Below are 57671 nucleotides of genomic sequence, written 5' to 3' on the forward strand. Positions count from 1 at the left end.
CTGCTGAGGAAGCGCGATGGCCTTAATCATGCGGAAATTGCAGAAAAACTGGGAATTTCTATTCACACCGTCAGAAAATACTTAACCCGTGCTATGACAGAATGTCGCAAAGCGCAAATTGCGAGTGATGCATCATGAATATGGTTAAACAATCTAATTCTCTGATCATTGAACAAGCTAGCTACTGGGCGGTATTGCTGGACGATGGAGAACTGAGCGAAAAAGATCGCCGTGAACTGACGCACTGGTTGCTGATGGGACCTGCTCATGTGGAGGAATTTATTCACGCATGCGTGTTGCTGGATCTGATGTCAGATGTTGATCAGAGTAAAAAGTTATCCGTCGACAAATTACTCGCCCAGGTAGAATCAGCAGCGGGCAGTAAGGTGACTCCTATCTCTCAACACCAGAACCTGACCGGTAATAATTCAGAACACGAAAGCTCCGGGCGTCCCCGGAAAACCCGCTGGCTTCCGGTTGCTGCCTGTTTGCTGGCTGGCGCTATTTTCGCTTATCAGATGCTGCCGGTTGAAAGCGCCGGCGAAACGCCTGTAGCGCAAAATCAGCCTGTACAATACAAAACATCACTGGGCGAGCAAAGAAGCATCACGCTGGAAGATGGCTCGATTATCTACCTGAACACGCTGACTGCTGTAGATATTAACTATACGCAGAAATACAGAAACATCGTCCTGCATCAGGGAGAAGCAATTTTCAAAGTTGCACATAATCCTCAAAAGCCCTTCAGGGTCTGGGTTAACGACACAATGTTTCAGGCGCTGGGAACCGAATTTAACGTCCGCAGTGAGCCCGGAAGTGTTGCATTGACGGTGCTTACCGGAGAAGTCGCACTGGCAAGAGAAGCGAAAAAAGAACAGCTGATTCCGTTTCGCTCCACCGGTATAAAACTGACTGACTTTACTGCACCGGACTTAACGAAAGACAGGCCTCTGCTGGTGACTGTGGGACAAAAAGCTGTGCTTCAGGACAATGGTAATATTCATACAGAAGCATCGGTAGATGTAGCCAGAGAGACGTCGTGGAAATCCAGAGAAATGATTTTCCGGAACGACCGTTTAGATAACGTAGTTCGCGAATTTAATCGCTATAATGCTTTGCAGGTCACCATCGCCTCTGCGGACTTATCAGGTATGTCTGTAACCGGTGTATTTGAAACCAATGACCCGATGTCTCTGCTGAATTTTTTAGAAAGTTCAGGCAAAGCAAGAATCGAAAAAACGGATATAAACAAAGTTACGGTGTATGACCGTTAGCGGTTGCTGTAAACAGCACCTCATCAAGCTCCCGGCTCTTTGGATAGCTTACTCAATGAAGTGCTGTTTAACCGTTATCAAAACACCATATTCACCAGTACGGCGATAACGTAGGCCAGGATACCGTATCCGACGTACAGGCCCCATGCGAGCTTATTACTGCCGGTTTCACCTTTCAGCATGGCAACGGTTGCCACACATTGCAGCGCCACAACGTAGAACAGCACCAGGCCAAGGCCGGCGCCGGTTGTCAGTCCGTCAGCCTGAATACGTCCAGCCAGACCGTTCACATTGTCTTCAGCGTCATCCATACCGAACAGTGTACCGAGCGCACCGACGAATACTTCACGGGCGAGAAACGACATCAGTATTGCCACGCCGTAGCGCCAGTCCAGACCCATCGGCTCGAATACAGGCTGGATAACATGGCCGATTTGCCCGAGCCAGCTGTTTTCAAGAGTAGAACCCATCGGGAAATAACCCAAAATCCAGATCCCCACCGACACCACGAAAATAATCGGTGCTGCACGGCGGATAAACTGCAACCCGCTGTCGATAACGCGGAAAGTCAGCGGCTTCCAGTGTGGCAAGCGGTATGTGGGTAATTCAAGAATGAACGGCATGTCTGACTCTTCCAGATCTCCCGGTAAAAAGCGCGACAGAAACTGGCTGACAATCAGGGCCGTAATAATACCGAAGAAATACAGGCCGAAGAAGGCAGCCCCCTGCAGACCAAAAATGCCCAGGAAAGTACCGTCTTCCGGCACCAGTACCGCAACCAGCAAGGCATAAACCGGCAAACGGGCTGAACAGGACATCAGCGGGATGGTCAGCATGGTGATAAGACGCTTGTGCGGCGACTCGATAGTACGGGCCGCCATGATGGCAGGAATGGCGCAGGCATGACCCGAAAGATAAGGAATAAAACTTCTGCCTGATAAACCCACTGCGCTCAACGGGCGGTGACACATCAGCGCCGCGCGGGCAAGATAACCGCTGTCTTCCAGCAAGCCGATAATGAAGGTCAGTACCATAATTTGCGGTACGAACACCAGGAAAGAGCCTAAGCCGCCGAATATGGCGTCGTTAAAAAAGTCGGTAACAATACCTTCTGGCGTAATGGCACTGACACCTTCAGCAACGCTGCCGATCAGCGTTTCCACGCCGTCCATCAGGGGGGCTGCGAGGGTAAAAATACTCTGGAAAAGTACGAACATGACGCCGAGGAATACCAGAGAGCCGGTCCAGCTGTTTAACAGGAAGCGGTCGAAGCTGTTCTGATTTTTCAGCACAACATCCAGTTGCAGGCCGTACTTTGAAGCCAGTGCCTGACTCTGGTTTACCGCGGACTCCCCTTCTGCCAGGGATGTCGTCGGGACATGACCTGACGGCGCTCTGGCAACAGACAGCATGGTCTGCTTAAATTCGTGTAACCCGTCCAGGGTTCTTGCCGACAGTGCCATTACCGGACTGCCCAAATCTTTACTCAGCGCCTCTGTATCGATATCTTCGCCGATCCTGCTGACTTCGTCGATGAAGTTGAGGGCAAAGAGTACAGCTTTATTGTTGGCCTTTGCCAGTTTCTGCACCTGCAGACCCAGCACTAAACTGCGCTCTAAACGGGTGGCATCAAGTACACAAACCACCAGAGAAGTATCGTCACGTTCTACAGATGTGGTGATTTCTTTAATTGCGATTTCTTCATCACGGCTCAGGCCACGAAGCGTATAAGTGCCGGGCAAGTCCACCACTTCAAAATCCTGACATTGACCCCGTTTAACTTCCACGGTAACACCGGGATAATTAGCGACTTTTTGTCGCAGACCGGTTAATTGATTGAATAAAAGACTCTTACCGGAATTGGGCTTTCCGACCATTAAAATGCGTTGCATGAAAAAGAGGTATCCTGTTACTGGCGACAGCGGAAAAGTGAGCGTTAGTTACGCACTTCAACTTCGATTTGTGCGGCGAGATTTTCTTCGATAGCAAACACACTGCCACCCAGTTGCATCACGATTGGCCCACCCAGCGGGCCTTTTCTGACACACTGAATATCTCTGCCAACTTGAATGCCCATTTCAGAAAGCCGCTCTTTCACATTCTCAGCCAGGTCTGAATTAACCGAGCTGATTAACGCCTGCTGTTTGGTAGTAAGTTCCCACAACGTCATAGGATGTCTCTGTAGTAAGTGCTGTTTGCCTGTTCTTTACCGAACAGCAAAATCCGGTGCTCCGGACCTGAAAATCTGTTGAAGAGTACAAGAAAGTGGAGATATGAACCAGATGCTTTCTGCGTTGCAACGTTGAAAGCCCCAACTCTGTCGTTAAGACAAAGCTTGTTTTCTTTTCTAATCCATGATTATAGTAAAAACAGAACTTGTCGGAGTGCTTCGTCTTTCACATGAAAGCAAGCTGAGACCGCATTGCGGGATCCGTAGAACCTGATCAGGCTAATACCTGCGAAGGGAACAAGCAGCAACACCGTTCCACCATCACAACAGACGACCGTCTGTTTGCCGGTGTTGCCCCTTGTGTACTCACTCCTGACAAGCATTTATCACCCGAAAAGGAACAAATGCTATGTCAACACGACGCGAGAAACGCCAGCAGGCACAAATATTTATACAATCACTGAAAGGTGAAGCTTTTCCTAATTCTTTCCGCCAGTACGAGGAAGGATCTGTCCCGTCCATTCGTGTGCCCATGCGGATGATTGCCCAGTCTCCTACCCGCATCAGCGAACAGGAAGAAGAAATCAATCCGGATATTCCCGTATACGACGCCTCCGGTGTATTTGGCGACCCGGCCTGTGAAGTCGATGTGACCAGAGGCATTCCGCATTGCCGCGCTGAGTGGATTAACGCACGAAGCGATACGCAAGCCATTGCCGCATCTGAATCATCCTATACGCAGGCGCGGGATGCAGACATCACCTCAGAATCCATTCGTTTTAAGGCGAAAAATACCATCCGTAAAGCTGTTTCCGGCAAGGTAGTAACGCAACTGCGCTATGCCCGCCTGGGCATGGTGACGCCGGAAATGGAATACATCGCTATCCGCGAAAATATGGGTCGCGCAGCAATTAAAAATGAACTGTTGAACCAGCAACACAAAGGGGAAGCCTTCGGCGCAAACATACCAGCGGAAATCACCGGCGAGTTCGTACGCCGTGAAGTCGCAGAAGGCCGGGCGATTATTCCGGCCAACATCAACCACCCTGAAGCCGAGCCGATGATTATCGGACGAAACTTCCTGGTCAAAGTGAATGCCAACATCGGTAATTCCGCGGTGACCTCGTCCATTGAAGAGGAAGTGGAAAAGCTGGTCTGGGCCACACGCTGGGGCGCAGACACCATCATGGACTTATCCACCGGCCGCAATATTCACGAAACCCGTGAATGGCTGCTGCGTAACAGCCCGGTGCCCATTGGCACAGTGCCCATTTACCAGGCGCTGGAAAAGGTCAATGGCGTCGCTGAAGATCTCGACTGGCCGGTTTTTCGTGACACCCTGATTGAACAGGCAGAGCAAGGGGTGGATTATTTTACTATCCATGCCGGCGTGCGCTTACCCTTTGTACCGTTAACCGCTAAGCGCGTTACGGGTATCGTGTCCCGTGGTGGTGCCATTATGGCGAAATGGTGTTTGTATCATCATCAGGAAAGTTTTCTGTATGAACATTTCCGCGAAATCTGTGAAATCTGCGCTCAATATGACGTAAGCCTGTCACTGGGTGACGGTCTGCGCCCCGGTTCCGTTGCTGACGCCAACGATGAAGCACAATTTGCCGAGCTGCGCACCTTAGGCGAACTCACAGCTATCGCGTGGGAATATGACGTTCAGGTGATGATAGAAGGCCCTGGCCACGTGCCCATGCATCTGATCAAGGAAAATATGGATGAGCAGTTATCTCACTGTCATGGCGCACCGTTTTACACCCTTGGGCCGCTGACAACGGATATCGCCCCGGGGTATGACCATTTTACATCAGGGATCGGCGCGGCACTGATAGGCTGGTATGGCTGTGCCATGCTCTGCTACGTCACCCCCAAAGAGCATCTTGGCCTGCCGGATAAAGAAGATGTGAAACAGGGCCTGATTACTTACAAAATTGCCGCCCACGCAGCAGACCTGGCAAAAGGTCACCCGGGCGCACAAATACGCGACAATGCCATGTCGAAAGCCCGCTTTGAGTTTCGCTGGGAAGACCAGTTTAATCTGGCACTGGATCCGTTTACCGCCCGCGCCTATCACGACGAAACCCTGCCACAGGCTTCAAGCAAAGTGGCGCACTTCTGCTCCATGTGCGGTCCGAAATTTTGCTCCATGAAGATTTCTCAGGAAGTACGTGACCACGCACAGGCAGAAGAAGCGAAGCAACAGGGCATGGCCGATATGGCAAAGAAGTTCTCTGCGTCCGGTCGCGCTCTCTACATTGATGCTGCCGTTGCTGAGGGCGAATAATGTTACCCCGTGTTTTAACGATTGGCGGTACCGACAGCTCCGGCGCCGCCGGTTTACAGCAGGACCAGCGTGCGCTGCAATGTTTTGCAGTCCACCAGCTCAATGTGGTGTCGCTGGTCAGCGCGCAAACTCATGACAGCGTGCTGCACGTTTCTCCGGTATCGCCGGCGTCGTTTTCGTCACAACTGCAAGTCGCTTTTCAGCCGCAGATCCCTGCGGTGATAAAAGTGGGTGCGCTGGTGAATGATGAACAGATCCGTGTGCTTATTAAGAAACTGTCTGAATATCCGCAAATTCCGGTAATTTGGGACCCTGTATTACAGACATCATCAAAAAGTAAGCTCGGTGAATTATCGTTTGATGCTATCGCCGGACTATTGCCCTACGTCACGCTTATCACGCCGAACTATGGTGAACTGGCCTGGCTGACAGGCTTTACGTTACGGCAAGCCAGGGATGAACTGGCTGCCGCACATCAGCTTATCGCTTCAGGCTGCGATCAGGTACTGGTAAAAGGCGGTCACAGACCAGAGTCATCGCTCCGGCCCGACTCCGGGAACGCGGCGGAAATCTGTGATGTGCTGTACAGCAAAGAAAACGTCCGGCGTTTTGTGCACAAAGCACGGCAGCCTTTTGATTTAAGGGGCTCCGGTTGCCTGCTTGCATCGGCTATCGCCGGTGCATTGGCTGAGCAATACATTACCGAAGATGCGGTTTCGCTGGCCGCAGCTGTGGTTGCCGCAGCCTGGCAACAGGCTGAGCTTGTTCTGACTGAAACGGCTGTCCTTCATCGCCCACCGTCTGAACGTGGGATGCTCGTTGAACAACAGGCCCCGTCGCTTCCCGCCTCACTGCTTCCCTACTTCCCGGCAGTTTTTGAAGGCTTGATACCGGCAAAGAATAACTATTCTTTCCCTAACTTGCTGGATTCTGCGCCCGGGCTTTACCCGGTGGTCGACAGCCTTGAATGGCTGCAGCGCCTTCTCCCTTTAAATCTTAAGATTATCCAGTTGCGGATAAAATCCGCCGGTACAGCGCTGAGTGAAACCATCCGCGAAGCAGTAACTATGGCTGCCGGTTACAACACCCAGCTTTTCATCAACGACCACTGGCAACTGGCTATTGAACACGGGGCATATGGTGTGCATCTCGGGCAGGAAGATCTCGCCACTGCCGATTTGAGTGCCATTGCCCGTGCCGGATTGCGGCTGGGCATTTCGACTCACGGATATGCAGAGCTGTGCCGCGCCATTCAAATCCGGCCTTCTTACATAGCGCTGGGTCATATTTTTCCTACCAGAACGAAAGATATGCCCTCTGCGCCACAGGGTACGGCGCGGCTGGTTGACTACGTGTCACTTTGCAAATATCTCTGCATTCCCACTGTAGCCATCGGCGGTATTACGTTAAGCAATATCGACACCGTGGCTGCCACAGGCACAGATGCCATTGCCGTCGTAACGGCTATTACAGAAAGCGATAACCCGGAAGACGCCGTCAACGCATTGCGCGGGAGGTGCCGCCGTGCTGACCACTGAACTGTATTCCCGCTACAGCCGTCATTTACTGCTGGATAATTTTGATGAGGAAGCCCAGCTGCAACTCATGCAATCAAAAGTCATGCTGTTCGGCTGCGGAGGACTGGGTTGTCAGGTAGCCATGGCACTGGTGTCTGCCGGTGTGGGCGAAATTGTGCTGATCGACCATGACATCGTGGAAATCAGTAATTTACCCCGCCAGTGGCTGTTTACCGAAGCCGATGCGGGACAAAAGAAAGTCTATGCTGCACGGTCGCGACTGACAGCCATGCATGGCGGGTGTCAGATAAGATGTATCGACGACCCTGCCGATCCCGTCAGACTTGCCACTCACCTGCCGTACTGTTCGTTACTGCTGGATTGCACAGACAGCGTGTCCAGCAGAAAATTTGTCAATAGACTGTCCCTTGAACATAAGCTGCCGCTCATTTCCGCCAGTGCCGCAGGCTTTTCCGCCACGGCGCTGGCGCAGAATCCGGTATCCGGTTCGGCCTGTTATGAATGCATGGAACAGATTAGTGAGCACCCACAAACGTGCATGGAGCAGGGAATATTCAGTCCTGTAGTTGCCATTGCCGGTCAGTTCCAGGCCAGCCTTGCACTCAGTTACCTGTGCGGCATTCAGCCTGTGGATTTCGGACAACTTCACGTCTACGACGGCCGCGCCCTCACCCTGCGGCATTTCAGAATCAATAAAAATCCGGCGTGTCCGGCATGCTCAAATCATATCGGGGGAAAACCATGAACATATTGTGTAACGGTGACAAGCTTACTCTGCCAGAAGGCAGCCTGCTCGCCGATGCGATCAGTGACTATCTGCAGCAAACCCCGTCAGTGGCTGTAGCGGTAAACCAGACAATCATTCCGGCCAGCCAGTGGCAACATCATAAGCTGCAACCTGACGATGCCGTAGAACTCTTTACTCTGGTAGCGGGAGGTTAATGATGCTGACAATTGCCGGCACTACTTTTACATCCAGATTATTCACCGGTACAGGGAAATTCAGTCACCCTGACATCATGAAAGATGCCCTGGTCGCCAGCCAGACCCGGCTTGTTACGCTGGCACTTAAACGGCTTTCAAAAGGCGACGTGCCCGACCCTACCCTCAGCGTTCTACGTTCGCTGCCGGTTACATTACTGCCGAACACTTCCGGTGCGGCGACAGCGGAAGAAGCGGTTTATGCGGCCCGTCTGGCCAGAGAGCTGTTAGGTACCAGCTGGCTGAAACTGGAAATTCATCCCGATCAGCGCTTCTTACTTCCCGATCCGGTGGAAACATTAAAAGCCGCTGAAGCGCTGTGCAAAGAAGGCTTCAACGTGCTGCCTTATTGTCATGCGGATCCTGTTCTGTGCAAGCGCTTAGAAGAAGCCGGATGCGCTGCAGTGATGCCACTTGGCGCACCTATCGGTTCCAATAAAGGCCTGCAAACCCGCGAGTTCCTGCATATCATCATTGAACAGGCCGGAATCCCGGTGGTGGTTGATGCCGGGATCGGCGCTCCCTCTCATGCCTGCGAAGCCATGGAAATGGGTGCTGATGCAGTACTGGTAAATACCGCCATTTCTGCCTCTACCCAACCGGTTGCCATGGCCAGTGCGTTTGCAAAAGCCGTGGAAGCCGGCCGCGAGGCCTGGCTGGCCGGTACCGCACCGGTCAACTCCCGGGCTTCTGCAACCAGCCCGTTCACACAGTTTCTGGCAGGTTTGTCATGACGGTGGCAGAAGAGCTGTCCCGCACAGACTGGGACGATGTCAGGTTGGCACTTTACAGCAAAAGCGCGGCAGATGTGATGTTAGCACTGCAACGCCCCGCCCGGCACTGGCAGGATTTTCTTGCGCTGATATCCCCTGCTGCAGAAGCATTTCTGCCGGATATGGCTGTTAAAGCACAGACCCTCACACGCCAGCGTTTCGGCCATACCGTGTCTTTGTTCGTGCCCTTGTATCTGTCAAACCTGTGCGCCAACGAATGCACCTATTGCGGCTTTACTATGAGCAATAAAATTAAACGCACGAAACTGACCATGGCTGAAATATCAGAGGAAGTTTATGCCATCAAGAAAATGGGTTTTGATTCTGTTTTGCTGGTTACCGGCGAGCACGAAACGAAAGCGGGTATGGATTACTTTCTTCAAGCAGTGGAGTTAGTAAAGGCTCACTTCAGCCATGTTGCCATGGAGGTGCAACCGCTTTCTACAGATGAATACCGTGCCCTTGCTGCAGCCGGAACTGACAGTGTGCTGGTTTATCAGGAAACTTATCATCGCACCCATTATGCGGAGTATCACCTGCGGGGCAAAAAGCAGGATTTCGACTGGCGGTTAGCAACACCGGACAGGCTTGGCGAAGCTGGTATGAACAAAATCGGTCTGGGTGCTTTGCTCGGGCTATCCGAATGGCGGACGGACAGCGCATTTACCGCATTACATCTCAGCCTGTTGCAACAGCGCTACTGGAAAAGCCGCTACTCTGTTGCATTCCCCCGCATCAAGCCCTGCGCCGGTGACCAGGCAACGCAGAAAAGTCAGGTATCAGATAAACAGCTCATACAACTGATTTGTGCTTACCGGCTGTGTTTTCCGGAAGTGGAACTAAGCCTTTCCACAAGGGAATCCCCGGCATTTCGCGACAACGTAGTACCACTGGCCATTAATCAATTGTCTGCCGCATCGCAAACTCAACCTGGTGGATACAGCGCTCCCACAACAGCACTGGAGCAATTCTCAACCGAAGACACCCGCTCAGCCAGCGCAGTGGCAAACAGCCTCACCGCACGCGGACTCGACCCCGTATGGACAGACTGGCTGAAAGCATTCGGCCGTTAAGCAGCCTACCCCGCTGTTACAGGGCTGGCTAATGCTTTGAGTTTGGTTTTCAGTAGTTCTGTAAAACCGCTTTCGTCGTCAGGGCTGTCAGGGTGAGAAGGCCATACTGCCATGAACTGATATTCCATGGTTGTTGCAGGTTTGAACTGAATCAAATAGTCATATTCCGCTTCAAACTTGCGGGAGATATCGTCCACTTTGTAGAACAGTGCCATGCCCAGCTCGTCATCTGCGCCCAGCAAGCTTTGCTTACCGTAGGTGGCAATGACGCCCCAGCCATTCATTTCCAGTTCGATGTATTGGGTGTTGTCATGCTTAACAATCCCAGTTACCAGGTCATCTGCTGTCCCGCTTAACGACACAGTTACCGTGGTTGACGGGTCACCGGCGTGAATTTCGTAATCTGCACTGGCATCGAGCTTCTTACCATTCACATCCCAGCCATTGTAATTAACAGTGAACCCGGCAGACAGCTTGTCGTCATGGCCCAGTGCCCAGGACATCTCGTCCACGTTCTGCATATGCATTACCGTGTCGCCTTCCATACGGCCAAAAGAGCCAAGACCCAGCGCTTTACCCACTTTCAGCACGTCGCCGCCCCAGTCAGACAGATCATGATAGCTGTCGTAACCATCCTGCCCCACCTGATGCAGCACGGGTTCGTTACCGGTTTTCACGAAGATATCCGTGCCGTTACGCCAGTCCAGATATAAGCGGTACCCCACCAGGTCATTTTCCCAGCCCGGTCCTTCATAACGTAAATAGTATGAATGATCAGTCAGTTGCGGAGGCGCAGTAAAAGAATCCACATTCTCAAAGCTGAAACCGTCTGCTTTGTACTCTTTACCATCCCATTCACCGCCCTGACGAACCGACAATTCAGTGTAAGCAACATCCGGTGCATCCGGGGCTGAATCTGACAGAGCAATTGTGGCTTTTTCACCGGCATCCAATGTGACTAAAACGTTAAGAACATCATTTCCCTGCTGATCTTTTGTCCACTCAGAAGGAAAGTTTGTCACTTTTTTTGTCACTGCATTGTCGTCATCAAAAGCGCTTGCCGGAAAACGCAGAAGTTGCGGAAGCGCTGCGCCGCCGGCCGGATTACTCACGCTGACCTTACTCACAACAGATTCTGCAGATGATTGTTTTTCCTGACTTTCCTGACTAGAAGACGGGGTTTTATCAGGGCTGCATGCGGCAGCGGATAACGCCAGAATGATACTCAGTGGCAGGGTTGATTTCTTCATATTGCGCTCCGTGATTTCGTCGTTTAGAGGTCGTTATTCGGGGAAATACTTTGCACTAATATATTGACAATTGCCACCGGTGGCAATTATTTTAAATGTTGTTAACATTGTAAACTGTGTGTGGTGTTTCATCGCTTATCCGGAAAATGCGTTTCCGGTTCATTTACAACACCCGCAAAATTCATCGTTTTTACGCAAAAAGGAAATGTCATGCCTAACTTCAGTTTGACGGGAAAACGTGCGCTGGTCACCGGTGCCAGCCGCGGTATCGGACAAGCCATGGCCGTCGCTCTGGCCGAATCCGGCGCCAGTGTTATTTGCGCCAGTTCCCGTGAAGGCGGATGTGAAGAAACCCTCGCCAAAACCCGCGCCGTCAACAACGTGGAAGTTACCGCCCTGCATGCCGATCTGTCAGACATGGCAGCGGTTCAGAAGCTGGCTGATGACGCACAGGCTGTTTGGGGTGGTATCGATATTCTGGTGAATAACGGCGGTACAATTTTCCGCAGCCCGGCCGTAGATTTCCCGCTGGAGGAATGGCAGAACGTGTTGCGCGTAAATACAGACTCAGCGTTTCTGCTCAGCCAGCAAATCGGCCGCAACATGATTGAGCAGGGTTACGGCAAAATCATTAATACCGCATCTATGCTCAGTTACAGCGGCGGCATCACAGTGCCTGCCTACACTGCCAGCAAGCACGCCATTGCCGGCTTGACCAAAGCACTGGCTAATGAATGGGGCAAGCACAACGTTCAGGTGAACGCTATTGCGCCCGGCTATATCCGTACCGACAACACGCAGGCTCTGCAGGACGATGCAGGCCGCAGCAAGGAAATTATTTCAAGGATCCCGGCCGGACGCTGGGGCGAGACGGAAGACTTAAAAGGCGCACTGGTGTTTCTGGCCAGTGATGCAAGCAATTACGTGAACGGCCATGTGTTAGCCGTCGACGGCGGCTTCCTTGCCCGCTGATCCTCACAAACCCTACAAGAGACAGGCACCATGACTACTGAACACGAAATCCGTTACGCCGTAGGACAACGGGAAGTTAAGTCTTACGACACCAATGAACTGCGTGAAGCCTTTCTGGCTGACAAACTCATGCAGCACGGCAAAATCTACTGGGTCTACAGCCACTATGAGCGTTTCATGGTGGGCAGCGCAGTACCAACTTCTGCGCCACTGAAACTGGAAACGCTGGATGACCAGCTGAAAATGAGTTACTTCACCGCCCGTCGTGAAGTGGGTGTTATTAACATCGGCGGCACCGGGACAGTCACTGTAGGCGACACCACCTACACACTGGAAAAAGAAGAAGCTCTGTATATCGGTAAAGATAACGAATCCGTTGTGTTTGCTTCAGACGATGCGGCTAATCCGGCGAAGTTCTACCTGAATTCAGCACCGGCGCACCATGTTTACCCATGCAAAAAAGTGGGTAAAGGCGATGCCAATGTGCTGCATCTTGGCAGTCAGGAAACCAGTAACGAACGTGATATTAATCAGTTGCTTATCAACACCGTGGTTGATACCTGTCAATTACAAATGGGGTTAACCCGTCTGGCACCGGGCAGTGTGTGGAATACCATGCCGGCCCACCAGCACGACCGTCGTAACGAAGTGTACTTCTACTTCGACTTAGCCGACGGACAGGCAGTCTGCCACTTTATGGGTGAGCCACAGGAAACCCGTCATATTTTTGTTTCCAATGAGCAGGCCGTGCTGTCACCGCCCTGGTCAATTCACTGCGGTGTGGGTACTGCGAACTATGCGTTCATCTGGGGCATGGCCGGGGAAAACCTCGACTATGACGATATGGACAAGTTCCCGCCAGACCAGCTCAGATAAGTATTGAGGTAAGTATGTTGCGCCTTAAAGTTGTGCCGGTACTGCTGCTTGTATTCATCACAAGCCTGATTGCCGGCTGTGGCAGTAAGCAGGACAGTGACGTGGTGGTACTCAGATTGGGGCATTCTCTGGATCCCCAGCATTCTGTGCACAAAGCCATGGTATTTTTAGGTGAACGCCTGGACGAATATTCCGGCGGAACCATGCAGGTAGCGATTTATCCCGGCAGCCAGTTAGGCACCGAACGGGAAATGATTGAGCTGCTGCAAATCGGTTCGCTGGACATGACCAAAGTGTCTGCCAGTCCGCTGGAAGGCTTTGCGCCGGAAATGCAGATTTTTAGTATTCCCTATGTGTTCCGTGACAATGAGCACTACTGGAACGTGCTTAACAGTAACGTGGGCAAAGATTTGCTCTCTGGTGTGGAAGCGTTCAAGCTGAAGGGCCTGGGTTACTACGACGCCGGCAGCCGCAGCTTCTATACTACTGACCGCCCAATCCGCACGCCGGAAGATCTAAAAGGATTAAAGATCCGTGTACTGAACAGCCCTACAGCGGTGAAAACCGTACGTGCGCTGGGCGGAGCAGCCACACCGGTCTCCTGGGGTGAACTGTACACAGCTTTGCAGCAGGGTGTTGTTGACGGTGCGGAAAACAATCCGCCCAGCTATTACCTGTCCCGCCACTACGAAATCGCCCGTTACTATTCGCTGGATGAGCACACCTCTGTACCTGACGTCATGCTGATGTCGCTGCGTACCTGGAACAATCTTACACCTCAGCAGCAGGGCTGGCTCAATCAGGCCATGGCCGACTCCGTGGTGTATCAGCGTAAATTGTGGCAGGCGTCTACAGAAGAGTCTCTGGAAAAAGTGATTGCTGATGGTGTGGAAGTGATTTATCCCGACAAGCAACCCTTTGTGGATGCAGTAAAACCTTTCCACGACAGCTATGCCGGCTCTGAAGTGGGTAATCTGCTAGATAAAATTAAGGCGATGTAATCATGCGACAGTTAGTAAAGTTAATTGATAAGAGTCTTGCAGCGTCGCTGATTGCTGCCATGGCCGCTATCCTTCTGGTGGTGGTGTGGCAGGTTATTTCCCGCTACCTGCTGAAAGATCCCGCTTCGGTAACTGAAGAGTTATCCCGCTTCCTGCTTATCTGGATTGGCATTTTAGGTTCTGCTTACGCATACCGTCAGAAAGTCCATCTGGGCTTTAATCTCATCGTAAACCGTCAGTCAGAAACTGTGCGCAGACTTATTATGACCTTCGTTGAAGTGCTGGTTGTTACCTTTTGTGTGCTGGTACTCATTGTCGGCGGTAACGCACTGGTCAGCCTGACCCTGGATCTTAATCAGATTTCTGCAGCACTTGGCGTAAAAATGGGCTGGATTTACACCGTTCTTCCGATTTCCGGCGTCATTATGGTGTTCTACAGCATCATCAATATTTATAACCTCTGGATAGACGAGTCACAGGAGCCGCTGTAATGGAAATGACTGCAATAATCCTCATCGTTGGCTTCTTTTTCTTTTTACTGATTAATGTGCCCGTTTCTATCAGCATTGGTCTCGCAACCATGGTAGCCATGCTGATAAATATCGAGTTTGAACCGGCAGTGACTACGATGGCTCAGCGTATGGCCGGCGGACTGGACAGCTTTGCGCTGCTTGCAATACCTTTTTTCGTAATGTCAGGTCTGATCATGGGGCGCGGTGGTATTGCCAAGCGATTGATTGAATGTGCCATGGCACTTATCGGTGCGCTGCCGGGTGGTCTCGCCCTAGTGAACGTGGTGTCCTGCATGCTGTTTGGTGCCATCTCGGGCTCTGCGGTAGCGGCCTGTTCAGCTATCGGCAGTTTCATGCTGCCGGAAATGAAGAAAAAAGGCTATGACCCTAATTTTTCAGCGGCGGTTACCGCGGCGGCTGCAACGACCGGCATGCTTATCCCGCCAAGTAATATCCTGATTGTTTATGCTATTGCCAGTGGCGGCGTATCCATCGCTGCGCTGTTCATGGCGGGCTACATTCCGGGCATTATGGTGGGCCTTGCGCTCATGGTGGTGTGCTACATCTGGGCAAAAATTAAAGGTTATCCGCTGTCAGACCGCTTACCCATAAAAGTAGTTGCCGAAAAACTACTGGCCGCTATTCCCAGTCTGTTTCTTATCGTGCTGGTGATCGGCGGTATCGTCGGCGGCGTATTTACCGCAACAGAAGCCGGTGCCATTGCTGTGGTGTATTCACTCATCCTGTCTGTGGGTGTTTACGGCGAGGTAAAAACCAGAGAACTGCCCGGCATTCTGCTTAAGTCTGCAGAGACCACCGCTATTGTTATGTTGCTGATTGCAGCGTCTACGGCGATGTCATGGTTACTGTCGTTTGAGAATATTCCGCAAACGCTCAGCGCCGCATTACTGGAACTCAGTGACAATCCTATTGTCATCTTACTGCTTATCAACCTGTTGTTGATTGTGGTGGGTGCATTTTTGGATATGACACCGGCCGTTCTTATTTTTACGCCAATCTTTCTGCCGGTTGCCATGCAGCTGGGTATGTCCCCGTTGCAGTTCGGCATTATGATTGTGCTTAATTTGTCTATTGGTTTGTGTTCACCGCCGGTAGGTGCAGTACTGTTTATCACCTGTGCCATCGCAAAAACCAAACTGGAAAATATAATCCGGCCATTGTTGCCACTTTATGCCGCGATGTTTGTGGTGCTCATGTTAGTCACCTATGTGGCGTGGTTCTCAGAAGCACTGCCCGCAGCACTGGGATTCTGATATGCGCTTTAACAAGCCCTGCCACTGGTAGGGCTTGTACGTATTAAGATTGTGAATCCGCAGTGTAAAAGGCTAAACTTACCCGACCTGGCCGTTCCGCAGGATACCCTACAGGGGAAACAGCAGGTGTCAGAGGTGCAAAGAGCAACAATGATTAAATAAAACGAGCAGCGTTAACGCTAATAATAATAAGTGAAAAACATGGATAAACGTCCGACTATCAATGATGTAGCCCGCCTTTCAGGGGTGTCTAAACGTACGGTTTCCCGCGTGATCAACGGCGCCACCAATGTGGGTGCGGCCACCCGGGAAAAAATCCAGAAAGTCATTGATGAGTTAGGCTTTTCTCCGGATAAGCAGGCCCGTGGCCTCGCTGCCTCCCGCTCATTTCTGCTCGGTATGATTTACGATAACCCGGATGCCCTGTATATCGACCAGGTGCAACGGGGCGTTCTGAACGTCTGTTCAGAAAAAGGCTATGAACTGGTTGTTCATCCCTGCCACTACAACTCACCGGATTTCATCGACAACTGTATTAAGTTCGTCAAACGCTCGAATATCGACGGCGTGGTTATCCTGCCGCCGGTGTCTGAAGCCAAAGAGCTGGCTGCCGCCCTGCGCGACCAGGCTATCAATTATGTACGTATGGCGTCAGTGGATTTAGACGACCACGCGAACATTGTGGTGTCTGACGACCGTGCTGCCATCAGCGATCTCGCCCGTTATCTGGTGTCTCTGGGACACCGCGACATTGCCATCATCAGTGGTCCGCAGGCTTACTACTCTTCCATTGAGCGTCTCGAAGGTTTCCGCGATACCCTGCGCGAGCTGGGCATCGATTTACCCGATAACCGCGTTATCGAAGGTAAAAACAGTTATGAAAGCGGTATCGAATGTGCCCGCAGTCTGCTTATTCAGTCATCCCGCCCTGCAGTCATTTTTGCCAACAACGACGAAATGGCCGCCGGCGTACTGAAAGTCGCCCATGAAATGGGTATTCGCGTGCCGGAAGAACTGTCTATTGCCGGATTCGATGATAACTTGCTGGCTGCCAGAGTGATCCCGTCACTGACCACAGTGAAGCGCCCGGTAACAGCCATGGCATCACTGGCTGCGAAGAAAATTATTGCGATGATTGAGGACAAACCGACGGACGACATGGAAAGTTATCTGGTGAAACCTCACCTGATCATTCGTGAGTCCACCCGCAAAGCAGAAAAGTAAAAGAATTTCGCTGATGAAGATTGATCCGCTGTTTATTCTGACCTACAATGCCACCGGTGGCATTCATGTTAAGAAACTGTTCCCATTGTCTTAACAGAATTAACGGTGCCTTTCGCCAGCAGGAGTGTAAGTATGCAAGACCAAACCCAATTGATTCAGGTTCATCCGCAGGACAATGTTGCCGTAGCAACAATGGACTTAGAGGCGGGAATCCAAAACAATGATCTTGAGCTTACCCTGGCTGATGCTATCCCTGCGGGACATAAGGTTGCCCTGAAGGCCATGAAGGCCGGTGAAAACATTGTTAAATATGGCTTTCCCATTGGTCATTTAACAGAAGATGTTACCGCCGGTGCCCATATTCACAGCCACAACCTGAAAACCAATCTCAGCGGTCAGGAAGCATACACGTGGAAAGACCTGAAGAAAAGTGCCACCGGGAGCAATGCCACAGATGGCACGTTCATGGGCTATCGCAGAGAAAATGGGAAGGTTGGTATCCGTAACGAAATATGGATTATCAATACCGTTGGCTGCGTAAACCGCACTGCAGAGCGCATTGCTTCAGAGTGTGAGCGCCGTTTTGCCAACGAGTGTGACGGATTCCGCGCTTTTACTCACCCCTTTGGTTGCTCGCAGCTGGGCGACGATTTAACAGATACCCGCGCAATTCTGGCAGCACTGGCTTCCCACCCTAATGCCGGTGCTGTTTTAATCGTTGGTCTTGGCTGCGAGAACAACCAGCTTTCAGCCATGCTGGAGCTGGTAGATAAACCTGAAGACCGCCTGCGTTATTACAATTCCCAGCAGGTAGGCGACGAAATTGAAGAAGGTATCCGTCTGGTTTACGAAATGCTGAAACCGGTGGGTGCCGATAAACGGGAACTGATCCCCGCCTCGGAACTGGTTCTGGGCGTAAAATGCGGCGGCAGCGATGCGTTCAGCGGCATTACCGCTAACCCGCTGGTTGGCCGTATGACCGACATTTTAACCGGCATAGGCGGTACTGTACTGCAAACAGAAACCCCTGAGATGTTCGGTGCAGAACAGTTGCTGATGGACCGCGCCGTGTCTGAGCCCGTGTTCAACGACATTGTTTCACTGGTCAATGAATTCAAACAATACTTCCTCGACCATAACCAGCCAGTCTACGAAAATCCGTCCCCGGGTAACAAAGCCGGCGGTTTAACGACACTGGAAGAAAAATCCCTCGGTGCGGTGCAGAAAGGCGGTCAGGCGGCTGTCGGCGGCGTACTGAAATACGGTGAACCTGTTCACCAGAAAGGTTTGTCACTGCTGCAGGCGCCGGGTAACGACGCTGTCAGCTCAACGGCCCTGGCCGCCAGTGGCGCTCATATCGTTTTATTCACCACCGGGCGCGGTACACCGCTCGGGTTCCCTGTACCCACAATAAAAATATCGTCAAATTCCAGAATAGCAGAACAAAAACCACACTGGATTGACTTCAATGCGGGACAAGTGCTGCAAGGCGTCAGTATTGACGACTGCGCAGCACAGTTGTACCAACTTTGTCTCACTACAGCGTCAGGTCAACTTACCTGTAATGAGAAGAATGGCAGTCATGAAATTGCTATTTGGAAACGAGGCGTAACCCTTTAAAAAAGAGAATGTTATGAAACCGATTTTACTTCATGAAGACAGGCTTTTTCCGGTTGATGAAAAGACCCGCGGCATCGCCCGTGAGTTGTATCAGTCTGTCAGGGACTTGCCTGTTATCAGCCCTCATGGACATACTGATCCGCGCTGGTTTGCCTACGACGAAAACTTCGGTAACGCTACCGAACTGTTTATTCTGCCTGATCACTACGTCTTTCGTATGTTGTATTCTCAGGGTATCACCCTTGAGCAGTTAGGCATCCGCCGCTGGGATGGCGGTGAGTCTGAAGCAGATCCGCGTAAAATCTGGCAGCTGTTCGCTGACCACTACTACCTGTTTCCGGGTACACCGTCGCGCATGTGGCTCGACACCGTATTTAAAAACGTGTTCGGACTTACCGACATGCTGTGCTCAGACAACGCCATGGACTACTACGAGTTCATCACCAAAGAGCTGGCGAAGCCTGAATACAAACCCCGTGCACTGATGGACCGCTTTAACATTGAGTTAATTGCCACCACTGAAGGCGCACTGGATCCGCTGACTCATCACGGCGCAATCAAAGGCACCGGCTGGGACAAGCGCGTTATCACCACCTTCCGTCCTGACGACGTGGTAGATGCTTCCCGCGAAGATTTTGTAGATAACATCGCTAAACTGGGTGATATCACCGGCGAAGACACTACCAGCTGGCAGGGTTATCTGGCCGCATTGCGTCAGCGCCGTCAGGTATTCCGTGAACACGGCGCTACCGCTACAGACCACGGCCACCCGACTGCCGCCACCGCAGATTTATCTGCCGCTGAATGCGAAAGCCTGTTTACGAAAGTGCTGTCAGGGGATTCCTCAGCCGCAGAGCAGGAACTGTTCCGTGCACAAATGCTTACCGAACTGGCCGGCATGAGTGTGGAAGACGGTATGGTGATGCAAATCCACCCGGGCTCATTCCGTAACCATAACGAAAGCCTGTTTAAGAAATTCGGCCGCGATAAAGGCCACGATATTCCTATGCAGACTGACTACGTTAACGCACTGAAGCCATTGCTGAACAAGTACGGTAACGAAGCGAATCTGAATATCATCCTGTTTACCCTGGATGAAACCGTGTATGCCCGTGAACTCGCCCCGCTGGCCGGTCACTATCCGTGCCTGAAGCTGGGTCCGGCGTGGTGGTTCCACGACAGTCCGGAAGGCATGCTGCGTTTCCGTCACAACGTTACCGAAACTGCCGGTTTCTACAACACCGTTGGATTTAATGACGATACACGCGCGTTCCTGTCTATTCCGGCCCGTCACGATGTGGCACGCCGTATCGATTGCCGTTTCCTTGCGCAACTGGTGGTTGAACACCGCGTTGCCGACTGGGAAGCCGCCGAACTGGCACAGCAACTGTCTTATAATCTGGCGAAAAACGCTTACAAACTGGGGTAACCGCATGGCACGTCTGAATTTCTCTACGCTGGCGGACTTGCCGTCAGAGGTAAAACAGCCTCAATACGATGTGAATGCCACCACCAGCGGCATTGTGCATATTGGCCCGGGCGCATTTCACCGCGCCCACCAGGCGGTGTATACCGATCTGGCCATGGCCCACGGCGGAAACTGGCGTATTGACGGCGTGTCTATGCGCAGTAAAAGCCTGAAAGAAAAACTGTCCGGCCAGGATAACCTGTATTCACTGGTTGTACTGGATAACGAGCCATATACCCAGATCATCGGCGCAATGAATAACGTGTACGTGTTAAGTGAAGACCGCGATGCCATTATGGCATCGCTGACCGCACCCACCACACACATCGTTACGCTGACCATTACTGAGAAAGGCTATTGCCTGGACAATCAGGGCAAGCTCGATGCAGCCCATCCGGATATCCTGCACGATAAAGATTTTCCGGAAGAGCCGGTATCGGCTATCGGATTACTGGTTGCTGCTCTTAAAGTGCGCATGGAAAGTGGTGCCAGCGAAATCACCATCGTCAGTTGCGACAACCTGTCTGATAACGGCAGCAAACTGGGCGCGGCCGTTGTGGTATTCGCACAATTACTCGACAGCGAACTGGCAGCGTGGATCAGCAAGAATATTTGTTTCCCTAACACCATGGTAGACAGCATCACTCCCGCCACTGACGAGGCGCTGGTCAGCCAGACTTCAGCTGCACTCGGCGTGACCGACGAGTGGCCTATTCAGCGTGAAGCCTTTACCCAGTGGGTTGTGGAAGATAAATTCAGCGGCCCCCGTCCAGCATGGGAAAAAGTGGGTGTAACTTTCACCGATGACGTTCACGTGTTCGAAAAAGCCAAACTGCGCGTGCTGAACGGCACCCATTCAACGCTGGCTTACGTGGGTTCGCTTTTGGACATCGACACGGTGTTTGAAGCCATCAGCAAACCGGAAATTGAAGCGTTTATCCGCCGTCTGCTGAAAGAAGAAATTCTGCCGACTATTGATGCCGGTGACAAAATGGATTTATCAGCCTACGCCGGTGACATTCTGAACCGCTATCACAACAAACATATCCGTCATTTACTGGCGCAGATTGCCTGGGACGGCTCACAAAAGCTGCCTTTCCGCATTCTGAATACCGTACGCGACCGCATTAAAGCCAAAGCCAGCTTTAACCTGTTAAGCGTACCTGTTGCTGCGTGGATTCTGTTTATCGCTAAACGTCAGGCGGCGGGTGAAACCATTACCGATCCGATGGCTGAGCGTTTATTGTCGCTGGCTGAAAAACACAGCGGCGATACAAAAGCACTGACAGATGCAGTACTGAATGAGCGTGACGTTTTTGCTGAATTGTCTGACCACCAGGCATTCCGCGACACCATACACGGTCAGGTTGAAAAACTCAGCAACATTACACCTGAAACAATGGCTGCATGCCTGGGAGAGCTATAATGAAAGGCATTAAACACATTGTGAAAGGCGCCCCGATCCTGCCAATTTTGCAGGCAGATTCGGTAGAACAAGCCCTGAATATTGCAAAGGCAGTAGAAGCCAGCGGACTTAAAAACCTGGAAGTGGTGCGCCGTACAGACGCAGCGACGGCTTCTGTGACTGCTATCCGTGAAGCATTTCCGGATATGGTTGTAGGCATGGGCACTGTGCTCAGCCCTGAGCACGCAAAGGAAGCGGTAGATGCCGGCAGCCAGTTTCTGGTGACGCCCACCGTCAGCCCCCGTTTACTGGACGGGTTAATGTCGTCAGGCGTGCCGTTTATTCCCGGCACCAGTAACCCTGCAGATATTCTGATGGCCAGTGAATACGGCCTTACCGAACTCAAATTCTTCCCTGCCCACTTAAGCGGCGGCGCGCCAATGCTAAAAGCACTGGGCGGCATCTTTCAGCATATCTCGTTCTGCCCCACCGGCGGTATTTCCGGCAGTAACCTGAACGACTATCTGAGCCTGAAAAATGTATTTGCCGTAGGCGGGTCGTGGATGATCCCGTCTGACATGGTAAAAGCAGAAAACTGGCAAGGCATCACAGACACCTGCAAGCAGGCGCTGGAGGCATTTGAAGGGTTACGACCATGAGCCGTATTGTCATTTTCGGCGAGTGCATGGTTGAGCTGGTTAACCGTGGTGCCGACACACTTTCTAAGGGTTACGCCGGCGACACCTACAACACCGCTGTGTACCTGAAGCGCTGCGCCCGTGATATTTCAGTAAGCTACTTAACCGCTATCGGCGCGGATTTCTTAAGTGATGAGCTGTTGTTTAAAATGGGCGACGAGGAAATCAATACCGACCAGGTATACCGCAGCGAAGACCGTAATCTCGGCCTGTACATGGTGCGCACGGATAAGCACGGCGAACGTACTTTCGCCTACTGGCGGGCAAACTCAGCGGCTACCCAAACACTGAACCTCATGCGCGGGGATTTAAGCAACGCGGATGTGTTTTATTTCAGCGGCATTTCGCTAGCCATTCTGGATGAAGTACAGCGCCTGAAGCTGTTCGATTTAATTGATGGTTTTCGTGCGAAAGGCGGCAAGGTGGTCTTTGACCCTAATTATCGCCCCCGCCTCTGGCCAAGCCCTGAACATGCTCAGTTATGGACAGATAAAGCCTATTCTCATTCAGATATCGCTTTTCCGGGCGGTGATGATCATCTGGCGTTATATGGCCACACTGACGTGGATGCTATCCACCAGCATGTTGCTGACCTCGGCGTTAAAGAGATCATCGTGAAGAACGGCGCTGTTGGCGTGCACATCTACGAACAGGACAGCCATTGCATCGTACCGGTAGAGCGTGTAGAGAGCGTTGTCGATACCACCGCAGCCGGTGATGCGTTTAATGGCGGCTACCTGTCAGCACGTCTGTCTGGTAAAGATGTGACCGACTCCGCCAGCTTCGGCGCAAAAGTCGCCGCCACAGTCATCAGCTACCCCGGCGCGATTGTGGAAAAAGACGCGTTTCATAAGCATATAGCAGCGCTCTCCTGATTGGAGGGCGTTAGTTTTCAGCACAAGAAGCTATAGCTCCGCAGTAATCCCTACCAGAAATGTCCGTCCACTCGTTGTGGTATTGTAGGCCCGGTCGTTCGAATCACTATACAGTTCTTCTCTTACGTTAGTCAGATTTAACCCTTCAATGGTCATTTTCAATGACCCGGACAACTGAATACTGGCTGAGGCATCAATGTAAGTAGTCGCATGGTAGCCGGATTCATCCTGATCGGTGTTTCCGGGCTGAACGGATAAAATATAGGGGCTGCGGTAAGCTGCAGAAACACGGGCAGACCAGTGTTGCTGATCGTAATAAAGGGTGAAGTTGTAGCTACGCCTTGATAAACCGGCAAAGGTTTTAACCTGATTCCCGCCAGTTCCCTGCACGTCCCTGTACAGTGTTTTGCCTTCAGCGTAGGTAAAGTTTGCGTTGACGCCCAGGCTATCAAGGGGAGATGGCAGAAAGTTCAAATCCCGGGAATACGCTAATTCGAACCCCTTAAACGTAGTAGAATCGGTATTTTGAGGCGTACTGACATAAAAGATGTCATCTTCGCTGTCTCCTTCCTGTAACAAACTCGCAGGTAAACCGAGCGCCCGGTATGGCATAGCTTCAACTTCCTCAACCACAAAGTTGTCTATTTTTTTGAAAAAGCCGGAAATCGCCAGTATGCCCCCTTCATTAAAATACCACTCAATGCCCGTTTCAGCATTCACTGACTTCAGTGGCTTCAAATAAGGATTGCCAATAAAAATCCGGCCAATATCCCCCTCATTTCTGGATGCCTGAGAGACTTCGGCAGTAATCGCTACATCATGGATGGAAGGACGCGTGATGTTTTCATCCACACTGGCGCGCCAAAGCCAGTCTTCGCTCAATTCCAGAACGGCGTTCATACTGAAAAGTATATCGTCGTAGGTTTTCGAAACGGTCGCGGGCTCGCCTTTTTGCAGGCCTGAGGTAGAAAAGCGGGTAGAAAAATACCGGACTCCGCTTTGCGTGTAGAACGGTTTTCCAAGCCAGCTTCCGGTGCTGTCGTACATGCCATATAACGCGTAGGTATCTTCTTTCACATCAAAGTTAGTACTTTCAACAATGTCGTCGTCCGTCAGCTTGATATCTGCCAAACCATAGTACGATTGAATAGCCGCCAAATCTCCCTGTACCCAGGCTTTGTCCGGGTGTCGGTTAAACAGCGAAAACTGTGCGGCAGATATCTGCTCATCACCTTGCGCAGGGTATATGCTGCGGGCGCGGTCAACGCCGGTATTTTTAAATGACTTAACGTGAATACCCGCCGACAGCGCATCGCCACTTTCCAGCAAATAACGCAACGATGCTTTTGCGTTATGAAATGACGAGCGCATGGCATTTTCCTGAAAATAGAGATCTTTTACCGTTAAACCGCTTAGCGATGCCGTATCCATGTTGGTAGAATAGCTCTCGCCGTAAAAGCGGTCTTCGCGAAAATCTGTAACAATATCAACACCCGTTTTGCGAATATTGACTTTGTTTACTTTAGGTTGCGAGTAATCACTGGCACTGGTACCCACAAGAAAATCGACACGAAGTGCCGGTGATACCTGCCATTCACTGTCCAGACTTAGCTGATAGAATATCGATGTATTTTCATCTTCACGGGTTTCTATCCGCCATGTTGCGTCGGTGTATTTGGCAAATAGTACTTCCTTGTCAGTCCGGTTTTGCTCCCATACCACAACACTCACGTCGTCGTTGTCCTTCACCGCAATATGATGTTCATCGAGGGAATTGTGTAACCGGCTGGCCATGCCATTCAACGTCAGTTGCCAGTTATCGTCCGGCGCGTATTGCAAGGATGTCGTCACACCCATTCTGCGTTGATTATTATTCCAGAGCGAATAACGGTGCCCTCTGGGGAACCAGAATCCCCCCTGCTCCAGTGCTTCCTGTAATTCACTGTCCGTCTCTCCGCTATAGCTTTTTTTCTCCTGACGCCATCGCGTTGTATTGGTGCCAAATTCAGTGGTATGCCGCTGGCTGTAAGCAACGGAGATAAGTCCACCGAATGTGTCATTCCGGCGGCTGAATAAGCCAAGAATGCCGGGGTCAGATTCCTTGCTGTTCCCGTTGTAGCTTTGCTTATAAGCAACAGTATTGATGCTGTCTGCAAAATCGAATGGTTTCGGCGTATGCAACATCACCGTGCCGCCGATACCGCCTTCGTCCTGCTCAACCGAGTAAGACTTACTCACATCGATACGGTTGAAAAGCTCTGATGCAAAAAGTGTAAAATCAAAGGCACGGGTCCGGCTTACGCTTCCCCGGGCATCCATGGCAGAAGACGTCATAGCCATCGCTTCCATGCCATTCACTTTTACGCGGGTAAAGTCAGGTCCCAATCCTCGTAAGGATATTTGCCGCCCCTCTCCACCTTCACGGGTAATAGTGATTCCGGGAATACGCTGCAAAGCATCAGCAAGGTTCAAATCAGGAAAATCAGCGATATCTTCCGACAAAATCGTTTCCTGCGTCACCATCGCAAGACGCTTAATCTCTCTGGCACGGATCAACGACTGGCGAAATCCGGTAACTTCAATTTCTACAGTAGGATGGGTGCGGGTTACGGCGTTATTTTCTGTGGGCGTGGCGCCGGAGTTGCCGGTATTGTCGCTGGGCGGAGAGTCGCACTGGCGGATAACCCGGCCATTTTGCACCGGTTCCAGACAAAGGGAAAATGGTCGAAGCAAGGCAGAGATCTCTTGCGTACTGATAGTATGTCGCGACGGCGGCGTAGCTGTTAACCCTTTCAGTAACGCAGGATCAAATGCGACTGTTTCCCCGGCGTCACGGCTGAACTCAGTAACAATCTGAGCCAACGGGACCAGAGGGCTGTTCACGACGGGCAGGGATTCACCGGCAACCACACAGCCCGGCGAAAAACTGAAGATAAAGCAACCGGAGACAAAACATCCTGAAACCCATGACACCATAGCTTCAAACGTTTTAACACTCCGGTTCTTCATAGCGAATTAATCAGCTTGCCGGCTTATTTCATAACCCGAGCGTGTGTCAGCAATATCCAGGTTATACAATGACCCCAACATAGCTAACGTCTGTGCCGTTTCTTCCAATTTAAATCGCCCTGCAACACGTCGATTTCCTACTGCACTGTCCACCGGCAATATGGGTTTTTCCGCATACCGGTTTAGCCGTTCAAACAAATAATTCAGAGACTCATCTTCAACTTCAATCCATCCGGTGCGCCAGTCTACCCGCTGTGCCAGATCAACCTTCTCCACAGGCCCCGCCACCCCGTTTTCGATAGTCAGTTGCTCGCCCGCCTTGAGTAAAAGCGGAGCACTGTCTGCATTACCGCGCACTTCAACAATACCTTCGTGCACAACCACATCAACCCGTTGTTCCTGCCGGTCAATGTTAAACGCTGTACCCACCGCTGTTACTGAAGATAAACCGACTTTCACAACAAAAGGCCGGCTGCGGTCTTTAGCTACATCAAAATACCCCTGGCCCTTTTTCAGGTTTAGATAACGTGTATCATCCGAAAATAACACGGCTAATTCACTGGTGGGCTGCAATTGCACCTCACTGCCATCGCTTAATGCTTCATGCGCGGCGGTAAGTAATTGTGGTGAAGGCGCTACCGTCTCTCCCCGATAATCCGGCCAGATAATCGCAATAGCCAGCAATGAAGCTGCAACGGCACTCCCCCATGTTACTAGAGTACGTTTGCGTGATGGGTGTGACGCTTTTTTCGCGGAAAGAAAGGCGGCTTGCAGGGTCGGGTCTTCCCATGTAGCGATCATTTTTTCAAGCGTCGCGCGGTGTAACTCACTTTTTTCTAACCAGCGCACGAACCGGTGCCGGTTTAATGCATCCAGTTCACCGTCGGCAAGGCGGTCAATCCATTCCCCGGCTTCCAGGTAGACTTGTTCCTGTTGATTTGCCATTACTTACCCGCCTTATCCAGTTGCAGTTGGATGTCTGCCATTGCCCGTGAAATATGCTTTGTCACAGCTTCAGCGGAGATATTCAGACGCGCAGCAATGTCTTGCCGGCTTTGACCCTCAATACGCCGCATCTCGAAAACCCGCCGGCGTTGTTCTGGCATGGCATTAATCACTTCAGCAATAAGCTCTATCCGCTGCTGCGTTTCAAGATAGAGTTCGGGGTTCTGCCGGTAACAGTGCTGCTCTTCAATGTCACAAGTTTCGTGTGTCCGGCGCTTCGCCAGCAGATTACGGGCAACACGGAATGCATAAGCAAGAGGATTATCAATGACCGATGCACGGGACTGCTCTAACACGCGGGCAATGGACTCCTGATAAACGTCCGCCGCTTCTTCGCTGTTTACGGAATGCCTGTGCAAGTATTGCTTAAGCACTTTGGAATTGATCAGTGCTTGCAACGAAGGACTGGAGGCTTTATCTGACATATGCAGCGACGGTACGACTAAATGAATTTGTTGATCACTTATCATCGCATGCGCCGGTGACAGATTCATTGCAGCGGAACGCCAGGCCATTATCATTATGCTGTATATAAACCGGATTACTGTAAAACCACAGGTCATCCCAGGGATTTTCTCCCGCAGGATCAACTTCCGGTTCCAGTTCATCTTTTACATTTGTGCCCCGCACACGCACATAGGCGCTGCCTTTGGGGGCGGGTATCTGAAATTGCACAACCTTATACGCACCCTGCTGTTCCCAGTCTTGCGGGTAAAAACGCCGGATCACGCGGGTTGGTGCGCTGTCTGTTTCAGGGTACGTGCCCACCACCTCACCAAATATAACATCGAGGCGCGCGACGGCAGGAAACTGGTGATTAAAGTTAGCGCTTTGCGGGTCGTGAAACGCAACGGTAACGGTAACAGGTTCCCCGCCGTGCAGATTCAGCATCTCTCCCATATCTGCCCGCTGCTTCCCCTGGCGGATATTCACATAGAGTTCGTCAATTAAGTCACCTGTGGTAATAAATACATTGCCTTCACGTATGCCCGCCAACACGCTGTCGTAGTCACGGGTGGCCCGTACATAGGTTTTGGCGTATTCGCCTGGCCAGAAATCAGTGCGGCCTTCGGTGTAATGCGCATGACTATCAGACACCGCTGTTACCGTCCACCGGCGGCCCTCTGCCAACAGCTTATCCCAAACACCGCCAACGATAGCCGACATTTGGTCGGTGCCACCATGTGTGGGGTAGCCGAAATATTCTGCACGAGGCGCGTCCGGATCATTCGAGCCGTCAGGGTTTATGGTCGCGGCCTGATGGCCGGGAATAGCCGTCATGCCGGTTACCACATCCGGCGCCGTGTCCTGCCACTCGCGCATTCTCTGAGGAGTTATCTTTTGATATTCATTCAATCCGGTAGCTTTCCGGGCAGGGTGATTCACTGTCAGCACCGGCCGTGGCGACATGTTCTGCATAGCAGATAACGCCTCTAACATGAACGCCTGTGTATCTCTAGGAGATTCGTCCGGGTAAATTTCTCTGCGGTTATACCGGCTTTCCAGCGTAAACAGTTGATCTGCTTCCTGCTCACTTTTCGGGATAATCAACGTGCTGTGCCGCGCGCCGGGAGTGTCAAATTCCATCCCGTAAAACTGCATGATGTCCGGCACTGCTGCTCGTGAGGCAACGAGTTCCGGATAAGCCAGATTACGGTTAATAACACTGTGATTAGGGCCGCCATGATCGGTGGTCACCATCCAGTCCAGCAGATGAAATGCCGCCATCCTGGCATTTAACGCCGTAAAATAATGGGCATCACCAAAGAAAATGGGTGACGGGGGATCATCATTCCAATTCCATTGTGCGCTAAACTTGCCATGAATATGGTGATCGCCGGCTAGCCAGGTCTTTCCGTCATCAGGTAAAAAGTCATTGCCGGAGGAATCATCCGGCGCAACTGACACGCAGGCTGACAATACGAATAATCCACCAGCCAATACTGCCACCGGAAAAGGCTTTAGTACCATGTAAATCTCCTTTGTAAAAACGCATACCGGGACCAGCCCGGTATGCGGCCTGGTTTAAAACTGCATAGTAGCGCCAAGCATATAAGTGCGGCCGCTGGTCGTGCTGTTGTAAGCACGATCATGAGAGTCGCTGTATAACTCCTGACGTTCGTCGGTCAGGTTTATGCCTTCAAAGCTCAGCTTAATCGCGTCAGTCAGCTGATAGAATGAAGAGAAGTCGATGAATGTCGTGCCATGATAGCCTGACTCATCCTGATCACCGCTCGATGATGCGCCCGTGAGGTAGGCACTACGATAGGCAGCTGACACGCGCGCGCCCCACCCTTCCTGCTCGTAGTATATCGTGAAGTTGTAGCTATTTTTCGATAAGCCGGTAAATGCTTTTTCCTGGTCGTTACCCGTTTCACCGTAGATATTGCGGTACAGCGCATCACCATCTGCATAAGTATAGTTTGCGATTACACCTAAGTGATCAAACGGTGCAGGCAGAAAATCCAGGTCCCGGGAGAAGGTCAACTCCACACCTTTTATTTTCGATGCATCCATATTTTCCGGGCGTTGCAAGTAAAAGAGGCTGTCAACGGTTTTGTCTGCCGGTAGTAATGCGGCAGGTAACCCTAATGAGGAATACACCACCTCACTGGTAGTATCGACAATAAAGTTGTCGATGTCTTTATAGAAGATAGCTGCGGCGGCATAACCCACCTCATCAAAATACCATTCAAGTGCCGTATCCAGGTTCAAAGATTCGAACGGCTCCAGCATGGGATTTCCCATGGTTACGCTGGTGATTGCCTCGCCTGAGGTTTGTGACACTGACGCGTTGTAACTAAGTGAGCCTAAAGACGGCCGGGTAATGTTCTTACTTGCCGCGGCGCGCCAGAGAATGTTGTCCTGCAGTTCATACACAACGTTTAAGGTTGGCAGCACGTCAGAATAAGAACGGGTGGTTTCGATAGCGACCCCGGAAGAAATACCGGCTGCGGTAATATCGGTTTCGAAATAACGAAGGCCCGCGCTGACTAACAGGGGCTTACCCGCCAGTTCCGTTTCCCAACCGTATTGCACGTACATGGCCAGCGTTTCTTCGGTAACGGGAGATTTATCGTTTTGCGTTAACCCGCTGTCATCAATCTGGTAGCCTGTCAGGCCATAGAAATTAAGTAACGCGTCCAGATCGCCTTGCAACCAGTTAGTGTCAGGATGCTCGTTGTATACATTAACAAGTGCATCATTTAAGGCCGTGACACCTGTATTTTGTGGCGCGATGTTTTGCGCATTACTCTGGGTTAACTGCCAGGCAGAGTTTTCGAATTTCTTGTAATTCACACCAAACTGCAATTCGCCGGTATCACCAAGGAGGTAAGTAAAGTCTACTTTTGCGGTATCAAAATCGTTGGTGATGTAGTCTTCCTGCAGGTAGATGTCTTTCATCTCATAGCCGTCGATTTGCGTCGTATCGAAATCAGGCGACGAGCTAATGCCGTAAAAGCGGTCTTGTCTGAAATCGGTTGCTATATCGACAATACGTTTCGCATGGATATTCGACTTAATCACTTCGGGCTGGTCAAAATCAGAAGAACTTGTGCCTATCACCGCAGTGGCATACAACGCCGGGGTAATCGTCCAGTCCATGGTTAATGTATACTGGTCAAACACCGATTCGTTGTAGCGTCGTGAGTTTTCATTACGCCAGGTTGCATCCTCGTACATGGCATACACCACTTCTTTCTGGCCATTGTTTTCTTCCCAGATGAGGTCAGAAACTACGCTATTGTCCTTCACGGCCGAGTGATGTTCATCAGTATTGTTTTCCAGTTCTGCGTGCATAATATCAAGCGTGAAGGAAAGCGAGTCGGAGGGTTTGTACTGAAAAGCCGCGGTTATGCCCAGCCGGTCCTGCGTGTTGTTCCAACGGGAAAAACGGTGTCCGCGGGGAAACCACAACTCGCCTGAATCCAAATCGGCTTGCAGATCTGTGTTCGCCGGGTCGGCCGCTGTTTTGCCACCTTCGCGACGCCAGCGGGTGGTGTTGGTACCGTATTCAGCGGTATGTCGCTGACTGTAAGCCACCGATACCAGAGCACCAAATTTGTCCCACGTATTAGAAATCAAACCTGCCATGCGCGGGTCGGTTTCTTCGCTGTTACTGTTGTAGCCGCCCCGCACAGACAAAGCGCTTTTAAAGCCATCGTAGTCAAAAGGCTTGGCGGTAAACAAACCTACCGTGCCCCCAATACCGCCTTCTTCCTGATCCGCTGAGTAGGTTTTGCTGATATCAATACGGTTAAACAATTCGGAAGCAAAAACGTTGAAATCAAAGCCCCGGGTCCGGCTTACGCCACCACGGGCATCCATGGGTGACGCTGACGTACCCATGGCTTCCATACCGTTTACCTGTACCCGGGTAAAATCAGGTCCCAGACCGCGAAGAGAGATTTGACGGCCTTCGCCGCCTTCACGGGTAATAGTCACCCCCGGTACCCGCTGTAGCGAATCAGCAAGGTTAAGGTCAGGAAAATCAGCAATATCCTCGGCTAAAATGGTATCGCGGGAGATAATTGCATCTTTCTTTAAGTCTTTTGCCTGAATCAAAGAGCGACGAAATGAGGTCACTTCAATCACTTCAAGAGAATCGTCTGCGGCGGGGGCCTGCTGCGCCATGGCTGGCGTCATGCCCGTTAAACCCGACAGTACACTTAACGCAAGTGTGGTTTTCATAAATCGGTTTTTCATGTGTGTTCCTAAATGTGCAAAGTAAAAGGTGAACGTACCGGTGCGCGCGGGTAACACATGTAATGAGTCAACAGACGAAAAAAGCAGACAGTTTTTTTGATGAAGGTTTTGTGACGGTGAGAATTTATCGGGTCAGGGTTATTTAATCAGCTCCCCGCTTGACTTCCCTCCGGGCTCTACTACTTTTCTAATATAACGTTGTCAAAGTAACAGACCATGGATAAAGATTTATTGTACAAGATCGGCAGCAGTCAGTTTGTGCGCCTGCCTGAGGATTTCAGATTTGAAAGCATGCTGGAATTCGATATCAATGAAACCGGCAGCACGGTATCCATTCGCCCTGCCATTCATGATCAGCGCACGTTTACAGCGTTTCCCGGTACACGTATTTTGCCAGCGGGTGTTGCTGCGCTTTTAAATCCTTAATAAAGAACTGAGCTACCAGCGCGGCACCAAGCGTATTCAGGTGAGTGTTGTCTTCGTTGCCATCAGGGTAACGGGTGTACAGGCCAGGCGGAATGCGCAGAAAGTATCTCACCGTGGCGGCATCCCCTTCCTGTTCGAAGAAATCACAGGTGTGTTTGTTCATATCGAAGAACGCTACACTTTCTTCCTTTGCTACTTTGCGGGCCGCATTCACATAGTCATCCAGCGTGTGCTTCAGATAGCCCTGTTCATCAAAATGACGGCGGCAAATAGAGCTGGCAATCAGCGGTGTGGCCTTTTTATCGCGGATATCTTTGATGTAACGGTGCAGATACGCCGGATAGTCTTTCTCTGCAGAGGCATAACGGGCAGGGTCACTTTTCTTCTGATCGTTGTGGCCAAACTGGATCAGCACGTAATCCCCTTCTTTCATTTCAGATAACGCCTTTCCCCAGCGCCCTTCATCAATAAAGCGTTTGGTGCTGCGGCCATTCGCTGCATGATTCAGAATTTCCAGCTCAGGTGAAATAAACGCCGGCAATAACATGCCCCAGCCGCGCTCCGGGTAAGCCAGATTGGGCTTGATGGACATGGTAGAATCGCCGATGAGGTGCAACGTCGTGCGGGTGGGATCCTGCGCCGCAGCGCTGAAAGCCGTTGCTGCGAAGAAGAGAGAAAGAATCAGCTTTTTCATGAAAAATCCTTATGTTAAACGAAAAAAGGCCATCATTACTGATGGCCCAAGGGACACACTACCACTGTGTTACATTCTGTAGCTTACGCCCAGAAAGAATTGTCGCCCGGTAGACTGACTGTTGATGATGCGCATGGCATCCGCATCGATGTACTCATCAATGGTTTCATCGGTCAGGTTAATACCTTCAAGGGAAACTTTTAAGTTCTCAGAAATCTTATAGCTGGTTGAGAAATCAACGTATGTAGTCGAATCCATGATGCGCCATTTGCGCTCGTCTGTGCTGCTGAGGTTTGTGTAGAACTCACCACGGTAAGCCGCCGACAGACGTGCACTGAATACATCATCTTCCCAGTACAGCGTGAAGTTAGCTGATTCATCAGACTGACCGGTCAGCGGGCCGGTGCGGTCTGCGCCGTAAGTTACTTCAGAATCAACCAGTGTCAGGTTAGCCAGTACACCGAACTTCTGCATCCACTCAGGACCAGGCAGGAAGGTCAGCGGCTGCTGATACTGAATTTCAAAACCGCTCAGGTCGCCACCGGTACCGTTTACAGTACGGCGAACCTCAAAGGTTTCATCAATCAGGTTGTCGCGCTCTGCGCCCAGTAATGACTCAGGCAAACCCGTTTCAGCCCAGCTCAGGAACTGCGTTTCTGAGGTCGGGAACGACTCGATATCTTTGACGAAATACGCCAGTGATAACAATGCGCCTTCGTCGAAGTACCATTCAACAGCGAAATCAGTGGCATCAGCACGGAACGGCTCGATGTACGGGTTACCGTAAGATACGCGGTAATCACCGAAAATCGACACGCTGCCGCCCGGGCTTAACGTACCCAGATTCGGACGGGACATTACTTTCGCCCAGCTTGCACGCAGAATTAACTCGTCGGTCATTTCCAGCGCCAGGTTCACAGACGGTAATGTGTCTGTGTAATCATGCTCAACCGTCACTTCCTCAGTACCGTTGATGATACCGGTAGATTCCAGGTTCGTTTTCACATGACGCACACCGGCGTTACCGCGCAGTACTTTGTCACCCACTTCCGTATTGAAATCGGCCTGAGCGTAAATACCTGTGCTGTCTTCTGTTACGGCACGGGTATCACCCGGACGCACGTTGTAAGGCCAGCAACCGCTGTCTACAAAGTTGTTGATCTTGTCGCCGTCAGCCATAAAGAAGCTCTGGCCACCGAAAGAGACCACTTCACCGTCGGCGTCTGTGACTACGTTACTGATCCCGCAGGCGTTGCCGTCAACTGTACCGTCTGCTTCATCACGGGAAGCAAAAGACGCATCGGCACGTACACCGGCAATTTCATAGCCGTATTCACGCCAGGTGACACCACCGCTCAGCGTCACTTCATCATTCAGCAGATAGTTCAAATCCAGACGGGCGGTGTCTGTAGATGCTTCGGCATCATAAATACGGTCACGGAATTCAGACACTTCCCAGTTCGCCGGATTCGCCGTATCGAAGCTGTAGCCGATAGACGGAGACAGCATATCTGAGAAGTCATAGCTTACTGCTGAGCTCGCTTCTGCGTATTCCAGCATCTTACGCTCATCGTTATCGCTGAAGTGCTCGTAAATAACCGTAGATTCACGGTTATCCAGCGTCGACTGTGACGTACCGGCCAGGAAGCTCATGCTCAGTTCATCAGTAAAGTGATGATCGATGTTCACACTGAACTGGGTAAATTCAGATTCCCACTCAGCCACAAAGTACTCCGAACGTACATCAACATCAGCAATGGTTGCGGCGTACATGGTGTTGTTGCCGTCAATCTGATAGGCGGTCACGTCTGATTGCTGGACACCGGTGGCACCGGTACGGGCAAGAGAAATCGCTTCCATGAACGGCTCGTCACGGCGTGAATCAATGTTTGCATACAGGGCATCAATTGAAATCAGTGTGTCGTCAGAAGGTACAAACTGTACAGCCGCTGTTAAACCAACGCGGTCCTGATCGTGCGTTTTATCCGCAAAGCGCGGGAAGCGCGGGTGCCATGCACTGCTGACGGCAGCCACATCGGCTTCTGAGTCACAGGCTGAACACGCTCCGAAGGTGTCATCTTCCCATCGGCCTGTGTCTGAACCGGCGTTATTGACGATGCGTTGCGATAAGGAAGCCGAGAACAACACACCGAAGGAATCATCTTCGTTAGTCCATGATGCCAGACCGGATAAGCGCGGAGTCAGCTCGGAAGACTGGTCGTTATACGAACCCTGTGCGTTTACCGCCACAACATCTTCATTAAAATCAAAAGGACGACCGGTACGCAGAGATACCGTTGCTCCTAAGGAACCCTCATCTAATTTTGCCGAGGTAGTTTTATGCACACTTAACTGATTAAACAGTTCAGAGGCAAATACGTTAAAGTCGAAACCACGGCTGGTTCTTACCCCACCGGTACCGGCAGCCAGCGACTGGGCCTGCATACCGTTTAACTGCACACGGGTGAACGTCGAGTTCAGGCCGCGTACGGTGATTTCCCGGCCTTCACCGGCTTCACGGGTAATCGCTACGCCCGGCAAACGCTGCAGCGCTTCTGCCAGGTTCTGATCAGGGAAGTCAGCAATGTCTTCTGCAAGAATGGTGTCTACGGCACCGGCTGATGACTGCTTCAGAGACAGGGCTTTCGCCAGGCTGTCTGCGTAACTGGTGGCACGAACCGAAATAACTTCAATGTCGTCATCTGCCGGTGTGGCGGGAGCTGTTTGTCCCCAGGCAGATACGGAAGTTACAATTGCGGTAGTAACGGCTAAGCTGAGTGGTGCTTTCTTAAAACCTTTGGCAAATTTCATGAGTATTCCTCACGGGTCTTTCTACGTTTTTATTTCGCTACACTTACATGTCATGTTCCGTGCAGCCCGGATCCTCTCTGCCACGTTCACAGGGTTTTACCTGTCGTGGCTATTATTTTTCCATGTAAAGCTGTGGTAGATACAGAGGTCTGCCTTACATTTGTTTTACATCCTAGATCCAATTGCTACCGGTGGCAACACTTTTTGTGTATTTTTTGTAAACAACAGTTTAACTAATACTAAAGGCTAAGAACCCCCTGATATGCCGCAGGGAAATTGGCTAGACCAATTGATTCATATAGAGATGAAAGCCACGTGGCACCCTGCTTATATAGATCAAAGCGGATGAATGTTAACCCTTACGCACTAGCTATAACAACTTGACAACACACATCCCACCCCTCATTATGCTACCGGTAGCACGTTAAGTATTTAAATTGTTAATTTTTGGAGATCTCCATGCGTAAGTTCTTTAGTTCCGTACTGCTTATCGCGGCGGCCTGCACCGCCCCGGCCAGTGTTATGGCAGCGGATTCATCAAGTTACTTAGACAACACCCAACCCTGGTCTGTACGTATGGCCGAATCGGAAATGGTACGCTTTCCTGAAGCGTGGATGATCGACTGGGATGAAGAGCCCCAATGGGACTATGTGCATGGTCTGAACCTGCTGGCGTTCTCTAAACTGTATGAAAAAACCGGTGATCAGAAGTATTTCACCTACATCAAAAACTACTACGACCGTTTTGTGAATGAAGACGGCACCATCAATACCTACGTCCGCAGCAAGTTTAATATCGACATGATCAATCCGGGCAAAGTACTGTTCTTCCTGTATGACCAAACCGGTGATGAAAAATATAAACTGGCCGCCGACACCCTGCGCGACCAGCTGAACGACCATCCCCGCACCAGCGAAGGCGGTTTCTGGCACAAGAAGCGTTATCCGTCACAAATGTGGCTGGACGGCCTGTACATGGGCGCACCTTTCTATGCCGAATACATCATGCGTTACGGTAACCCTGAAGAACTTAATGATGTATACAAGCAGTTTGAGCTGATTGAAAAACACCTGTACAGCGACAAAACCGGTCTGCCACGTCACGGCTGGGACGAATCCCGGGATCAGAAATGGTCAGACAAAGGCACCGGCCTTTCTGCTAATCACTGGTCACGTGCGTTAGGCTGGTATGCCATGGCCATTGTGGATGTACTGGAAATTGTGCCTTCACAGGATGAAAAACGTGAGTGGCTGGTATCCCGTCTGCAAAACTTTGTAGACCAGGCCGTGAAATATCAGGATGAAACCGGCGCGTGGTATCAGGTAACCGATCTCGGCGATAAGAAAGGTAACTACCTGGAAGGCTCCGGTACTGCCATGCTGACTTATGCGATTGCCAAAGCTGTGAACATGAACGTATTGCCTGAAAGCTACATGGCGTATGCGAAAAAAGGCTTTGCCGGTATGGAAGATCAGATGATTTCTGTCGACCCGGCGAACAATGTTATCAGCCTGAACAACATCTGTGCCGTAGCCGGTCTTGGCGGCAACCCGTACCGCGACGGTTCTTTCGATTACTACCTCAGCGAACCGGTACGTGCTAACGACGCAAAAGGCGTGGGCCCGTTCATTCTGGCAGCACTGGAACTGGAAAAATAATCATGGGCATTCTGCATACTCTGAAATCTCTGCCCTGCGCACCTGCGCTGGCTGTTATGGCAGCGACTGCCGCACTGGGGGGCTGTGCAGATGCACAGTCTTCCGCAGCAAAATCGCCGGCAGTAGCCGCAAGCAGCGCTGAAGATAACGCAAACGATCCGCGGCTGTGGATTTCAGATTTGCAGAACGGTGAATACCGTAACCCCATCCTGCATATCGATTATTCCGACCCAGACGTAGTGGCCGTTAACGGCCACTACTACATGACAGCATCAAGCTTTAATGCCGCCCCCGGCCTGCCGGTGCTGCACTCTACCGATCTGGTTAACTGGGAACTTATCAACTACGCCCAGCCACAGCAGGTACCACTGGATGTGTTTGCTACACCCCAGCACGGTAACGGCGTATGGGCACCGAATATCCGTTATCACGACGGTAAATTCTGGATTTTTTACCCTGACCCCGATTTTGGCATTTATGTGACCACCGCTGCCGATCCTGCCGGTAAATGGAGCGAACCTGAATTAATTCTCGCCGGCAAAGGCCTTATCGACCCTACCCCGCTGTGGGATGACGACGGCAAAGCCTGGTTACTGCATGGCTGGGCAAAAAGCCGCGCCGGCTTTAACAATGTGCTCAGCTTACGGGAAATGTCCGGTGATGCCTCACAGGTCAGCGACACGTATACCCATGTGGTCGATGGCAACGCAATTAACGGTTACCGCACACTGGAAGGTCCCAAGTTTTATAAGCGTAACGGCTACTATTACATTTTCGCCCCGGCCGGCGGCGTGGAGACCGGCTGGCAGTCGGTGTTCCGTTCTGACAACATCGCCGGCCCTTATACACCCCGAACCGTGATGGACCAGGGCGACACGCTCATTAACGGTCCCCATCAGGGTTCATGGATCCACACCAATAAAAACGAAGACTGGTTTATTCACTTTCAGTCCCGCAAGGCATACGGCCGCATTGTGCATTTACAGCCCATGCACTGGGAAAACGACTGGCCTGTTATCGGTGAAGATAAAGACGGTGACGGCACCGGCGAACCGGTATACCGCTGGAAGAAACCACTGACTGACAACCCGGGCGAAGTGAAACCTCAGCCCGCGACGGATGAATTCAATGACGAATTGGGCATTCAGTGGCAGTGGAATGCCAACTGGGAACGTGACTGGTACAGCATCGATAAGCAGTCCGGCGTGCTTACCTTACCGGCACAGCCCAAAATCACCACCACCGGCGATAATCTCTGGTCTACACCGTCACTATTACTGCAAAAGCTGCCGGCACTGACTTACGACGTGCGCGCTGAAATCATTCTGCAGGAAGACGGTGCACAGGCCGAAGGCGGATTGCTGCTGTTCGGTGAAGATTATGCCTGGATCGGCGTAAAACCCGTGGACGGTGAAACCCATCTTGTTTACGTGCAGTGTAAAAACGCCCGCACCGGTTGCGATGAGACGGTACACGACTATGGCCCGGTAAATGCACTGTTCAGTGAAAATGGAACAGCAGATGACAGTGCCACCACCAGAATCATCGAACTGCGCTATGTGATGGCCGGTGATGCCACCGCCATATTCAGCTACCGCGTTAACGCAGAGGCCGCAGGAAGCGGCGCGCAGAGCGCTAATGCAACACGCTTTACGGTGGTGGGCGAACAGTTTAAAGCCAGACGCGGCCGCTGGGTCGGCGCAAAAACCGGTCTGTTCAGTGTGTCTGCGGATGCAGACGCCGCAATGTCCGGTGCAAAACTGTCTGATGCAACACAAAGCGCCCCGGCATCACTGAAGGTGAATTACTTCAGATTTTTGCCGCGACGGAGACCCTAATCATGTTACAGGCTTTCATGCCACAATCTGATGTCAGCACACGGCTTCGCTGCCTCACAGCCGCAGCCCTGTGCGCGCTTTGTGCCGCCGGTAGCGTGCCGGTGAGCGCCAAAGATTATCCCGTGGACGACAGCTACAGCATTTCCCAGCGCTTCTATGCCTATCGGGGAGAACATCCCGAACTTAAAGAGCCGGTACTCTCCTTCACTGAAGGTCAGCAGGTGTTATTCGACCGCCGTTATAAAGTGGCAGATGGCCGTGAACTGCATCTGGATGTATTTTTGCCCGCCGCAGACAAAGCCAATGATCAGGCAATCATGTTCATTCACGGTGGCGGCTGGCGTTCAGGCAATAAAAGCCATTTCTACCCGCTGGCGAATTTACTGGCTCAGCAAGGTTATGTGGTGATCACTCCTGAGTACCGGTTATCCATGGAAGCGCAATACCCTGCCGGGCTTGAAGACATCAACGACGCACTGGCGTTTGCAAAAGAGCATGCTGCTGCCTGGGGATTCAACCCGACCAGAATTGCCCTGGGCGGCGGCTCTTCCGGCGGTCATATGGCCGGACTCATTGGTAATACCGCCAACACCACCCTGTTTAAGGGTGAACATTCAGCAGACGCCGTGCGCGTAAACGCTGTCGTCGACCTTGACGGCGTGCTGGATTTCACCCACCCCTTGGCCCTTGCAAGTGAAAATAAACGCAAGGACAAATCCGCTGCCGGCATGTGGTTCGGCGGCGCGTATGAAACGCTGCCGGAACGCTGGGCAGAGGCATCCACCGCCAAACATATCGATGCAGACTCGCCGCCCATGCTTATCATCAGCAGCGGCCAGATGCGCTTTACTGCCGGCAAAGACGAAGTGCTCGACAAACTCAGCAGCCACGGCATTGCCAGCAAGTATTATCAGTACGACAACAATATCCACACATTCTGGCTGTTTGAACCGTATCTCACAGAAACCGCAGAGCGGATCCACACCTTCTTAAGCCAGATAGCATCCGGAGTTAATCAATAATGGGTTTTCAAGCATCCCGACGCAACTTACTTAAATTAGCCGGCAGCAGCGCCGCCACCGCAGGTTTTCTGGGGTTATCAGGCTGCAGCAGTGTTACGCAAACCTTTACGCAACCTGTGGCCACCGTCGATTTCGACTGGAACGACGATGCACGCCGCATCCGTCAGCGTATCCGTGCACCTGAATTTCCGCCGCTGCATGTCAGCATTACTGAATACGGCGCAAAGCCCGCCGGTGAAAGCAGCGGTCAGGCAGATGCCACACAGGCTATCCGTGATGCCATCAGCGATGTGGCTGCACAGGGAGGCGGTACCGTTGAAGTGCCCGCCGGTGAGTTTTATACCGGCCCGGTACATTTAAAATCCAATATCAATTTTTATCTGGCCAAAGGCGCGGTACTGCATTTCATTCCCGAGCCTGAGCTTTACAAGCCATATGTGTTCACCCGCTGGGAAGGCACTGAACTGATGGGCTATTCCCCGCTGATATACGCCTTTGAAGAAACCAACGTGGCGATTACCGGCGAAGGGACACTGGAAGGCGGCGGCAGCCCGGACAACTGGTGGCCGTGGAAAGGTAAATGGAAAGAAGCCAAATGGGGTGATCATCCCGTGGCAAACCAGAAATACACCCGCGATGTGCTGCGTCAGATGGCCGAAGACGGTGTGCCGGTGGCAGAGCGTGTGTTTGAAGAGAACTATCTGCGCCCGCCTTTCATTCAGCCATACCGCTGTAAGAACGTGCTGATCTCCGGCGTGACTATTCGTAACTCCCCCTTCTGGCTGGTTAACCCGGTACTGTGTACCAATGTGACCGTACGGGATATTTACTGTCACAGCTATGGCCCCAATTCTGACGGCTGCGATCCGGAAAGCTGTACCGATGTACTTATCGAGAACTGTACGTTTGATACAGGGGATGACTGTATTGCCATTAAATCAGGCCGTAATGCCGATGGCCGCCGCGTGGCACAACCCTGTGAAAATATCCTCATTAACGACTGCACCATGAAAGCCGGTCATGGCGGTGTGGTGATTGGCAGTGAAATTTCCGGTGGCGTAAGAAACCTTTATGCACAGAACTGTGAAATGAGTAGCCCGGATCTCGACCGTGCCGTGCGCATTAAAACCAACTCTATCCGGGGCGGACACCTTCAGAACCTGAACTACCGTCAGTTCCGTGTGGGCCAGGTAAAAGATGCCGTAGTGATTAACTTCTTCTATGAAGAAGGCGATGTGGGTGAGTTCACACCCAAGCTGGAAGATATCACCATCGAGAACCTGTATGTGCAACATGCCGAACGGGCTTTTGTGCTGCGCGGATACGATCACACGCCCATTACCGGCGTGTCGCTGAAAAATCTGATATTCACGAAGGTTGATAAAAAATCCATAATTGAGAATATAGATAATATCTCTCAGCAAAATATCCGTGTGAACGGAAAAACCGTGGAACTCCCTGATGTCTAGAATATGTTGTTTGTTGTTGGTCGTACTGTTAGCAGGATGCAGCAGCGAGAAGCCGGAACGCTTTTTACCTGAATCTGTCACTGCTGATGCCATTGTGGCCAGTACCGCCATCGACGAAACACATTATTCATCTATACAGGAAGCCGTTAACGCCGCCCCGCAGGAGGGCGGCTGGACCATCGCCGTCGCGCCGGGGGAATATTACGAGCGCGTGGTGATAGATAAACCCGGCATCACCCTTATCGGTGCCGGTATGGATCAGACCAAAATTGTATTCGACCGCTACGCCGGCAAAGCCGTTACCCGCGGCAGTGAAGAACACTGGGGCACCTCACGCAGTGCTACTGTGGAAATTACCCGTCCCGGCGTACACATTGCTAACCTCACCATCGAAAACGGCTTCGACTTTTTAACCGAAGATGCCAGAGAAAGCAGCGACCCGGCCAGAGTGTCCGGTATGCAGGCAGTGGCCCTTAAAATTTCAGAATACACCGACAAAACCTTTATCGAGAATGTTGCCCTGCTCGGGTATCAGGATACCCTGTACGTCCGTGGCGGGCGCAGCTACTTCAAAGGCGGCGAAATCCGGGGCAATGTGGATTTCATATTCGGTGACGGCAATGCCTATTTCGATACCGTCAGTATCTATTCCCGCCCCAGAGGGAAAGACATGGACATCACCGGCTACATCACCGCCCCCAGCACGCTGATTTCAGATACTTTCGGCCTGACCTTCGTAAACTGCAAACTGCTGCGTGAAGAAGGCGTACCGGACAACTCCGTGCCACTGGGCAGACCCTGGCACCCCACCACCACCTTCGACGATGGCCGCTATGCCAACCCCTTCGCCATCGGTAAAGCCGTGTTTATCAACACCTGGATGGATGCACACATCACCACAACCGGCTGGGCCTCCATGGGCGGTTCAACTAAAGAAGGCGGCAGAAAAGAATTCGACCCCATCAACGATGCCCGCTTTGCGGAATATGGCAGCAGCGGCCCGGGCTACGCCATTAACGAACAGCGCCCCCAGCTAGGCGTAGAAAAAATGGATATTTATAAGCGGTTTAATATTTTGAATGGTTGGGAGCCAGAACTTACCGGCACGCCAAAGTAAACTACCTCAACAAACAAGTTCCGCTGAGCAATTAGTGCTTAGCGGTCTATCTCATGCCATTTCTGTTAGTTGAAAAACAAAATGGCGGTAGAAGAAACCTGTTCCTTACGGCACACTGTGTGACCCTAATTTTTATCAGGAACACTCATGTCATTAAGCGTAAACAGTTATTTCGACGACAACGTAAAATCCATCGCCTTTGAATCTGCAAACGGCCCGTGCACCTCAGGTGTTATGCTGCCAGGCGAATACGTTTTCAGCACCTCTAAAGATGAATTGATGAAAGTGGTTGAAGGTGAACTGATTGTAAAACTGCCCGGTTCAGACGCATTCCAGTCTTATAAAACAGGCACAGAGTTTAACGTAGCAGCAAATAAGTCTTTTGATGTGAAAGTGGAAGTGACCACGGCTTATCTTTGTTTTTATAGCTAAAAATAAATATCAAAGGCGTAACACCCGTTGCGCCTATACTCAATTCTTGCCGCACATACCCGACCTTCAAAGTTATTCTTTGAAACCACGACTCGAAAAACATACACTATGCCTAATAAGGAAGTTAGCGTAGTCAGTTCAATGCAAGTCAAAACCAACGTCATTAGCAAAGTACGCCTGCATAAACACATTACTATCGAGGATGATAAACGTGTGTTTGTTGTTGGCGATCTCGACGGCAATTTCACAAAGCTGAAATCAGAATTAGATAAAGTTGATTTCAACCCACAAGACGATGTATTAATAAGCTTAGGCGATATTATTGATCGCGGAAACGACAGCGCCAGACTCGTCGAATATATGCAGGAAATTAACGCCCATGTAGTGCTCGGCAATCATGAACACATGATGCTGGAAGCATTAATGGGCAGGGACAGTTACGCCATGCGCCTTTGGGTGCAAAATGGTGGAAAGTGGCATCAAACAGCGGACTTCCAAACGCTGGTAAGTATGTGCAAATGGTTCCTGCAACAACAGCTCGCAATAACTGTTGATTATCAGGGAAAGAAGATCGGCATTTCACATACCCTCCCCCCGACCTGGAGTTGGGAGCATATGCCACAAAATACTGAAGCCTGTGTATTCCCACTGATGTGGGATAGAGAAAGATTTAATAAAAAGCTCAATAAGGTAAATCATGGCGTGGACTATTCGATTCATGGGCATAATTCTACGCCTGATCCGATCTGGATTGGGAATTCATTACATATTGACACTGGGTATTATAAAACACCCACATTACTAGATCTAAAATTAACAAAATAACATATCATAAATGGAAATCTAAAATCTCTAATCAGGATTATCCAATAAATCAATGAATGAAAAAACGAAAGATTATTTACGGATTGCTCTTAATTATGAAGAGGTAAAAGAACCAAAGGATATTTTATCTACATTAGAAAAATGCCAAACAGAAGTCGAGAGAAACTGGCGAATATCCCCCTTAGTATTTAAATTAGCAATGCTAAACAACCTAGAAAAGAAAACACAAATAAAAGAAATAGAAAAAAATGCAAAACAAGGAATAGTTAGGCAACTAGCATTAGAGCAGCAATTAAGAAAAACACTAAATTTATTAACAGATAACAAGTTAGAAGTAATTTTACTTAAAGGCACAGCATATTCAAATTTTCTTTATTCAAAAGATGCACCACGGCTCGCCAATGATATAGATTTGCTTGTACAGTCAAAAGATTTTGAATTAGCGAAGAAAATTATAACTGAATCGATGTGCGTTATCGAAAAGAGAAGAACATTCTCAAAAGATGAGAAAGAAGATTTTGAGCCTGTAAATAAAGTATATGGCTATAACATAGACTTACACAATAGCCTTTGTTTACCATTTCTATTCAACATTAATTACCAAGAGCTTTGGGATAAATCAGATAAAGCTAGTTATTATAGTTTTGATAGAAACGAGTATATAAAAATAATGTCAACCGAATATTTAATTTGCCACATAGCAATACACTCGGCGATTAATGTAAACTTTATGAATTATTCATTGATAGACCTTCATCAGATAGATAAAAAAAATCTCTTGAAAATTGAAAAAGTAAAAACATTAGCAAAGGAAATTGAAGCTTCAATACCGTTGTACTTTCTTTTCTCAGCGATGTACGAAATAACGAACGATAAAAAATATCTTAAAGCTTACAAATCAATTAAGACAAAGGTACCAAAACTAGCAAAGATGGCCTTAAAATTAAAGAAATTTTTTCCCGATAATGAAAACAAAAAATTTAAAGATCGGCTTTATCAATTATTTTGCTTCTATGCTTTTTCTGAAAATAAAACAAGAACGACTATAAATTTAATGAGGTCGTTAGCTAATACTATTTACAAAATAATATTTTTGAGATAACTATGGAATACGCAATCTCAGCAGGAACTAAAAAACAACCGAAATTAAAAAGCACCATTTTCGGAATTCTATTGACACAAATCAGTTTATTTATATTGTCACTACTATCTTTAGCTCACCCATCGCTATATCTAGTAGGTGCGATTTTCATTGTGTTCACACTCGCTGTAATCCTAGGCCCAAGCTATTGTATTCACATATTAGCCAGTTGTGTTGTCGTGGGAAATTTATACGCATCATTACTTGTGAATCAAGTAGATAACAACCTCGCATTTACCTTGAATCGCGGAATGGACTTCGTACTCTGTATATTTGTACTAGTATCTCAATTTATATTTAACAAAAAAATAAACACTCAGTATTTGTTAATATTCTCTTTAATTGCACTATATTTTGCCTACGGGATAATCAACAATGGATTTAATGATTCAGTGGCGTATTTAAGGGTATTGCTGTATCCCTTTGCAATTTTATATATTATCGAAAATTATATAGAGAAAAAACAATACATCATAGAAGCAGAAAAATTAATGATACAATATTGCGTTTTTGCTGTCATATTAGGGATCATGCTTCTCATACTAAGAGATTACGCTATTGAAATTTTAAATATATCAGAATATATATCAAAGAAATATGGAATGTTTCTTAGAGCTGAAACATTCTTTGATACTAGATTATTCAATAGCCAATATTTTTCAGGGGAAACAGCAACAAGATTTTTCGGTATGACAATTCACCCCATAACAACCGGTTTTATGTTCGCTGCAATTAGTATCATCCTTTATAGTCAGAAAAATTACTTATTATTTATATTAGCTTCAATACTGACAGTGGCAACTTTTTCTAAGGGAGCAACATCATTATTAATTGCTACAATTTTACTCTACAAACTATGCCTAAAATATCCACCTAAAATCGTAGTCTTATCATTTATAATGATATTTATATCATTTACAGTTAGCTATGGCTTGGCATACAACGATCCTCATATTTATTCAGTTATAGGCTCACTAAACGCATTTACTACAAATGTTTTCGGTAAGGGGCTTGGCTACGGTGGATCTACCACAGCGGGAGGAATTACTAGCTTAGATACCAACCTGATAAATGGTGACAGTTGTCTAGCACTGTTATTGAATATGTTGGGAGTATTTAGCGCTGCCTATATTTATTACTTACTAAAAAATCTTGTTTTTTTGAACAAGCGATCCCTTTCAACAATTTTTATTACACTCCTGCTGAGTTACGCAATCTTCCAAGAAGAAGTATTCATCGGCTACTCAATATTTTTTCCAATTTTATTTCTTAAAGTTACGATCGAGAAGGAAAGGAGATTCACGTGAAGCCTTCATTAAAACGTCCACTAGGTAGTATAAAGCGTAACCTAAGCTTCCTCTTAACAGGAAGTAGTGAACATCCCGAATTTATTATTAATCACGAAAAAAAATATGCATATTTAGTTAATTCAAAAGCGGCTTGTACAGCAATTAAGTCCTCAATAATAGAAGATATATATGGTAAGGAAATTTTTGATCAAAACCCACATCATGTAAAACTTCCCAAAGGTTGCAGGGTATTCGGCCCCCAAAAATTACCAAAAGATTACTTCGTTTTTACGTTTGTGAGAGAGCCAAGAAAAAGAATAGTAAGTCTGTACAAGAATAAATTCAGGCAGCCAGAACTTCTCTTCAAAGATGGCTTCTACTTCCAAAATTACTTGGGAGGCTATTTTTCACTTCAAGACTCGCTCCATGATTTTGTAGAAAAGATTTGCGACGTACCGGAGAGACTTGCAGATAGACATTTTGTATCTCAATCTCACTTAATAAGGCAATCAAAAGCAAATGTAAATGTCTATCGATTGGAGGAAATTGAAAGTAGGTTCAATGATATTTCCAACAAGCTAGGTATACCAGCACTAAAGGTGAAAAATAATTCGACAGGAGTTTCGAAAGATATTCTAATTGACGATAGAATTGAAGATCTACTAATCAAGCGCTACAGGAAAGATATTAGAGAATTCGGTTATGAATAATTCTATAAATATAGAGACCGTAAGCATTTATATGCCAACACATAATAGACCAGATAAGGCCATTCGTGCAATCAAATCTATTCAAAATCAAACATATAAAGATTTTAAATTGATTATCATAGATGATTTCAGCGAAATGGAATTATTTAATAAAATTAAAAGCTATTTAGATACTATAAATGATAAACGAATTAAATTAATTAGAAATGAAAAATCGATGGGGGCACAGAAGTCCAGGAATATCGGGTTAAGCTATGCAACAGGTAAATATATAACGGGAATAGATGATGACGATTATTGGACCCCAAATAGACTAAAACATTTTATTGATAGCTCTGATGATGAAAACTTACTGTTATACTCTGATGATTATTTTTTGATCGGAAAAAAGACAAAACTATGGAGTAAGAAAGAGATTATAACGCTGGACGAAATATTAAGATCGAACTGCATAGGTAACCAAATGTTTGTCAATAGTAGGCTCTGGCAGGAAACTGGATATTTTGACGAAAAATTAACGGCTGGACAAGATCATGATATGTGGATAAGGCTTATAGAAAAGGCAAAATTCGCAAAAAAAATTGATTCTGCAGAGCAGTATGTAGAATTACATACAGGCGTCCGTATAAGTAGGAACAAAAAGCTAAAAGACTATGCAAAATTATATTTCAAGCACAAAGCAAAAATGAATAATGAACAGATGAAAGAGCATCTAGCATTTATTTTATTAAGTTTTAAGAAAGTGAAGCTATCTCTTTTTATAAAGCTTTTACTACTTTTCGATTTTAAAACGGCTATTAGGCTATTAAAAAAAAGGATTCTTAAAAAGTGGTATGTTATCTAATTCTCGCAGCAACAAATCAAAAAAATGTAGTTCAACTGATAGATGATTTAAGATGTGAAGGTGTCAGATTTCTTATTCATGTCGATGCTAAATTTACGATATCCTCTGAGTTACTGCGTTTAGCAACTAGTGATCACGTCGAGTTAATCAACGATCACATGCGAATTAATTGTAACTGGAGCGGTAGAACATTGGTTGAGGCAATGCTCGTACTTTTATCAGTTGCAAACACTACCTTTAAAGATTCTAAAACTTTCCAGTTTTTAAGTGACTCATGTTCAACTTTAAAAAAAGCAGAACAATGTCGTAATGAATTATTAAAGAGAGGGACAAAAATTCATTTTTGGGGTAAATTAGCTAAAACAAAGGACATACATCTGAATCGGAGGTTCGTTGATGATATTTGGCTTTTTGATTATCGATGTTTGAACTATAGAAATTATAAAAATAAATATGCTGCAAATATTATTAACTATTTCACGATCTGCATTCGACTTTTTTTAAAAAGCATCATTAGAATTAATAGAGAACGAACTTATTACAAAGGGTCACAATGGTTTAGTATTACGAGGGATGATTATATCTCATATATAAAGGATTATGATTCGCTACTTGAGTCCTTAAAATTTAGCAAAGCTCCAGATGAAATTTTCTTTCATACCTTACTTTCAAGCTATTTGGTCGATGAACATTTGAATTCAGAATATGATTTTGCAAATCACTATATAGATTGGTCAGATCCAAAGGTCGGACCAAAGCAACTTCAAAGAGACGAAATAATTCTATTAATGGAAAATAGTCAAAATTTATTTTGTAGGAAAGTAAAATAATGAGAATAATAGAATTCGTAAAGAATATAGATAACAAAAATGAAGAAGAAATAGCAAATTCCATTTTCGTTGACAAAAAAAATGTAACTTTTACTAATCCTTATTCTTACCTTGTTTCGCGCAAGAAAAAATTTAAACACCTAGATTTCGTTTATCTAGATGGATTCATTTTGGTCTTTATAGTCAATCTATTTGGAATAAAAACTAAGAGAATTAGCATGGATTACACCTCATTAGCTCCAGTTTTGTTTAAGAAAATGGAGGAAGGAGGAGGAAGTATATATTTAATCGGAACAACTGAAGATCTAATAAATAAAACGGCAATCCATCTATCTAATAATCACCCAAAACTAAATATAGCCGGTTTTACAAATGGATATATCTGGAATAATTTAGAAGAATCTGTGCAGTCTGTAATTAAAAATAATCCAGACGTAATTGTCGTTGGAATGGGTTCTCCACTGCAAGAAAAATATTCAGAGAAACTTCGTGAAAAAGGATATCAAGGCGGCATTGTAACTTGCGGTGGTTTTTTAGAACAAATTTCTAAAACAGGTAACTATTATCCCTATTTCTTTCAAAAATTTAATTTGAGATTTCTTTTTAGAATAATTGACAAGCCAATTATGTTAAAAAGATATTTAATTCAATATCCTGTGGCAACCGCTCTCTTTTTAAAGGATTGGTTAAAATGTCATTAGCAAAAATGATCGCTGAGATAAAGAGTAACCCTACAATTAAGTCTAAGATAATAGTTTTTAGCTATCGTTGCACCAATATTTTGCACTCCAACAGATATACACGGCTGTTGGGTTTACCATTCTATATCCTGTATAGAATTATAATTGATTTCATAATGGGCGTGGAAATAAATTATAAGACTAAAATTGGCTATGGTTTGAGGGTTTATCACGGTGTAGGCATAGTGATAAACACTAATGTAATAATTGGAAAAAATTTGCAAATTAGACAGGGGGTTACAATAGGTAACACAGTTGATATTAACGGCATAGAGTCAGCGTGTCCTGAAATAGGAGATAACGTAGACATTGGCGCTGGTGCTATAATTCTTGGAGACATAAAAATTGCAAATTACGTAAGAATTGGGGCAGGAGCTGTTGTTACGAAATCAGTAGAGTCAGGGCAAACAGTTATAAAATTTAACGAGGTTATAAAATGATACTATCATTAATTCTTTGCACAATTGGACGTGACAAAGAAGTTGAACGTTTCCTTGAAAGTATAGTTGTTCCTGTCAATACAAAAGTGCAGCTCATTATAGTCGATCAGAACAGTGATAATCGGGTTTTAAATATAATCAGTAGTTTTAAAAATGAGTCGGTTAAAGTTGATTACTATAAAGTTAACTTTAAAGGTCTTTCGCGAGCAAGAAACTTCGCATTACAATTTGTTAAGGGTGAATATGTAGGATTTCCTGACGATGATTGCGTGTATGCAAGTTCCGTGATAACAGAAGTTCTCTCTGCTTTCCAAGATCATAGGTATAACACCGTATTAATATCGCCATGCTTTGATGTATATGGTGCTACTTTTGCTTCTAGCTATAGAATATTCTTTACATACGAAGCAATTAAGAATCAACTTTTTGACGAATTAGTCGGTGTTGGAAGTTCTACAATATTTGGTGCCTCAGAAGAAATAATGTTTCAAGCCGAAGTACAAAATAAGGAACAAACTATCATAAGTAGTACTTACGTAGAACATCCAACTAGTGACATTACTAAATTCAACCATTCTAAACTTAAAGATTATTCGATTGGAAATGGTGCACTAATGTATAAGCAGTTTGGTCTAATGAGTTCAATCAAAAAGTGTTCGAAAGAATTTATACTTAAAACATTGGAACGTTCTAGTAAAGGCTGCTTAGTTGCGTTCTATAAATTTTGTGGTGTATTTTGTTATTTCTTATTTAAACTTTTCTTCAAACGTTAGTAAACATCATGATTAACTTTTTTAAGCCCACAAGAAAGTATGGCAATGGAATCGTTCTTAATGACGAGTTTCTTTATTTTCCTGTACCTAAAAATGCATGCACTTCACTAAAACGCGAAGCGTACTTTTATGTCACCGGCAAAGATTTTAAAACAAAGCATTTTCCATTTAATAAAAAATACACGGTTCATCACTATTATCCTTCGAACGAATTTAGGAATTATAATTGCTTAGAGAATACCATTAATATATGTAATGTCCGGGACCCAATTGAGAGATTTATTTCTGGGTTCGAAAATAGAATTGTGAAATATAATGACTTACAAATTTCGAAAGAAAAAATATGCAAAGCTGGACTTGAGGTTAGCCCGAAAGACATTAATTATTTTATTAAGAACATTGACAAATATATGAATCTATGTCCTATTACCAATCACCATTTCTTGCCTCAAAGCTTTTATTTGGGGAAAGACTATAAATTTTACGACAGAGATTTTTCAAAAAACATATTCAAGACTTTTGAAAGTCTTACTGCTAGAAAATCAGCGGAGTTTAAGAAGTCTTCGAATGATAACAAAGAGCAGTTGTTTTCAGGTCTTAATACCGCATCAATATCAAAACTCGAAAAATTTTATTGTGAGGATTTCAGACTTTACGAGTACATTTATTCATGAAATTTGATGAATTTTTTTCAACATTGGGTGTTGTATGCGTTAGAGGTGGGAGCGCAGTTTTAAGTTTTCTAATAGGGATTATCATTACTAGATCTACTGGTACCCAGATTTCAGGTGCGTATTTTGTCATCATTGCACTTGTAACTTTTTTGTCAGGTTTTTCTAGATTCGGGACGATTAATTTATTAGTAAAATATACAAGTATATTGACTAAGAAAAATGAGTTCGAAAAATTAAATTTTCTTTTAGAAAGAAGTCTATTGTTAGTTCTATCCTTATCTATTGTTATTACTTTATTTTTATTTACATTTAGTAGTTTTATCTCTCAGTTTTTCCTTTCATCATCAGTTTATTCTGAAGCAATTAGAATTCTTGTTTTATCGATCCCATCTGTAGCTATATCTGGTGTATATGCAGCATATATAAATGGAAAAAAGTCTCCTATTCTAGCTGTATTCTATCAGAGCTTCATAAGTAATTTCTTATTCATACTTTTATTGATAATTTTTGATTTATCATCTTTTCACGATGTAGCTCTTTCTTACACTGTTGCAAATTCACTTTCCTGCCTATTGGTTGTTTTTTTAGTTTCTAAAAAAAGGGTAATAAAGAAAAAAGCTTTCGTAGAATTCCCCGTTACTGAGGCAAAATCATTCTGGCAGATCGTCATTTTGAACCAAACACAACAGTGGGGCTCCCAATTACTTGGCGCCGTTTTTCTCACAACTTCTGAAAGTAGTTATCTAGGTGTTTGTTCAAGTGTCGCTGGAATTTTTCTTTTTGTAATAGCAGCTATTGCTACAGTTTTTTCTCCACGTTTTGCGGTAGATAATGATATAGATAGTCTACATATCTCACTTGTTCGTTCTATAAGAATATCCTTATTGTTGGTTTTTCCAATATTCGTATCTCTAGCGATATTTAGCTCACAAATATTAAATTTTTATGGCGAAGACTATCTCGCTTCAGCAAATGTATTATTTGTACTTGTAGCCGCCCAATTCTTAAATTTGATATTTGGTCCAACTGGCTCAATTTTGATGATGACAGGTCATCAAAATTCTCATATGAAAAATACTACAATATCTGTAATAACTTTATTAATCTCAATTCCTTTTTTCACATCAGAAAATGGAATTATGGGTGTTGCGGTAGCTAATTTACTTTCTATTTTTTGTCTCAATCTCCTCAATTGGCATAGTCTAATAACTAAAATTCATATAAGTCCGTTTTTTGTAGCTAAAAAAATATTTTCGAGAAATGTATAACTGTAAACCTTCTCTAATTAGTTGCATCCTTAATTAGAGGTTTCGCCCTTTTCATGCATAGTTAAATATTCCCATGGTGCAAAATCGTTCAGCGTATCATGGGAGCATTCTTCCTTTTATACAGTGTCCGTGTTTTCGGATAGCTCTCTGACTTCGTTATGTCCACTTCCCCTAAACTGAGACAGACTTAATTGGAATTTTCTGCAATGATTAATGCAGGAGACGACTATGAAAAAATCACGCTATACAGAATCTCAGATCATCGGGGTGTTAAAAGAAGTTGATGCAGGTATGAAGGTTGAGGAAGTCTGCCGTCAACACGGTATCAGCAGCGCTACCTATTACAATTGGAAGTCCAAGTACGGCGGCATGGAAGCGTCTGACGTCAAACGATTGAAAGAGCTTGAAGAAGAGAATGCCAAGCTCAAAAAGATGTTTGCCGATGTAAGCTTAGAAAATAATGCCATTAAGGAGCTTGTCGCAAAAAAGGGTTGGTGACAGCAGAGAAACGAGAATGCGTCAGCATCCTGGTTGATGCGGGGCTAAGCGTCGTAAAAGCCTGCCTGTTCGTTGGTATTGGACGTGCGACCTTTTACCGCCCTGAACGGGACTGGCGTAAAGCGGATGCTGCTGTCATTGATGGTATCAATGCGGTCTTGGAGAAGTCGCCACGAGCAGGCTTCTGGAAGTGTTTTGGCCGAATGCGGTTCAAAGGCTTTCCCTTCAACCACAAGCGCGTCTATCGCGTTTATTGCCAAATGGGATTGAACCTGAGGCGCAGAACTAAACGGGTACTGCCCAAACGAATAGCCCAGCCATTAGAAGTGCTGGAGCAGGCAAACCATCAATGGGCGTTGGACTTTATGCATGACACTTTATATTGCGGAAAACGGTTCAGAACGCTGAATGTCGTGGATGAAAGTACGCGGGAGTGCCTCGCTATTGAAGTCGACACGTATTTGCCCGCTGGCCGTGTCGTACGCGGGTTAGAACAGCTTAAAGCTGAGCGTGGATTACCCACTCAGCTGCGTATGGAAAATGGCCCGGAACTCATTTCGGCAACGCTGACAGATTGGTGTGAAACCAACAATATTGAACTGGTATATATCCAGCCAGGTAAGCCACAGCAAAATGGCTTTGTTGAGCGCTTTAATGGTTCATTCCGCAGAGAATTTCTGGATGCTTACTTGTTTGAAAATCTCAGTCAGGTAAGAGAAATGGCCTGGTTCTGGCGACTGGATTACAACGAAGAAAGAACACATGAAAGTTTGGGTAACCTGCCTCCGGCAGCTTACCGGGCAAAACTGGAAAACTCTAGTTCAGCACTGTCTCATTAATGGGGAAGTGGACAATATGCCTTTAAAGTTGGTAAACCAAACTACATTAACCGAGTTTTTTCAGGCAATTGAAGAAATGGTTCGGTGACAAGCCTAGTCGCATTATTTTTTTGTTCATGTCTGCTAAGGCTTTCAGCTCTTAAATTTTTAGTTAGCAGTAAAGTTAACAAAAGAATTGTAGATTGCAAAAATAAGTTGCAGATCATTGATTTTAAATCTTTCCTTTGCATACTTTATATCCTCGTCCTTATTTCAGTATTGCTTGGCGCCAACTAAATATTTTTTGATTTTCTCTATAAATTGAAAAATCATCGAAGTTGAAGTTAAAAGTAAAAAAACCACAAAAATATAAACAAATGCTATTTCTTTACCGTGTGAGATAATAATTTTTTTATCTAGACTATCAAATACAATTTCTCTTCCAGATATCTTAAAATTTAGTAACAAATACAAATAAAATATTGTAATGACAAATGAAATTATCATCGATATTTTTAAAACTATTTTTTTAAATCTTGAAAAAAATAGCAGTTGCAAAGAAATATTAATCAGGAAAATATATATAAACCCAATTTTCAGATAATAGTTTAGCGTTAACAAAGAAATTACCACTATGTAAAAGAGCCCAGACAAGAATTTAGCATCATAATTATTTTTACAAAGTAAAAGGTAACAACATATATTCAGGTTCAATATTATTACTAAGTCAATTAGCACTATATTTTCGGAAATAAATACAAGCTTATAGACAGGCAGAAGAATTGAAATAATAATAAAAAAAAATAGTGGTGATTTCAGTATACTGATTCTTGTCTTACTTTTTAATTTTATCAAAGTCCCGATCAGTGTTCCTAGGGCGTTAGCTACTATATCCCAAGTCTCACCGGTTCTATATAGCGAATAAGATTGTACTGTTTCTATTATCGCGCCAATAAGCAGTCCTAGAGAAATAGAAATGATAATAGAAAAAAAAATTTTTTTTTCCTTAAAAATAAACATACCAATAGGTATGAAAATAAGTAAATTTGCTATAAAGTCTAAAATTTCAAAGTAATTCGAAAAGCTTTTCGATTCACTCATAAATTGAAATGGCGCAACTGCGAATATAACAGGTATTGTTACAGTGAGAGCTTGTAAAATTAGAATGTTAATTTTTCGATAATTCATCTCAAATGTCTTCAAAAAAAAAGGTAGTTTCCACTACCTTTAAAATTAATTTATAATCTTCATAAATCCACTTTTTTTAATTTCGATGAATCTCTTTCTCCGTAATATTCTTGAGAATAGTAGCTCGCACCGTAATAATTCATTTTACTAGTCGCAGCCATAGTTAATACTGCTCCTGTAAGTTGAGAGCTGTGATTTTTTAACCTCTTAATAGTTTCTTTTACCGCATTAAATTTAGTAACTTCTGCTCTAATAGCGAGTATCACAGCGTCAGACTTATTACCAAGAATTAACGAGTCACTTACCGGTAATATTGGAGGGCCATCCATAATTATATAATCAAATTCTTCCCTAAGTTTACTCAGAGTTGCTTCAAACTTTCTTGACGCCAATAGTTCAGCAGGATTTAAGGGTACCTCACCCGCTGCAATTATACTTAAGTTTTCTTTTTGCAAATCGTTTGAGACTTCTCTGTGACTTTTAGCTGTTCCAGTGACCAGTTCAGTTAGCCCATAAGCGTTATTCAATCCTAAATACTTTGATAGGCTTGGTTTCCGTAGGTCGACTTCTATCAGCAGTGTTTTTCCAATATTACTAAATGCTGCTGCTAAGTTTATTGCTAGAGTAGATTTACCTTCAGAAGCTGCTGAAGATGTTACTAATATCGTTTTAGGTGGATTATCGATATCCGAAAAAAGTAATCCTGTTCTAATGCTATTTATATTTTCGGAAAATGTAGTTCTCTGATCAGTGAAGTATTGTCTTGCTGGTACAGTCTCGCTTTTTCTAACAATGGGGCTTATCCCAAGTGTAGGTATTTGTAGTTTCTCCTCGATAGAGTCTGGTGTTTTGAATGTATTATCAATTGCCTCTTTTGCGAATGCATAAACAATTCCAACAAAAGCCCCCAATACAGTTGCAATTAAAACCAATAATTCTACGTTCGGTTTGTAAGGAAATTTTGGAATGGTCGCACGATCAATTATATGTATATTAGAAGCATCAAATTCACTATTTATATTTGCTTGCATTAACTGCGACTGAAATGATTCATAAACACGTCTATTATTTTCTACTTCTCTCTCCAGCCGCACCAATTCTAGATTATCATCTTGTAAATTTTGAATATTTGATCTTGTTTCTTCTATAAGGGCCCTAACATTATTTACTCTAGTCACAGACGCTTGATAATCTTCTACTACGCTCGCAAAAATCTTTTCAACTTCACGATTTAGTGTTTCCTGTGTAGATTTAAGTGCCGCACGAGCATCTACCATTTTTGGATGCTTCTCACCATAGCGTTGCTCTAACTGCCTCACCAAACTCACCTTTGAGGCTTGTTCCTGCACCATTTCACTTGCGGTTTTGTTTGCCAAAACCGGGGCAAGAGAATATGACGCTGGTGTTCCTACTTCTACACTATTAACCAAGCGATATTGCTCGGCTGCATCACTAAGTTTAGTTTGTGCATTGATTAACTCGTTGTTTAGATTTTGTAACTGAGAGTTCGCAAGGCTTTGTTGCTGTGATGTTTCAACAAGTCCTTGGCTAGTTCGGTATTGGCTCAGTGCAATTTCCGACTTTTGTAACTTTTGTCCTAATTTTTCGTATTGCTCACCAAGCCATTCTTCAGTACTCCGTACTTCCCCCAGCCTGGATGCTAGTCCAAAAGAAATGTAGGCATCAGCAACTGCATTTATAATTTCAGCAGCTTCTTTAGGGTCGCTTGAAGAGTAAGATACATTTATCACTTGACTCTGTTTACCACCAGAAACATTTAGGTTTGATTGTATATTCAAAGCTAACATGGTTTTTATTTCTTCACGGCTTTGATTTTTGACTAAAGGCTTTTCCTCTGCTACTCCAACAGATTTTGCAATATCTCGAATAAATTGTCCTGTCTTAGAAAATAAGTCATCAGGTTTTAAGTCTCTTTTCTCATCCTGCTTTTTAATAAATTTTTCTACTAAGTTTAGTTTTTCAACTACTGCTTCTGCGACATTGCGTGACTTGATAATTTCATACTGGGTTTCGTAAAAAAGAAACACTAATGCAGATGCGACATACTGATCGTTTGGGTTAGAGCTTGGTTTTTGTGGATCAGCAAGTATCTTGGAAGTTGCTTGATACATTGGAGTCATATTTTTAGCAACAAGGCCTCCAATTA

At 47.2% G+C, this 57671-nt stretch carries 50 protein-coding genes and 1 riboswitch (2 of these 51 running past the window's edge); of the genes, 38 read left to right on the forward strand and 12 right to left on the reverse strand.

Annotation, left to right across the window (positions count from 1 at the left end; translation table 11 throughout):
- Together ACXAH4_RS03690 and ACXAH4_RS03695 are read left to right on the forward strand one after the other, a co-directional pair.
- A protein-coding gene (locus tag ACXAH4_RS03690; protein WP_119499754.1) for an RNA polymerase sigma factor crosses the window boundary here: on the forward strand, positions 1–138 show its end. It extends 405 nt beyond the left edge of the window; the window shows 138 of its 543 coding nt (coding positions 406–543); its start codon lies off the left edge, out of view; it ends in the stop codon at positions 136–138.
- Positions 135–1274: a FecR family protein gene (locus tag ACXAH4_RS03695; RefSeq protein WP_474880733.1), complete on the forward strand. Its 1140-nt coding sequence runs from the start codon at positions 135–137 to the stop codon at positions 1272–1274. The genes ACXAH4_RS03690 and ACXAH4_RS03695 overlap by 4 nt, the downstream gene beginning before the upstream one ends.
- Positions 1275–1351: 77 nt before the next feature.
- Here the strand turns inward: ACXAH4_RS03695 and feoB are convergent, their stop codons facing one another.
- Both feoB and ACXAH4_RS03705 read right to left on the reverse strand, forming a co-directional pair.
- Positions 1352–3166, reverse strand: coding sequence for a ferrous iron transporter B (gene feoB, locus ACXAH4_RS03700; RefSeq protein ID WP_474880735.1), 1815 nt, complete (start codon positions 3164–3166; stop codon positions 1352–1354).
- Between the two features lie 44 nt (positions 3167–3210).
- A complete protein-coding gene (locus tag ACXAH4_RS03705) occupies positions 3211–3444 on the reverse strand; it encodes a FeoA family protein (protein WP_474843716.1) in 234 nt (77 codons plus the stop codon).
- Between the two features lie 200 nt (positions 3445–3644).
- Positions 3645–3758: riboswitch (TPP riboswitch) on the forward strand.
- Between the two features lie 95 nt (positions 3759–3853).
- Here ACXAH4_RS03705 and thiC point away from each other — a divergent pair.
- Genes thiC through thiH form a run of 6 tightly spaced genes read left to right on the forward strand, consistent with a single transcriptional unit; the run spans position 3854 to position 10102 of the window.
- Positions 3854–5737 carry a phosphomethylpyrimidine synthase ThiC gene (thiC, locus tag ACXAH4_RS03710; RefSeq protein ID WP_474880737.1) on the forward strand — a complete coding sequence of 628 codons (1884 nt, stop codon included), beginning with the start codon at positions 3854–3856 and terminating at the stop codon, positions 5735–5737.
- A complete protein-coding gene (gene thiE / locus ACXAH4_RS03715; protein WP_474880739.1) occupies positions 5737–7275 on the forward strand; it encodes a thiamine phosphate synthase in 1539 nt (512 codons plus the stop codon). The genes thiC and thiE overlap by 1 nt, the downstream gene beginning before the upstream one ends.
- A complete protein-coding gene (locus tag ACXAH4_RS03720) occupies positions 7262–8020 on the forward strand; it encodes a HesA/MoeB/ThiF family protein (RefSeq protein ID WP_474880741.1) in 759 nt (252 codons plus the stop codon). The genes thiE and ACXAH4_RS03720 overlap by 14 nt, the downstream gene beginning before the upstream one ends.
- The gene (gene thiS / locus ACXAH4_RS03725; protein WP_474843724.1) at positions 8017–8217 is read left to right on the forward strand and encodes a sulfur carrier protein ThiS; all 201 of its coding nucleotides are present in this window, start codon (positions 8017–8019) and stop codon (positions 8215–8217) included. The genes ACXAH4_RS03720 and thiS overlap by 4 nt, the downstream gene beginning before the upstream one ends.
- A gap of 2 nt (positions 8218–8219) precedes the next feature.
- Positions 8220–8990 (forward strand): thiazole synthase, encoded by a 771-nt coding sequence (locus ACXAH4_RS03730; protein WP_474881082.1) that lies wholly within the window; start codon positions 8220–8222, stop codon positions 8988–8990.
- A complete protein-coding gene (gene thiH, locus ACXAH4_RS03735) occupies positions 8987–10102 on the forward strand; it encodes a 2-iminoacetate synthase ThiH (RefSeq protein ID WP_474880743.1) in 1116 nt (371 codons plus the stop codon). Before ACXAH4_RS03730 ends, thiH begins: the two co-directional genes overlap by 4 nt.
- A gap of 5 nt (positions 10103–10107) precedes the next feature.
- Here the strand turns inward: thiH and ACXAH4_RS03740 are convergent, their stop codons facing one another.
- On the reverse strand, positions 10108–11352 hold the full coding sequence (locus ACXAH4_RS03740; RefSeq protein WP_474880744.1) for a DUF4861 family protein: 1245 nt from the start codon (positions 11350–11352) through the stop codon (positions 10108–10110).
- A 210-nt stretch (positions 11353–11562) separates the two neighbouring features.
- Between ACXAH4_RS03740 and ACXAH4_RS03745 the strand changes: the two genes are divergently transcribed.
- The 11 genes from ACXAH4_RS03745 to ACXAH4_RS03795 all read left to right on the forward strand — a co-directional run bounded on the left by ACXAH4_RS03745 (position 11563) and on the right by ACXAH4_RS03795 (position 23277).
- Positions 11563–12324, forward strand: coding sequence for an SDR family oxidoreductase (locus ACXAH4_RS03745; protein ID WP_474880746.1), 762 nt, complete (start codon positions 11563–11565; stop codon positions 12322–12324).
- A gap of 30 nt (positions 12325–12354) precedes the next feature.
- Positions 12355–13200, forward strand: a complete 846-nt coding sequence (gene kduI, locus ACXAH4_RS03750) for a 5-dehydro-4-deoxy-D-glucuronate isomerase (protein ID WP_119499744.1) — start codon at positions 12355–12357, stop codon at positions 13198–13200.
- A gap of 14 nt (positions 13201–13214) precedes the next feature.
- Complete coding sequence (locus ACXAH4_RS03755) at positions 13215–14201, forward strand: TRAP transporter substrate-binding protein (protein WP_119499743.1); 987 nt, start codon at positions 13215–13217, stop codon at positions 14199–14201.
- Positions 14202–14203: 2 nt separating this feature from the next.
- Positions 14204–14692 carry a TRAP transporter small permease gene (locus tag ACXAH4_RS03760; protein WP_474843733.1) on the forward strand — a complete coding sequence of 163 codons (489 nt, stop codon included), beginning with the start codon at positions 14204–14206 and terminating at the stop codon, positions 14690–14692.
- Positions 14692–15987: a TRAP transporter large permease gene (locus ACXAH4_RS03765; RefSeq protein ID WP_474880748.1), complete on the forward strand. Its 1296-nt coding sequence runs from the start codon at positions 14692–14694 to the stop codon at positions 15985–15987. Before ACXAH4_RS03760 ends, ACXAH4_RS03765 begins: the two co-directional genes overlap by 1 nt.
- Before the next feature lie 201 nt (positions 15988–16188).
- A complete protein-coding gene (locus tag ACXAH4_RS03770; protein WP_474880749.1) occupies positions 16189–17211 on the forward strand; it encodes a LacI family DNA-binding transcriptional regulator in 1023 nt (340 codons plus the stop codon).
- Between the two features lie 132 nt (positions 17212–17343).
- Complete coding sequence (locus ACXAH4_RS03775) at positions 17344–18831, forward strand: UxaA family hydrolase (RefSeq protein WP_474880751.1); 1488 nt, start codon at positions 17344–17346, stop codon at positions 18829–18831.
- A 13-nt stretch (positions 18832–18844) separates the two neighbouring features.
- A complete protein-coding gene (gene uxaC, locus ACXAH4_RS03780) occupies positions 18845–20260 on the forward strand; it encodes a glucuronate isomerase (protein WP_474880752.1) in 1416 nt (471 codons plus the stop codon).
- A gap of 4 nt (positions 20261–20264) precedes the next feature.
- On the forward strand, positions 20265–21725 hold the full coding sequence (locus ACXAH4_RS03785) for a mannitol dehydrogenase family protein (RefSeq protein ID WP_474880754.1): 1461 nt from the start codon (positions 20265–20267) through the stop codon (positions 21723–21725).
- A complete protein-coding gene (gene eda, locus ACXAH4_RS03790; protein WP_474880756.1) occupies positions 21725–22363 on the forward strand; it encodes a bifunctional 4-hydroxy-2-oxoglutarate aldolase/2-dehydro-3-deoxy-phosphogluconate aldolase in 639 nt (212 codons plus the stop codon). The genes ACXAH4_RS03785 and eda overlap by 1 nt, the downstream gene beginning before the upstream one ends.
- On the forward strand, positions 22360–23277 hold the full coding sequence (locus tag ACXAH4_RS03795; RefSeq protein ID WP_474843747.1) for a sugar kinase: 918 nt from the start codon (positions 22360–22362) through the stop codon (positions 23275–23277). The genes eda and ACXAH4_RS03795 overlap by 4 nt, the downstream gene beginning before the upstream one ends.
- 30 nt (positions 23278–23307) lie before the next feature.
- Here ACXAH4_RS03795 and ACXAH4_RS03800 read toward each other — a convergent pair whose 3' ends face one another.
- From ACXAH4_RS03800 to ACXAH4_RS03820, 5 genes are read right to left on the reverse strand one after another with little or no spacing between them, the layout of a single operon-like run.
- Positions 23308–26286, reverse strand: coding sequence for a TonB-dependent receptor (locus ACXAH4_RS03800; protein WP_474880758.1), 2979 nt, complete (start codon positions 26284–26286; stop codon positions 23308–23310).
- Between the two features lie 6 nt (positions 26287–26292).
- Positions 26293–27231: a FecR family protein gene (locus ACXAH4_RS03805; RefSeq protein ID WP_474880759.1), complete on the reverse strand. Its 939-nt coding sequence runs from the start codon at positions 27229–27231 to the stop codon at positions 26293–26295.
- Positions 27231–27761, reverse strand: coding sequence for an RNA polymerase sigma factor (locus tag ACXAH4_RS03810; protein ID WP_474849046.1), 531 nt, complete (start codon positions 27759–27761; stop codon positions 27231–27233). The genes ACXAH4_RS03805 and ACXAH4_RS03810 overlap by 1 nt, the downstream gene beginning before the upstream one ends.
- Positions 27751–29262, reverse strand: coding sequence for a CehA/McbA family metallohydrolase domain-containing protein (locus ACXAH4_RS03815; protein WP_474880761.1), 1512 nt, complete (start codon positions 29260–29262; stop codon positions 27751–27753). The genes ACXAH4_RS03810 and ACXAH4_RS03815 overlap by 11 nt, the downstream gene beginning before the upstream one ends.
- Positions 29263–29316: 54 nt before the next feature.
- A complete protein-coding gene (locus tag ACXAH4_RS03820; RefSeq protein WP_474880763.1) occupies positions 29317–31998 on the reverse strand; it encodes a TonB-dependent receptor in 2682 nt (893 codons plus the stop codon).
- A 216-nt stretch (positions 31999–32214) separates the two neighbouring features.
- Here ACXAH4_RS03820 and ACXAH4_RS03825 point away from each other — a divergent pair, with 216 nt between their 5' ends.
- Positions 32215–32424: an AbrB/MazE/SpoVT family DNA-binding domain-containing protein gene (locus ACXAH4_RS03825; protein ID WP_474849051.1), complete on the forward strand. Its 210-nt coding sequence runs from the start codon at positions 32215–32217 to the stop codon at positions 32422–32424.
- Here ACXAH4_RS03825 and ACXAH4_RS03830 read toward each other — a convergent pair.
- Positions 32363–33118 carry a rhamnogalacturonan acetylesterase gene (locus ACXAH4_RS03830; RefSeq protein WP_474880765.1) on the reverse strand — a complete coding sequence of 252 codons (756 nt, stop codon included), beginning with the start codon at positions 33116–33118 and terminating at the stop codon, positions 32363–32365. The genes ACXAH4_RS03825 and ACXAH4_RS03830 overlap by 62 nt on opposite strands.
- A gap of 69 nt (positions 33119–33187) precedes the next feature.
- Entirely contained in the window at positions 33188–35929 is a 2742-nt protein-coding gene (locus tag ACXAH4_RS03835) for a TonB-dependent receptor (protein WP_474880767.1), read from the reverse strand.
- 459 nt (positions 35930–36388) lie between these two features.
- Between ACXAH4_RS03835 and ACXAH4_RS03840 the strand changes: the two genes are divergently transcribed.
- The 18 genes from ACXAH4_RS03840 (at position 36389) to ACXAH4_RS03925 (ending at position 54337) form a co-directional block, all read left to right on the forward strand.
- Complete coding sequence (locus tag ACXAH4_RS03840) at positions 36389–37588, forward strand: glycoside hydrolase family 88/105 protein (RefSeq protein ID WP_474866351.1); 1200 nt, start codon at positions 36389–36391, stop codon at positions 37586–37588.
- A 2-nt stretch (positions 37589–37590) separates the two neighbouring features.
- The gene (locus ACXAH4_RS03845) at positions 37591–39426 is read left to right on the forward strand and encodes a glycoside hydrolase family 43 protein (protein ID WP_474880769.1); all 1836 of its coding nucleotides are present in this window, start codon (positions 37591–37593) and stop codon (positions 39424–39426) included.
- Between the two features lie 2 nt (positions 39427–39428).
- Positions 39429–40448 (forward strand): alpha/beta hydrolase fold domain-containing protein, encoded by a 1020-nt coding sequence (locus ACXAH4_RS03850; RefSeq protein WP_474880771.1) that lies wholly within the window; start codon positions 39429–39431, stop codon positions 40446–40448.
- Positions 40448–41917, forward strand: a complete 1470-nt coding sequence (locus ACXAH4_RS03855) for a glycoside hydrolase family 28 protein (protein ID WP_474880773.1) — start codon at positions 40448–40450, stop codon at positions 41915–41917. The genes ACXAH4_RS03850 and ACXAH4_RS03855 overlap by 1 nt, the downstream gene beginning before the upstream one ends.
- Complete coding sequence (locus ACXAH4_RS03860; RefSeq protein WP_474880775.1) at positions 41910–43034, forward strand: pectinesterase family protein; 1125 nt, start codon at positions 41910–41912, stop codon at positions 43032–43034. The genes ACXAH4_RS03855 and ACXAH4_RS03860 overlap by 8 nt, the downstream gene beginning before the upstream one ends.
- Before the next feature lie 147 nt (positions 43035–43181).
- Entirely contained in the window at positions 43182–43466 is a 285-nt protein-coding gene (gene ppnP, locus ACXAH4_RS03865; protein ID WP_474880777.1) for a pyrimidine/purine nucleoside phosphorylase, read from the forward strand.
- Positions 43467–43607: 141 nt separating this feature from the next.
- A complete protein-coding gene (locus tag ACXAH4_RS03870; protein ID WP_474880779.1) occupies positions 43608–44291 on the forward strand; it encodes a metallophosphoesterase in 684 nt (227 codons plus the stop codon).
- A 52-nt stretch (positions 44292–44343) separates the two neighbouring features.
- On the forward strand, positions 44344–45393 hold the full coding sequence (locus ACXAH4_RS03875; RefSeq protein WP_474880781.1) for a nucleotidyltransferase family protein: 1050 nt from the start codon (positions 44344–44346) through the stop codon (positions 45391–45393).
- 2 nt (positions 45394–45395) lie between these two features.
- The gene (locus ACXAH4_RS03880) at positions 45396–46739 is read left to right on the forward strand and encodes a hypothetical protein (protein WP_474880782.1); all 1344 of its coding nucleotides are present in this window, start codon (positions 45396–45398) and stop codon (positions 46737–46739) included.
- The gene (locus tag ACXAH4_RS03885; RefSeq protein WP_474880784.1) at positions 46736–47431 is read left to right on the forward strand and encodes a sulfotransferase family 2 domain-containing protein; all 696 of its coding nucleotides are present in this window, start codon (positions 46736–46738) and stop codon (positions 47429–47431) included. Before ACXAH4_RS03880 ends, ACXAH4_RS03885 begins: the two co-directional genes overlap by 4 nt.
- Positions 47424–48275 (forward strand): glycosyltransferase, encoded by an 852-nt coding sequence (locus tag ACXAH4_RS03890; protein WP_474880786.1) that lies wholly within the window; start codon positions 47424–47426, stop codon positions 48273–48275. Before ACXAH4_RS03885 ends, ACXAH4_RS03890 begins: the two co-directional genes overlap by 8 nt.
- Positions 48260–49105, forward strand: a complete 846-nt coding sequence (locus ACXAH4_RS03895) for a beta-1,6-N-acetylglucosaminyltransferase (RefSeq protein WP_474880787.1) — start codon at positions 48260–48262, stop codon at positions 49103–49105. The genes ACXAH4_RS03890 and ACXAH4_RS03895 overlap by 16 nt, the downstream gene beginning before the upstream one ends.
- Positions 49105–49806, forward strand: coding sequence for a WecB/TagA/CpsF family glycosyltransferase (locus tag ACXAH4_RS03900; protein WP_474880789.1), 702 nt, complete (start codon positions 49105–49107; stop codon positions 49804–49806). Before ACXAH4_RS03895 ends, ACXAH4_RS03900 begins: the two co-directional genes overlap by 1 nt.
- Complete coding sequence (locus ACXAH4_RS03905) at positions 49797–50285, forward strand: serine O-acetyltransferase (protein ID WP_474880790.1); 489 nt, start codon at positions 49797–49799, stop codon at positions 50283–50285. The genes ACXAH4_RS03900 and ACXAH4_RS03905 overlap by 10 nt, the downstream gene beginning before the upstream one ends.
- A complete protein-coding gene (locus ACXAH4_RS03910; protein ID WP_474880792.1) occupies positions 50282–51058 on the forward strand; it encodes a glycosyltransferase family 2 protein in 777 nt (258 codons plus the stop codon). Before ACXAH4_RS03905 ends, ACXAH4_RS03910 begins: the two co-directional genes overlap by 4 nt.
- 8 nt (positions 51059–51066) lie before the next feature.
- Entirely contained in the window at positions 51067–51732 is a 666-nt protein-coding gene (locus tag ACXAH4_RS03915; protein WP_474880793.1) for a sulfotransferase family 2 domain-containing protein, read from the forward strand.
- Positions 51729–53000 carry a lipopolysaccharide biosynthesis protein gene (locus ACXAH4_RS03920; protein WP_474880794.1) on the forward strand — a complete coding sequence of 424 codons (1272 nt, stop codon included), beginning with the start codon at positions 51729–51731 and terminating at the stop codon, positions 52998–53000. Before ACXAH4_RS03915 ends, ACXAH4_RS03920 begins: the two co-directional genes overlap by 4 nt.
- A gap of 228 nt (positions 53001–53228) precedes the next feature.
- A protein-coding gene (locus ACXAH4_RS03925; protein WP_474880796.1) for an IS3 family transposase occupies positions 53229–54337 on the forward strand; the annotation gives its coding sequence in 2 pieces (ribosomal slippage) (positions 53229–53481 and positions 53481–54337; 1110 coding nt in all).
- A 252-nt stretch (positions 54338–54589) separates the two neighbouring features.
- Here ACXAH4_RS03925 and ACXAH4_RS03930 read toward each other — a convergent pair.
- Both ACXAH4_RS03930 and ACXAH4_RS03935 read right to left on the reverse strand, forming a co-directional pair.
- Complete coding sequence (locus ACXAH4_RS03930) at positions 54590–55504, reverse strand: VanZ family protein (protein ID WP_474880798.1); 915 nt, start codon at positions 55502–55504, stop codon at positions 54590–54592.
- 59 nt (positions 55505–55563) lie between these two features.
- Positions 55564–57671, reverse strand: partial view of a GumC family protein gene (locus ACXAH4_RS03935; protein WP_474880799.1) — the 3' portion only. 151 nt of this gene lie beyond the right edge of the window; only the last 2108 of its 2259 coding nucleotides appear in the window; its start codon lies off the right edge, out of view — the gene reads right to left on this strand; its stop codon occupies positions 55564–55566.

The organism is Alteromonas sp. ABV2_168, assembly GCF_056161165.1.

What these genes read in the sequence shown, in the direction of transcription:
- ACXAH4_RS03695 (WP_474880733.1), top strand. Translation starts at nt 135, where the DNA reads ATGAATATGGTTAAACAATCTAATTCTCTGATCATTGAACAAGCTAGC.
- feoB (WP_474880735.1), bottom strand. Translation starts at nt 3,166, where the DNA reads ATGCAACGCATTTTAATGGTCGGAAAGCCCAATTCCGGTAAGAGTCTT.
- ACXAH4_RS03705 (WP_474843716.1), bottom strand. Translation starts at nt 3,444, where the DNA reads ATGACGTTGTGGGAACTTACTACCAAACAGCAGGCGTTAATCAGCTCG.
- thiC (WP_474880737.1), top strand. Translation starts at nt 3,854, where the DNA reads ATGTCAACACGACGCGAGAAACGCCAGCAGGCACAAATATTTATACAA.
- thiE (WP_474880739.1), top strand. Translation starts at nt 5,737, where the DNA reads ATGTTACCCCGTGTTTTAACGATTGGCGGTACCGACAGCTCCGGCGCC.
- thiS (WP_474843724.1), top strand. Translation starts at nt 8,017, where the DNA reads ATGAACATATTGTGTAACGGTGACAAGCTTACTCTGCCAGAAGGCAGC.
- ACXAH4_RS03730 (WP_474881082.1), top strand. Translation starts at nt 8,220, where the DNA reads ATGCTGACAATTGCCGGCACTACTTTTACATCCAGATTATTCACCGGT.
- thiH (WP_474880743.1), top strand. Translation starts at nt 8,987, where the DNA reads ATGACGGTGGCAGAAGAGCTGTCCCGCACAGACTGGGACGATGTCAGG.
- ACXAH4_RS03740 (WP_474880744.1), bottom strand. Translation starts at nt 11,352, where the DNA reads ATGAAGAAATCAACCCTGCCACTGAGTATCATTCTGGCGTTATCCGCT.
- ACXAH4_RS03745 (WP_474880746.1), top strand. Translation starts at nt 11,563, where the DNA reads ATGCCTAACTTCAGTTTGACGGGAAAACGTGCGCTGGTCACCGGTGCC.
- kduI (WP_119499744.1), top strand. Translation starts at nt 12,355, where the DNA reads ATGACTACTGAACACGAAATCCGTTACGCCGTAGGACAACGGGAAGTT.
- ACXAH4_RS03755 (WP_119499743.1), top strand. Translation starts at nt 13,215, where the DNA reads ATGTTGCGCCTTAAAGTTGTGCCGGTACTGCTGCTTGTATTCATCACA.
- ACXAH4_RS03760 (WP_474843733.1), top strand. Translation starts at nt 14,204, where the DNA reads ATGCGACAGTTAGTAAAGTTAATTGATAAGAGTCTTGCAGCGTCGCTG.
- ACXAH4_RS03765 (WP_474880748.1), top strand. Translation starts at nt 14,692, where the DNA reads ATGGAAATGACTGCAATAATCCTCATCGTTGGCTTCTTTTTCTTTTTA.
- ACXAH4_RS03770 (WP_474880749.1), top strand. Translation starts at nt 16,189, where the DNA reads ATGGATAAACGTCCGACTATCAATGATGTAGCCCGCCTTTCAGGGGTG.
- ACXAH4_RS03775 (WP_474880751.1), top strand. Translation starts at nt 17,344, where the DNA reads ATGCAAGACCAAACCCAATTGATTCAGGTTCATCCGCAGGACAATGTT.
- uxaC (WP_474880752.1), top strand. Translation starts at nt 18,845, where the DNA reads ATGAAACCGATTTTACTTCATGAAGACAGGCTTTTTCCGGTTGATGAA.
- ACXAH4_RS03785 (WP_474880754.1), top strand. Translation starts at nt 20,265, where the DNA reads ATGGCACGTCTGAATTTCTCTACGCTGGCGGACTTGCCGTCAGAGGTA.
- eda (WP_474880756.1), top strand. Translation starts at nt 21,725, where the DNA reads ATGAAAGGCATTAAACACATTGTGAAAGGCGCCCCGATCCTGCCAATT.
- ACXAH4_RS03795 (WP_474843747.1), top strand. Translation starts at nt 22,360, where the DNA reads ATGAGCCGTATTGTCATTTTCGGCGAGTGCATGGTTGAGCTGGTTAAC.
- ACXAH4_RS03800 (WP_474880758.1), bottom strand. Translation starts at nt 26,286, where the DNA reads ATGAAGAACCGGAGTGTTAAAACGTTTGAAGCTATGGTGTCATGGGTT.
- ACXAH4_RS03805 (WP_474880759.1), bottom strand. Translation starts at nt 27,231, where the DNA reads ATGGCAAATCAACAGGAACAAGTCTACCTGGAAGCCGGGGAATGGATT.
- ACXAH4_RS03810 (WP_474849046.1), bottom strand. Translation starts at nt 27,761, where the DNA reads ATGATAAGTGATCAACAAATTCATTTAGTCGTACCGTCGCTGCATATG.
- ACXAH4_RS03815 (WP_474880761.1), bottom strand. Translation starts at nt 29,262, where the DNA reads ATGGTACTAAAGCCTTTTCCGGTGGCAGTATTGGCTGGTGGATTATTC.
- ACXAH4_RS03820 (WP_474880763.1), bottom strand. Translation starts at nt 31,998, where the DNA reads ATGAAAAACCGATTTATGAAAACCACACTTGCGTTAAGTGTACTGTCG.
- ACXAH4_RS03825 (WP_474849051.1), top strand. Translation starts at nt 32,215, where the DNA reads ATGGATAAAGATTTATTGTACAAGATCGGCAGCAGTCAGTTTGTGCGC.
- ACXAH4_RS03830 (WP_474880765.1), bottom strand. Translation starts at nt 33,118, where the DNA reads ATGAAAAAGCTGATTCTTTCTCTCTTCTTCGCAGCAACGGCTTTCAGC.
- ACXAH4_RS03835 (WP_474880767.1), bottom strand. Translation starts at nt 35,929, where the DNA reads ATGAAATTTGCCAAAGGTTTTAAGAAAGCACCACTCAGCTTAGCCGTT.
- ACXAH4_RS03840 (WP_474866351.1), top strand. Translation starts at nt 36,389, where the DNA reads ATGCGTAAGTTCTTTAGTTCCGTACTGCTTATCGCGGCGGCCTGCACC.
- ACXAH4_RS03845 (WP_474880769.1), top strand. Translation starts at nt 37,591, where the DNA reads ATGGGCATTCTGCATACTCTGAAATCTCTGCCCTGCGCACCTGCGCTG.
- ACXAH4_RS03850 (WP_474880771.1), top strand. Translation starts at nt 39,429, where the DNA reads ATGTTACAGGCTTTCATGCCACAATCTGATGTCAGCACACGGCTTCGC.
- ACXAH4_RS03855 (WP_474880773.1), top strand. Translation starts at nt 40,448, where the DNA reads ATGGGTTTTCAAGCATCCCGACGCAACTTACTTAAATTAGCCGGCAGC.
- ACXAH4_RS03860 (WP_474880775.1), top strand. Translation starts at nt 41,910, where the DNA reads ATGTCTAGAATATGTTGTTTGTTGTTGGTCGTACTGTTAGCAGGATGC.
- ppnP (WP_474880777.1), top strand. Translation starts at nt 43,182, where the DNA reads ATGTCATTAAGCGTAAACAGTTATTTCGACGACAACGTAAAATCCATC.
- ACXAH4_RS03870 (WP_474880779.1), top strand. Translation starts at nt 43,608, where the DNA reads ATGCAAGTCAAAACCAACGTCATTAGCAAAGTACGCCTGCATAAACAC.
- ACXAH4_RS03875 (WP_474880781.1), top strand. Translation starts at nt 44,344, where the DNA reads ATGAATGAAAAAACGAAAGATTATTTACGGATTGCTCTTAATTATGAA.
- ACXAH4_RS03880 (WP_474880782.1), top strand. Translation starts at nt 45,396, where the DNA reads ATGGAATACGCAATCTCAGCAGGAACTAAAAAACAACCGAAATTAAAA.
- ACXAH4_RS03890 (WP_474880786.1), top strand. Translation starts at nt 47,424, where the DNA reads ATGAATAATTCTATAAATATAGAGACCGTAAGCATTTATATGCCAACA.
- ACXAH4_RS03900 (WP_474880789.1), top strand. Translation starts at nt 49,105, where the DNA reads ATGAGAATAATAGAATTCGTAAAGAATATAGATAACAAAAATGAAGAA.
- ACXAH4_RS03905 (WP_474880790.1), top strand. Translation starts at nt 49,797, where the DNA reads ATGTCATTAGCAAAAATGATCGCTGAGATAAAGAGTAACCCTACAATT.
- ACXAH4_RS03910 (WP_474880792.1), top strand. Translation starts at nt 50,282, where the DNA reads ATGATACTATCATTAATTCTTTGCACAATTGGACGTGACAAAGAAGTT.
- ACXAH4_RS03915 (WP_474880793.1), top strand. Translation starts at nt 51,067, where the DNA reads ATGATTAACTTTTTTAAGCCCACAAGAAAGTATGGCAATGGAATCGTT.
- ACXAH4_RS03920 (WP_474880794.1), top strand. Translation starts at nt 51,729, where the DNA reads ATGAAATTTGATGAATTTTTTTCAACATTGGGTGTTGTATGCGTTAGA.
- ACXAH4_RS03930 (WP_474880798.1), bottom strand. Translation starts at nt 55,504, where the DNA reads ATGAATTATCGAAAAATTAACATTCTAATTTTACAAGCTCTCACTGTA.